The 55,752-nt window shown below is 67.4% G+C and carries 57 protein-coding genes (2 of these 57 cut by a window edge); 17 read left to right on the top strand and 40 right to left on the bottom strand.

Annotated features, from left to right (window positions below):
- Positions 1-20: the 5' portion of a YnfA family protein gene (locus RCP37_RS11000; protein WP_308486863.1), read on the bottom strand. 307 nt of this gene lie to the left of the window's left edge; the window shows 20 of its 327 coding nt (coding positions 1-20); its start codon is at positions 18-20; the stop codon falls past the left edge of the window.
- A 77-nt stretch (positions 21-97) separates the two neighbouring features.
- Here RCP37_RS11000 and RCP37_RS11005 point away from each other — a divergent pair, with 77 nt between their 5' ends.
- The 4 genes from RCP37_RS11005 to RCP37_RS11020 all read left to right on the top strand — a co-directional run bounded on the left by RCP37_RS11005 (position 98) and on the right by RCP37_RS11020 (position 4,036).
- Positions 98-1,408 (top strand): adenylate/guanylate cyclase domain-containing protein, encoded by a 1,311-nt coding sequence (locus RCP37_RS11005; RefSeq protein ID WP_308486864.1) that lies wholly within the window; start codon positions 98-100, stop codon positions 1,406-1,408.
- Between the two features lie 74 nt (positions 1,409-1,482).
- Positions 1,483-2,736, top strand: a complete 1,254-nt coding sequence (locus RCP37_RS11010; RefSeq protein ID WP_308486865.1) for an alpha/beta hydrolase — start codon at positions 1,483-1,485, stop codon at positions 2,734-2,736.
- Positions 2,737-2,766: 30 nt separating this feature from the next.
- Entirely contained in the window at positions 2,767-3,375 is a 609-nt protein-coding gene (locus tag RCP37_RS11015; protein ID WP_373693149.1) for an HdeD family acid-resistance protein, read from the top strand.
- Positions 3,376-3,475: 100 nt separating this feature from the next.
- Complete coding sequence (locus RCP37_RS11020) at positions 3,476-4,036, top strand: DUF4190 domain-containing protein (protein ID WP_308486867.1); 561 nt, start codon at positions 3,476-3,478, stop codon at positions 4,034-4,036.
- A gap of 51 nt (positions 4,037-4,087) precedes the next feature.
- Here the strand turns inward: RCP37_RS11020 and RCP37_RS11025 are convergent, their stop codons facing one another.
- From RCP37_RS11025 to RCP37_RS11065, 9 genes are all read right to left on the bottom strand, one after another.
- The gene (locus RCP37_RS11025; protein WP_308486868.1) at positions 4,088-4,966 is read right to left on the bottom strand and encodes an acyl-CoA thioesterase II; all 879 of its coding nucleotides are present in this window, start codon (positions 4,964-4,966) and stop codon (positions 4,088-4,090) included.
- Complete coding sequence (gene pyk / locus RCP37_RS11030; RefSeq protein ID WP_308486869.1) at positions 4,966-6,384, bottom strand: pyruvate kinase; 1,419 nt, start codon at positions 6,382-6,384, stop codon at positions 4,966-4,968. The genes RCP37_RS11025 and pyk overlap by 1 nt, the downstream gene beginning before the upstream one ends.
- Before the next feature lie 91 nt (positions 6,385-6,475).
- Entirely contained in the window at positions 6,476-6,871 is a 396-nt protein-coding gene (locus tag RCP37_RS11035; protein ID WP_308486870.1) for an NINE protein, read from the bottom strand.
- A 45-nt stretch (positions 6,872-6,916) separates the two neighbouring features.
- On the bottom strand, positions 6,917-8,458 hold the full coding sequence (gene lgt / locus RCP37_RS11040) for a prolipoprotein diacylglyceryl transferase (RefSeq protein ID WP_308486871.1): 1,542 nt from the start codon (positions 8,456-8,458) through the stop codon (positions 6,917-6,919).
- Positions 8,455-9,261, bottom strand: coding sequence for a tryptophan synthase subunit alpha (gene trpA, locus RCP37_RS11045; RefSeq protein ID WP_308486872.1), 807 nt, complete (start codon positions 9,259-9,261; stop codon positions 8,455-8,457). Before trpA ends, lgt begins: the two co-directional genes overlap by 4 nt.
- Positions 9,258-10,526: a tryptophan synthase subunit beta gene (gene trpB, locus RCP37_RS11050; protein WP_308486873.1), complete on the bottom strand. Its 1,269-nt coding sequence runs from the start codon at positions 10,524-10,526 to the stop codon at positions 9,258-9,260. Before trpB ends, trpA begins: the two co-directional genes overlap by 4 nt.
- Positions 10,527-11,345: an indole-3-glycerol phosphate synthase TrpC gene (gene trpC / locus RCP37_RS11055; protein ID WP_046294534.1), complete on the bottom strand. Its 819-nt coding sequence runs from the start codon at positions 11,343-11,345 to the stop codon at positions 10,527-10,529.
- Positions 11,346-11,428: 83 nt separating this feature from the next.
- Entirely contained in the window at positions 11,429-12,091 is a 663-nt protein-coding gene (locus tag RCP37_RS11060; RefSeq protein WP_308486874.1) for a TIGR02234 family membrane protein, read from the bottom strand.
- A complete protein-coding gene (locus RCP37_RS11065) occupies positions 12,084-13,625 on the bottom strand; it encodes an anthranilate synthase component I (RefSeq protein ID WP_308486875.1) in 1,542 nt (513 codons plus the stop codon). The genes RCP37_RS11060 and RCP37_RS11065 overlap by 8 nt, the downstream gene beginning before the upstream one ends.
- 85 nt (positions 13,626-13,710) lie before the next feature.
- On the opposite strand from RCP37_RS11065, the gene RCP37_RS11070 reads away from it, so the two are divergent.
- Positions 13,711-14,175: a peroxiredoxin gene (locus RCP37_RS11070; RefSeq protein ID WP_308486876.1), complete on the top strand. Its 465-nt coding sequence runs from the start codon at positions 13,711-13,713 to the stop codon at positions 14,173-14,175.
- 10 nt (positions 14,176-14,185) lie between these two features.
- Here the strand turns inward: RCP37_RS11070 and RCP37_RS11075 are convergent, their stop codons facing one another.
- From RCP37_RS11075 to hisD, 11 genes are all read right to left on the bottom strand, one after another.
- Positions 14,186-15,019, bottom strand: coding sequence for a class I SAM-dependent methyltransferase (locus tag RCP37_RS11075; protein ID WP_308486877.1), 834 nt, complete (start codon positions 15,017-15,019; stop codon positions 14,186-14,188).
- A 199-nt stretch (positions 15,020-15,218) separates the two neighbouring features.
- Positions 15,219-16,148, bottom strand: coding sequence for a coiled-coil domain-containing protein (locus RCP37_RS11080; protein WP_308486878.1), 930 nt, complete (start codon positions 16,146-16,148; stop codon positions 15,219-15,221).
- Between the two features lie 9 nt (positions 16,149-16,157).
- On the bottom strand, positions 16,158-16,988 hold the full coding sequence (locus RCP37_RS11085; protein WP_308486879.1) for a hypothetical protein: 831 nt from the start codon (positions 16,986-16,988) through the stop codon (positions 16,158-16,160).
- Positions 16,989-17,375: 387 nt separating this feature from the next.
- The gene (hisI, locus tag RCP37_RS11090) at positions 17,376-17,726 is read right to left on the bottom strand and encodes a phosphoribosyl-AMP cyclohydrolase (RefSeq protein WP_308486880.1); all 351 of its coding nucleotides are present in this window, start codon (positions 17,724-17,726) and stop codon (positions 17,376-17,378) included.
- 16 nt (positions 17,727-17,742) lie between these two features.
- Entirely contained in the window at positions 17,743-18,528 is a 786-nt protein-coding gene (hisF, locus tag RCP37_RS11095) for an imidazole glycerol phosphate synthase subunit HisF (RefSeq protein ID WP_308487040.1), read from the bottom strand.
- 32 nt (positions 18,529-18,560) lie between these two features.
- Positions 18,561-19,376 carry an inositol monophosphatase family protein gene (locus RCP37_RS11100; protein WP_308486881.1) on the bottom strand — a complete coding sequence of 272 codons (816 nt, stop codon included), beginning with the start codon at positions 19,374-19,376 and terminating at the stop codon, positions 18,561-18,563.
- A 7-nt stretch (positions 19,377-19,383) separates the two neighbouring features.
- Entirely contained in the window at positions 19,384-20,148 is a 765-nt protein-coding gene (gene priA, locus RCP37_RS11105; RefSeq protein ID WP_370759842.1) for a bifunctional 1-(5-phosphoribosyl)-5-((5-phosphoribosylamino)methylideneamino)imidazole-4-carboxamide isomerase/phosphoribosylanthranilate isomerase PriA, read from the bottom strand.
- Positions 20,145-20,768, bottom strand: a complete 624-nt coding sequence (gene hisH, locus RCP37_RS11110; protein ID WP_308486882.1) for an imidazole glycerol phosphate synthase subunit HisH — start codon at positions 20,766-20,768, stop codon at positions 20,145-20,147. The genes priA and hisH overlap by 4 nt, the downstream gene beginning before the upstream one ends.
- Complete coding sequence (gene hisB, locus RCP37_RS11115) at positions 20,765-21,373, bottom strand: imidazoleglycerol-phosphate dehydratase HisB (RefSeq protein WP_046286258.1); 609 nt, start codon at positions 21,371-21,373, stop codon at positions 20,765-20,767. Before hisB ends, hisH begins: the two co-directional genes overlap by 4 nt.
- Complete coding sequence (locus RCP37_RS11120; protein ID WP_308486883.1) at positions 21,370-22,518, bottom strand: histidinol-phosphate transaminase; 1,149 nt, start codon at positions 22,516-22,518, stop codon at positions 21,370-21,372. The genes hisB and RCP37_RS11120 overlap by 4 nt, the downstream gene beginning before the upstream one ends.
- The gene (hisD, locus tag RCP37_RS11125; protein ID WP_373693177.1) at positions 22,515-23,837 is read right to left on the bottom strand and encodes a histidinol dehydrogenase; all 1,323 of its coding nucleotides are present in this window, start codon (positions 23,835-23,837) and stop codon (positions 22,515-22,517) included. The genes RCP37_RS11120 and hisD overlap by 4 nt, the downstream gene beginning before the upstream one ends.
- Positions 23,838-24,004: 167 nt before the next feature.
- On the opposite strand from hisD, the gene RCP37_RS11130 reads away from it, so the two are divergent.
- Positions 24,005-24,415: a nitroreductase family deazaflavin-dependent oxidoreductase gene (locus RCP37_RS11130; protein WP_308486885.1), complete on the top strand. Its 411-nt coding sequence runs from the start codon at positions 24,005-24,007 to the stop codon at positions 24,413-24,415.
- Positions 24,416-24,432: 17 nt separating this feature from the next.
- On the opposite strand, the gene nadC is transcribed toward RCP37_RS11130, so the two are convergent.
- From nadC to nadA, 3 genes are read right to left on the bottom strand one after another with little or no spacing between them, the layout of a single operon-like run.
- A complete protein-coding gene (gene nadC, locus RCP37_RS11135; protein WP_308487041.1) occupies positions 24,433-25,296 on the bottom strand; it encodes a carboxylating nicotinate-nucleotide diphosphorylase in 864 nt (287 codons plus the stop codon).
- Positions 25,296-26,885 carry an L-aspartate oxidase gene (locus RCP37_RS11140; RefSeq protein ID WP_308486886.1) on the bottom strand — a complete coding sequence of 530 codons (1,590 nt, stop codon included), beginning with the start codon at positions 26,883-26,885 and terminating at the stop codon, positions 25,296-25,298. The genes nadC and RCP37_RS11140 overlap by 1 nt, the downstream gene beginning before the upstream one ends.
- On the bottom strand, positions 26,882-27,934 hold the full coding sequence (gene nadA / locus RCP37_RS11145) for a quinolinate synthase NadA (RefSeq protein ID WP_308486887.1): 1,053 nt from the start codon (positions 27,932-27,934) through the stop codon (positions 26,882-26,884). The genes RCP37_RS11140 and nadA overlap by 4 nt, the downstream gene beginning before the upstream one ends.
- Positions 27,935-27,979: 45 nt before the next feature.
- Here nadA and RCP37_RS11150 point away from each other — a divergent pair, with 45 nt between their 5' ends.
- Both RCP37_RS11150 and RCP37_RS11155 read left to right on the top strand, forming a co-directional pair.
- On the top strand, positions 27,980-28,672 hold the full coding sequence (locus tag RCP37_RS11150; RefSeq protein WP_308486888.1) for an NUDIX hydrolase: 693 nt from the start codon (positions 27,980-27,982) through the stop codon (positions 28,670-28,672).
- Between the two features lie 42 nt (positions 28,673-28,714).
- Positions 28,715-30,052, top strand: a complete 1,338-nt coding sequence (locus RCP37_RS11155; RefSeq protein ID WP_308486889.1) for a lipase family protein — start codon at positions 28,715-28,717, stop codon at positions 30,050-30,052.
- On the opposite strand, the gene RCP37_RS11160 is transcribed toward RCP37_RS11155, so the two are convergent.
- The 3 genes from RCP37_RS11160 to bioB are packed head-to-tail and all read right to left on the bottom strand — an operon-like array spanning position 30,018 to position 31,884.
- Entirely contained in the window at positions 30,018-30,650 is a 633-nt protein-coding gene (locus RCP37_RS11160; protein WP_308486890.1) for a DUF2567 domain-containing protein, read from the bottom strand. The genes RCP37_RS11155 and RCP37_RS11160 overlap by 35 nt on opposite strands.
- The gene (gene bsaP / locus RCP37_RS11165; RefSeq protein ID WP_192830542.1) at positions 30,647-30,886 is read right to left on the bottom strand and encodes a biotin synthase auxiliary protein BsaP; all 240 of its coding nucleotides are present in this window, start codon (positions 30,884-30,886) and stop codon (positions 30,647-30,649) included. Before bsaP ends, RCP37_RS11160 begins: the two co-directional genes overlap by 4 nt.
- The gene (bioB, locus tag RCP37_RS11170; protein WP_024443119.1) at positions 30,886-31,884 is read right to left on the bottom strand and encodes a biotin synthase BioB; all 999 of its coding nucleotides are present in this window, start codon (positions 31,882-31,884) and stop codon (positions 30,886-30,888) included. The genes bsaP and bioB overlap by 1 nt, the downstream gene beginning before the upstream one ends.
- 47 nt (positions 31,885-31,931) lie before the next feature.
- Here bioB and RCP37_RS11175 point away from each other — a divergent pair, with 47 nt between their 5' ends.
- Positions 31,932-32,507, top strand: a complete 576-nt coding sequence (locus tag RCP37_RS11175) for a TetR/AcrR family transcriptional regulator C-terminal domain-containing protein (protein WP_308486891.1) — start codon at positions 31,932-31,934, stop codon at positions 32,505-32,507.
- Here the strand turns inward: RCP37_RS11175 and RCP37_RS11180 are convergent.
- The 4 genes from RCP37_RS11180 to RCP37_RS11195 are packed head-to-tail and all read right to left on the bottom strand — an operon-like array spanning position 32,500 to position 36,177.
- Entirely contained in the window at positions 32,500-33,006 is a 507-nt protein-coding gene (locus RCP37_RS11180) for a 2'-5' RNA ligase family protein (RefSeq protein ID WP_308486892.1), read from the bottom strand. The two genes, RCP37_RS11175 and RCP37_RS11180, sit on opposite strands and share 8 nt — an antisense overlap.
- A gap of 2 nt (positions 33,007-33,008) precedes the next feature.
- A complete protein-coding gene (gene bioD / locus RCP37_RS11185; RefSeq protein WP_308486893.1) occupies positions 33,009-33,689 on the bottom strand; it encodes a dethiobiotin synthase in 681 nt (226 codons plus the stop codon).
- Positions 33,686-34,843, bottom strand: a complete 1,158-nt coding sequence (locus tag RCP37_RS11190) for an 8-amino-7-oxononanoate synthase (RefSeq protein WP_308486894.1) — start codon at positions 34,841-34,843, stop codon at positions 33,686-33,688. Before RCP37_RS11190 ends, bioD begins: the two co-directional genes overlap by 4 nt.
- Positions 34,844-34,884: 41 nt before the next feature.
- The gene (locus tag RCP37_RS11195; RefSeq protein WP_308486895.1) at positions 34,885-36,177 is read right to left on the bottom strand and encodes an adenosylmethionine--8-amino-7-oxononanoate transaminase; all 1,293 of its coding nucleotides are present in this window, start codon (positions 36,175-36,177) and stop codon (positions 34,885-34,887) included.
- A gap of 158 nt (positions 36,178-36,335) precedes the next feature.
- Here RCP37_RS11195 and ripD point away from each other — a divergent pair, with 158 nt between their 5' ends.
- From ripD to glgX, 3 genes are all read left to right on the top strand, one after another.
- The gene (gene ripD / locus RCP37_RS11200; protein ID WP_308486896.1) at positions 36,336-36,974 is read left to right on the top strand and encodes an NlpC/P60 family peptidoglycan-binding protein RipD; all 639 of its coding nucleotides are present in this window, start codon (positions 36,336-36,338) and stop codon (positions 36,972-36,974) included.
- Positions 36,975-37,045: 71 nt separating this feature from the next.
- Positions 37,046-39,256, top strand: a complete 2,211-nt coding sequence (locus RCP37_RS11205; protein WP_308486897.1) for an acetyltransferase SucT — start codon at positions 37,046-37,048, stop codon at positions 39,254-39,256.
- 50 nt (positions 39,257-39,306) lie between these two features.
- Complete coding sequence (gene glgX, locus RCP37_RS11210; protein ID WP_308486898.1) at positions 39,307-41,478, top strand: glycogen debranching protein GlgX; 2,172 nt, start codon at positions 39,307-39,309, stop codon at positions 41,476-41,478.
- 1 nt (position 41,479) lies between these two features.
- Here glgX and RCP37_RS11215 read toward each other — a convergent pair whose 3' ends face one another.
- The 3 genes from RCP37_RS11215 to RCP37_RS11225 all read right to left on the bottom strand — a co-directional run bounded on the left by RCP37_RS11215 (position 41,480) and on the right by RCP37_RS11225 (position 44,690).
- Positions 41,480-42,829, bottom strand: a complete 1,350-nt coding sequence (locus RCP37_RS11215; protein WP_308486899.1) for a threonine/serine exporter family protein — start codon at positions 42,827-42,829, stop codon at positions 41,480-41,482.
- A gap of 81 nt (positions 42,830-42,910) precedes the next feature.
- Positions 42,911-44,224 (bottom strand): threonine ammonia-lyase IlvA, encoded by a 1,314-nt coding sequence (gene ilvA / locus RCP37_RS11220; RefSeq protein ID WP_373693150.1) that lies wholly within the window; start codon positions 44,222-44,224, stop codon positions 42,911-42,913.
- Positions 44,225-44,252: 28 nt separating this feature from the next.
- Positions 44,253-44,690, bottom strand: a complete 438-nt coding sequence (locus RCP37_RS11225; RefSeq protein WP_224970939.1) for a nitroreductase family deazaflavin-dependent oxidoreductase — start codon at positions 44,688-44,690, stop codon at positions 44,253-44,255.
- Between the two features lie 90 nt (positions 44,691-44,780).
- Between RCP37_RS11225 and RCP37_RS11230 the strand changes: the two genes are divergently transcribed.
- Positions 44,781-44,990: a hypothetical protein gene (locus RCP37_RS11230; protein WP_224970941.1), complete on the top strand. Its 210-nt coding sequence runs from the start codon at positions 44,781-44,783 to the stop codon at positions 44,988-44,990.
- A 7-nt stretch (positions 44,991-44,997) separates the two neighbouring features.
- On the opposite strand, the gene RCP37_RS11235 is transcribed toward RCP37_RS11230, so the two are convergent.
- The 3 genes from RCP37_RS11235 to RCP37_RS11245 all read right to left on the bottom strand — a co-directional run bounded on the left by RCP37_RS11235 (position 44,998) and on the right by RCP37_RS11245 (position 48,211).
- Positions 44,998-45,486 carry a DUF488 domain-containing protein gene (locus RCP37_RS11235; RefSeq protein WP_308487043.1) on the bottom strand — a complete coding sequence of 163 codons (489 nt, stop codon included), beginning with the start codon at positions 45,484-45,486 and terminating at the stop codon, positions 44,998-45,000.
- Positions 45,487-45,553: 67 nt separating this feature from the next.
- Positions 45,554-47,389: a fatty acid--CoA ligase FadD11 gene (fadD11, locus tag RCP37_RS11240; protein ID WP_308483215.1), complete on the bottom strand. Its 1,836-nt coding sequence runs from the start codon at positions 47,387-47,389 to the stop codon at positions 45,554-45,556.
- Positions 47,390-47,413: 24 nt separating this feature from the next.
- Entirely contained in the window at positions 47,414-48,211 is a 798-nt protein-coding gene (locus RCP37_RS11245; protein WP_308483216.1) for an enoyl-CoA hydratase/isomerase family protein, read from the bottom strand.
- An 86-nt stretch (positions 48,212-48,297) separates the two neighbouring features.
- On the opposite strand from RCP37_RS11245, the gene RCP37_RS11250 reads away from it, so the two are divergent.
- On the top strand, positions 48,298-49,131 hold the full coding sequence (locus RCP37_RS11250) for a class I SAM-dependent methyltransferase (RefSeq protein WP_308483217.1): 834 nt from the start codon (positions 48,298-48,300) through the stop codon (positions 49,129-49,131).
- A 9-nt stretch (positions 49,132-49,140) separates the two neighbouring features.
- Here RCP37_RS11250 and RCP37_RS11255 read toward each other — a convergent pair whose 3' ends face one another.
- On the bottom strand, positions 49,141-49,866 hold the full coding sequence (locus tag RCP37_RS11255; RefSeq protein ID WP_308483218.1) for a hypothetical protein: 726 nt from the start codon (positions 49,864-49,866) through the stop codon (positions 49,141-49,143).
- A gap of 273 nt (positions 49,867-50,139) precedes the next feature.
- Positions 50,140-50,526 carry a MerR family transcriptional regulator gene (locus tag RCP37_RS11260; RefSeq protein WP_308483219.1) on the bottom strand — a complete coding sequence of 129 codons (387 nt, stop codon included), beginning with the start codon at positions 50,524-50,526 and terminating at the stop codon, positions 50,140-50,142.
- A 54-nt stretch (positions 50,527-50,580) separates the two neighbouring features.
- On the opposite strand from RCP37_RS11260, the gene RCP37_RS11265 reads away from it, so the two are divergent.
- Positions 50,581-51,033, top strand: coding sequence for a PPOX class F420-dependent oxidoreductase (locus RCP37_RS11265; protein WP_308483220.1), 453 nt, complete (start codon positions 50,581-50,583; stop codon positions 51,031-51,033).
- Between the two features lie 23 nt (positions 51,034-51,056).
- On the opposite strand, the gene dnaE is transcribed toward RCP37_RS11265, so the two are convergent.
- On the bottom strand, positions 51,057-54,608 hold the full coding sequence (dnaE, locus tag RCP37_RS11270; RefSeq protein WP_308483221.1) for a DNA polymerase III subunit alpha: 3,552 nt from the start codon (positions 54,606-54,608) through the stop codon (positions 51,057-51,059).
- Positions 54,609-54,745: 137 nt separating this feature from the next.
- Here dnaE and RCP37_RS11275 point away from each other — a divergent pair, with 137 nt between their 5' ends.
- Both RCP37_RS11275 and RCP37_RS11280 read left to right on the top strand, forming a co-directional pair.
- The gene (locus tag RCP37_RS11275; protein ID WP_024443139.1) at positions 54,746-54,982 is read left to right on the top strand and encodes a dodecin family protein; all 237 of its coding nucleotides are present in this window, start codon (positions 54,746-54,748) and stop codon (positions 54,980-54,982) included.
- 8 nt (positions 54,983-54,990) lie between these two features.
- On the top strand, positions 54,991-55,752 hold the 5' portion of the coding sequence (locus RCP37_RS11280) for a methyltransferase domain-containing protein (RefSeq protein ID WP_308483222.1). Its footprint extends 12 nt past the window's final position; only the first 762 of its 774 coding nucleotides appear in the window; the start codon lies at positions 54,991-54,993; the stop codon falls past the right edge of the window.

A 55,752-nucleotide genomic window follows, 5' to 3' on the forward strand; every position in this document is an offset into this window, starting at 1 on the left:
GCGATGGAACGGATCACCATGAGCGCTGACCCTAGACGCAGGCCCCCGACCTGGTGAAACCGCCGACGGCCCAGTTCAGCGGATTAGGCTGTCGCTTGTGTCCGTCAAGCGGTTCCTCGCGGTGCCGGCCGAGGCTTCCAGTCCCTACCGGCGCACACACTGCATACCGGCCCGCACGCGCCATTACGCGGCGCGGCTGTCGCAGCGGCTGCGGATCCTCAAGTTGTCCGCTGGACTCGCGGCGCTCATCAGCGCGGGCTGGGGAATGCTGGAGATCTGGGTTGACCCGGCCTACTGGTGGATCGGCGCGATCAACCTCGTCGCCGCGGTCGCGCTGGCCCTGACCCCGCTGCTGTATCACTATGGCGAACTCATCGCGCCGCTGACCTTCGTCGCTATCGCCTACTCGACCACCGCGGTCGTCTGCTGGGTGGTGGGCACCGGGTCGGGGATCCAGTTCTATTTCCTGGCCTCGGCATCGATCAGCGTGCTGATTCTGGGCGTGGACCGGATCAAGCTCGCCGCCGTGGTGGCCGGCATCGGTGCCGCGCTCACGATCGCCCTGCAGTTCCTGGTTCCGGCCGACAACCTGCACCAACCGGAATGGCTGCACAACCTGTCCTATGTGCTGGTGGTGGTGTCGGCCTGCTTCATGGTGGTCGCCACGGTCTGGTTCGCGCTGCGCGAGATCTCCCACGCCGAAGCGGCGATGGAGGCCGAGTACGAACGGTCTGAGGCCCTGCTGGCCAACATTTTGCCCACGGCGGTCGCCGACCGACTCAAGAACCCGGCGGTGGACGTGATCGCCGACAGCTACCCCGACGCCTCGGTGCTGTTCGCTGACATCGCCGACTTCACTCGGCGGGCCAGCCAGACCGACCCGGGCCAACTGGTCGGGTTCCTCAATGAGCTCTACAGCGGGCTGGACCGGCTGGTGGATCAACATGGCCTGGAGAAGATCAAGACCAGCGGCGACTCCTACATGGTGGTCAGCGGCGTTCCCGACCCCAGACCCGATCACCTGCATGCGCTGGCACGGCTGGCGCTCGACATCGCCGCCACCGTCGCAGAGCTGCGTGATCCGTTGGGCCGGCCGGTGTCGTTGCGGATCGGCCTGGCCACCGGGCCGGTGGTGGCCGGAGTCGTCGGCAACCGCCGGTTCTTCTACGACGTGTGGGGCGACGCGGTGAACCTGGCCTCCCGGATGGAGTCGACCGGCGCTCAGGATCGCATCCAGGTGCCGCAAGCGGTCCACGAACGCCTCAACGATGACTTCGTGTTCGAGGAGCGCGGCGACGTCGACGTCAAAGGCAAGGGCGTCATGCGGACCTGGTTTCTGGTCAATGCCCGTCCGCCGGCCTCGCACGGTCCGGCGCCGCGATCGCTGTCCGCGACTCCAGCGGGCTGACCGCACAGATCGGGTGGTTCGGCCGGTTTCGGTAGGGTGCCGAAGCAGGTCGTCCCCCAACGCTGAGGAGCGCAATGCGAAGGCTTTTGGCCGTGCTCGGTTCGCTGGCCGGTCTGGCCACCACCATCAACGGGTATCGCCCGCTGACCAAGCGCGGTTATCCGTCGCTGTACGCGTTCGCCTTCGGCCTGTTCGCCTCGGAGCTGCCGTTGCAGCTCATCGCCGGACAATCCACGGCGTTGGCGGCGGTCAGCCGGCGGCTCTCACCGCGGGTTCGGCGGATCAGCTGGCTGCTGTCGGCGCTGTCCTGGCTGGGCCTGTTGGGGCTGAACTATGCCGGGCGGATGGCCAATAAGCGGTTGACCGCGGCGCTGGACGCCGAACTGGGTGCGGGACGACGCACCGAAAGCCGGGACCTGTGGAAGCGGCCGGGCCCGGACGCGGAAATCGCCAAGGCACCCGGCGTGGTCCGCATGATGCGGGTCTACCAGGACTACGCCACCGACTCCGACATCCCCTACGGCGAGTACGGCGGCCGCAACACCCTCGATGTGTGGCGGCATCGCGACCTGCCCCGCGACGGTCGCGCGCCGGTGCTGTTGCAGATCCCCGGCGGCGCCTGGATGGTGGGAAGCAAACGCGGCCAAGCACATCCGCTGATGGCCCACCTGGTCGAGCGCGGTTGGGTGTGTGTGTCGATCAACTACCGGCTGAGCCCGCGTTCCACCTGGCCCGACCACATCATCGACGTCAAACGGGCACTGGCCTGGACCAAAGCCCACATCGCCGATTACGGCGGCGACCCGGATTGGGTCGCGGTGACCGGTGGCTCTGCAGGTGGTCACCTGTGCGCCCTGACTGCGCTGACCGCCAACGATCCGCGTTTCCAGCCGGGTTTCGCCGACGCCGACACCAGCGTGCGGGCGGCGGTGCCGTTCTATGGGATCTACGACTTCACCGGTGAGACCGGATTGCATCCGTTGCTGACCCCGGCTTTGGGGGCCTACGTGTTCAAGCAGAGCCGGCGGCGCTTCCCCGACACCTACCGCGACGCCTCCCCGATGACGTACTTGTCTGCCGACGCGCCACCCTTTTTCGTGCTGCACGGAACCAATGATTCGTTGGTGCCGGTGGAGCAGGGCCGCGCATTTGCCGACCGGCTACGGGAAGTCAGCACGAGCCCGGTGGTCTATGCCGAGTTGCCTTTGGCTCAGCACGCTTTCGACATCTTCGGCTCGCCCCGGGCTGCGCATACAGCGGTCGCCGTCGAGCAGTTCCTCGCCGAGGTCTACGCGCGGCAGACCACGCAGATCATCTCGGGCCGCTGAGGCGGCCAATACCCGGCCGGAACGCCGCATTTGTGCCAGACTTCGGCCATGGAAACATCGGTTTCGAGCCTGCTGCCGAATCTGTGGAAGTCGACACTGGTGTCTGGTGTCATGGCCCTCGTCTTGGGCGTGCTGGTGTTGGTCTGGCCGGGCCGGTCCATCATCGCCGCTGCTGTGCTGTTCGGTGTGTATCTGATCGTCACCGGAATCGCGCAGTTGATCTTCGCTTTCAGCCTGCCCGTCATGTCCGCCGGCGGACGGGTGTTGCTGTTCCTCAGCGGCACCGCGTCGGTGATTCTGGCGGTCCTGTGTTTCCGGCACTTCAACTCCGACGAAGAAGCCCTGGCGGTGTTGCTGCTGGCCATCTGGGTCGCGGTCGGCTTCATCTTCCGCGGGGTGGCGACCGCCGTGGCGGCCATCAGCGACCCGGCGCTGCCGGGCCGGGGTTGGCAGATCTTCATGGGCGTGGTCAGTCTGCTGGCCGGTCTGGTGACACTGGCCTCGCCGTTCGCCTCGCTGTGGGTGCTGGCGGTGGTCGTCGGCAGCTGGCTGATCGTCATCGGAATCGTCGAGATCGTCACCGCGCTCAAGATTCGGAGCGCATCCCACAAAGTCGCTACTGCGCTGTCGGCCGGGTAGCGGCGACAGACGGCCCGCGGCCTGTTTACCCAGTCGCGGGTACCCTTGGGTCCTGACCTGTTTTGACACCTGCCTGAAGCTCTGATCTGGAGTCTGCTCAATGCCCGAGTCCGGCATGCCCTCGCTGTCGCCTGAGTCTCAGCAATCCTGGCCGTCGCCCGGTCCCAGCTATCCCCCGCCGCCGGGCTACGGGTATCCGGCGCCCGGGCAGTACCCCGGCTATCCGCCGCCTGCGGCGCCGCCGGTGCTCAAGAACGGTGCGGGCATCGCGGCCCTGATTGTTGCGATCGCCGGCATCGTGACCGCGTTGTCGGTGATCGGTGGCGTGGGACTGGGCCTGGCGGCCATCGTGCTCGGACTCATCGGTCGCGGCCGGGCCAAGCGCGGGGAAGCCGACAACGGTGGTGTCGCACTCGCCGGGATCGTCTTGGGTGCGCTGGCGGTGATCGCCGGTATCGGCTGCATCTTCGTCTACGTCGGCATTTGGCGGACCGCCGGCGCTGGTGACTACGTGGCGTGCATGAGCAAGGCCGGTTCGGACACCGACGCCCAGCAGCAGTGCACCGAACGATTCCGCGAGCACTTCGAGAACACCTTCGGCAGCGGTGCCGACGCCCCCATGGTGCAGGAGGAATCGGACTCCGCGCTGATGCCGGCCTAGCGGGAACTGCTAGCGCGGCGAAGCCGGGCGAAGCAGGTTCTCGCCATCGGCCTAGCGCTTCGAGCTCGGGAAGTACTTCAGCACGCCTTCTTGCGTGACGGTGGCCAGCACTTGTCCGGATCGATCGAAGAAGTGTCCGGTGCCCAGCCCACGGGAGTCCGCGGCCACCGGTGACGACGTCGCATACAGCACCCAGTCGTCGAACCGGATCGGCCGGTGAAACCACAGTGTGTGGTTGGCGCTGGCCGCGAAGATCCGGTCGAAGCCCCATGACAGACCGTGGGTGGTGATGATCGAGTCGAGCACCGTGGTGTCCGACGAGTAGACCATCATCGCGGTGTGCAGCACCGGGTCCTCGGGGATCACCCCGTCGGCCTTGAGCCAGACCCGGTTGTGGCCCAGTTGGCCGCCCTTGTCGCGCATCACCCAGGCCGGATCGTTGGCGTAGCGCCACTCGACCGGGTGCGGCGCCTTGACGAAGCCCGGGACGACTTCCTCGTAACCGGTGAGCAGCTCGCGCAGCCGCGGCAACGACTCGGGCTCGGCGACCGTGGGCGCCTCGACGCTGTGCTCCAGCCCGCTCCCGGCGGAGAGGTAGGAGACCATCGACGTGGCGATCAAGGTGTCACCCTGCAGCGCGTCGACCCGGCGATTGGCGAACCGGCGTTCGTCGCGCAGCCGGTGCACCCGGAATTCGATGTCGCGGGCCGGATCACCACCGTTGATGAAGTGAACCGACAGCGCACCGGGCGGCAGGTGCTCAGCGACGGTACGGCTGGCGGCGACGAACGACTGGGCCATCAATTGACCGCCGAACGTGCGTATCGGCGTCTTGCTCGGGTGCGTTCCGACGAAGACGTCGTCGTCGACACTCTTGAGATCCAGTACGGCCAGCAGTTCCTCGAGATCCGTGTTCGGCTCGGCCGGCACTAGATGTCGTCCTCCCCGAGACGGTGCACGTGGATCATGTTGGTCGAGCCCTCGGTTCCCGGCGGGGCACCCGCGACGATCACCATCAGATCACCGCGCTCGTAACGCCCCAGATCGAGCAGCGCCTTGTCCACCTGGCGGATCATCCCGTCGGTGGTGTGTGCCTGCGGGACGATGAAAGTCTCGGTCCCCCAGGTCATTGCCAACTGGCTGCGAATCTCGGGCAGCGCGGTGAACGCCAACAACGGCAGCGGGGTGTGCAACCGGGCCAGCCGTCGCACGGTGTCACCCGATTGGGTGAACGCCACCAATGCCTTGGCATCCAGGCGTTCACCGATCTCGCGTGCCGCGAACGAGATCACGCCCCGCTTGGTACGCGGCACGTGCGTCAACGGCGGTGCCGCCGTGGAGTTCTGCTCCACCGCACAGATGATCCGGCTCATGGTGCGCACGGCATCTAGAGCGTGCTTGCCCACCGCGGTCTCCCCCGAAAGCATCACCGCGTCGGCGCCGTCGAGCACCGCGTTGGCCACGTCGGAGGCCTCCGCCCGGGTGGGCCGGAAGTTCTCGATCATCGACTCGAGCATCTGGGTCGCCACGATCACCGGGCGGGCGTTCTCGCGTGCCACCTGGATGACGCGCTTCTGCACCAGCGGCACCTCTTCGAGCGCCAGTTCCACGCCCAGGTCACCGCGAGCCACCATGACCGCATCGAAGGCCAGGACCACGGCCTCGAGGTTCTCGATGGCCTCCGGCTTCTCCATCTTGGCGACCACCGGGACGCGACGGCCGACTCGGTCCATCACCTCGTGCACCAGTTCCACGTCCGACGGCGAGCGCACGAACGACAACGCCACGATGTCGACGCCGAGCTCCAGCGCGAACTCCAGGTCCTCGATGTCCTTCTCCGACAGCGCCGGAGCCGAGACGTTCATGCCGGGCAGCGAAATGCCCTTGTGGTTGCTGACCGGACCGCCCTCGGTGACCGTGCAGACCACGTCGTCACCGTCGATGTGCTCCACCACCAGACCGACCTTGCCGTCGTCGACCAGCACCCGGTCACCCGGAGCTGCATCAGCGGCCAGCTGCTTGTAGGTGGTCGACACCCGGTCGTGGTCCCCGGGGCAGTCGGAGACGGTGATCCGCACCGTCTCGCCGTTGGCCCAGTACACGGGTCCGTCGGCGAAGCGCCCCAACCGGATCTTGGGGCCCTGTAGGTCGGCCAGCACACCGACGGCCCGCCCGGTCGCATCCGAAGCGGCACGCACCCACTCGTAGGACAACTGGTGGTCTTTGTGATCACCGTGGCTGAAGTTCAGGCGAGCCACGTCCATGCCCGCGTCGACTAGGGCCCGGACCATCTCCGCGGAGTGAGTCACAGGGCCAAGAGTGCAGACGATCTTTCCGCGTCTATTCACGGCGCCAGCATAGTCGGACCGGCTGAGCCGGCTCCCTCAGGAATGGTTGCCGCTAGCGAAAAACCGTGTGACGCACGGGTGCGGCGGTCGATCAGCTGCCGTCGCGCAGCGGTCGACCCTGTTTGTCATGCACCCGCCCGGTCAGCATCAGGATCGCGTCGATGACACCCCAGACGAACGGTACGACGATGCCCAGCCCGTAGGTCGTGACGGTGGCCAACACACCGATCAACAGCTGGACCAGGCCCAGCCCGGTCTGGCCCAGATACATGCGACCGAACCCGAGGAATCCGAAGAACCCCAACAGCTGCAACAGTGCGGCGGTGACTTTCGCCTTCGGTGAATAGGGCTGGCCCGTGCGCGGATGACGGCCGTAGGGCGCCCACACGTCCGGGTAGCCCGGATACGGCCCCGGATAGCCCGGCGGTGGCGGGTAGGGCTGTCCCCCGCCCTGCGGCCCCGGTGGGGGCCACGACGGAACGGTCATGTCTGCAGCATGCCAGAAATGCCGGGTACGGCGCCTGGCCCGCGGTCAGTGCTGGTCAGCCTCGTCCGAGGCGTCCGGTTCTTCTGATTCGTCGGACTCGTCCGAGTCGTTGTCGGCTTCGACGGCTTCGGGTTCGTCGGTCACTTCGTCAACGGGATCGTCGGGGTGTTCGGCGTCGTCTGAGTCGTCGGATTCTTCTGCGACGTCGCTGTCCGGTTCGGAATCAACCGCTTCGTCTTCGTCGGCATCCGGCGCTGCTTCGGGCTCGGCCGACTCCTCGGCTGGGTCCTCCTGGGCGACCTCGGGCTCCGGGGCGTCCTCAGCGTCGCCAGCCGGCTCGGCCTCGGCCTCCTCCTCGTCGCTGCCGTCCTCGGCCTCCTCGTCGGCCTCGTCGGCGTCTTCGACGGGGGTCTCCTCGTCAGCCTCGGTGTCGTCCTCGGCTTCCGGCTCGGCGACCACCGCGTCCGACTCTTCCTCGTCGGTCGCCTCGGGTTCGTCGTCGCCGGCTTCGCCGGTTTCGTCGGTGTCGGCTGAATCGGATTCGCCGGTAAGCCTTTTCGGCACCCGAACCACTGAGCCGACGCCGTTGGCGACGCCGGCCGCCGCCAGCTCTTTGTCGTCGGACTCGTCGTGCTCGTCGTGCACTTCGTGCGGCTCGGCTTCGGACTCGGGCTCTGCCTCTGCCTCAGTGTCCTGCTCGGTGGACTCCTCGGGTTGCCAAGCGCGACGGATGGCTTCGGGATCTTCTCGGCCCTTGGTCGCGAGCAGGATGTACACCACCGCACCGATGAAGACGAACGTCGAGGTGAATGAGTTGACTCGTATCCCGGCGATATGGGTCGCCGCATCGTCACGGAGCAGCTCGATGCCGAACCGGCCGATGCAGTAGCCGGCGACGTAGAGCGCGAACAACCGTCCGTGCCCCATCCGGAACCGTCGGTCGGCGTAGATCAGCACGAGGAACACCACGAGGTTCCACAACAATTCGTACAAGAACGTGGGCTGGACGATCTTGTAGAGCTCGCCGGTCGACACGCCGTCGAGCAGGTGTGGGTCGCGAACCCCGGCGGCGTCTTCGCGCCAGAAGATCTCCAGACCCCACGGCAGCGTTGTCTCCCTGCCGTAGAGCTCCTGATTGAAGTAGTTCCCGATGCGCCCGATGGCCTGCGCCAACACGATCCCGGGGGCGACGGCATCGCCGAACGCCGGCAGTGAGATCCCTCGGCGCCGACAACCGATCCACGCGCCGACCCCGCCGAGCGCTACCGCGCCCCAGATCCCCAGACCGCCGTCCCAGATCCGCGGCGTCGCTTCCCATCCGACGCCACCCTCGCCGAAGTAGGTACGCCAGTCGGTCATCAGGTGATAGAGCCGACCGCCGATCAGCCCGAACGGCACCGCCCACAGCGCGATGTCATAGATGACGCCCGGTTCGCCGCCACGGGCCCGCCACCGGCGATCACCGAGCAGCAGGGCGGCGACGATGCCGATGATGATGCACAGTGCGTAGGCCCGGATCGGCACCGGTCCGAGGTGCCAGACACCGCGCGCAGGACTGGGAAAATAGGTGAGCCAATCCAACGTCATTGGGTGGAAACCTTTTGACGCACACCGGAAGCAAGCTCCTGCGTCAATGCTCGAAGCTCGGCCAGACCATCTGCGAGTGCGGTGACCAGCGCCGAACCGACGATGACACCGTCGGTGTAGGCACCGATCTCGGCGGCTTGCGCGCCCGAGCGCACGCCCAGTCCCACGCCGACGGGGATGTCGGAGACCTCGCGAACCCTGGCCACCAGCTCCGGCGCGGCGTTCGACACCGTGTTGCGGGCGCCGGTGACACCCATCGTGGAGGCGGCGTAGACGAATCCGCTGGTCGCTTTGACGGTCTCGGACAGACGCTGCGGCGTCGAGGAAGGCGCCACCAGGAAGATCCGATCCAGCGCGTGCTGTTCGGAAGCGGCCAGCCAGTCGTCTGCCTCGTCGACGATCAGGTCCGGGGTGATCAGACCCAGCCCACCGGCTGACGCCAGGTCGCGAGCGAAGGCGTCGACGCCGTAACGCAGCACCGGGTTCCAGTACGTCATCACCACGGCGCGTCCGCCGGCCTTGGTGATGGCCTCCACTGCGGTCAGCGTGTCGCGCACCCGCACCCCGCCCTGCAGGGCGGTCTCGGTGGCGCGTGCGATAGTCGGGCCGTCCATTCCGGGATCGGAATAGGGCACGCCGACTTCGATGAGGTCACAACCGGATTCGACGAGGGTGGTCAACGCGGCGATGGAGCCCGGCACGTCCGGGTAGCCAGTCGGCAGATAGCCGATCAGCGCGGCGCGGCCCTCGGCACGGCACGCGGCGAACAGCGGGGCCAGCCGGTCGCCGGAGTGGTCGCTCACGACCCGTCTCCCGTCTCGTCGAACAGGCCGAACCACTTGGCCGCGGTCTCCACGTCTTTGTCGCCCCGACCGGACAGATTGACCACGATGACCTTGCCGGGTCCCAGCTCGGTCGCCAGCTTGAGCGCTCCGGCCACCGCGTGTGCTGATTCGATTGCCGGAATGATTCCCTCAGTGCGGCAGAGGATTCCGAAAGCATCCATCGCCTCGGTGTCGGTGATCGGCCGGTATTCGGCGCGGCCGGTCTCACGCAGCCAGGCGTGCTCCGGGCCCACACCCGGGTAATCCAGCCCAGCCGAGATCGAGTGCGATTCGATGGTCTGACCGTCCTCGTCCTGCAGCAGGTAGGAGAACGAGCCCTGGAAGGCACCCGGTGAACCGCCCGCGAAGGTCGCCGCGTGCCGCCCGGTGTCCACACCGTCGCCGCCGGCTTCGAAACCGACAAGGCGAACAGCGGGGTCGTCGATGAACGCGTGGAAGATGCCGATGGCGTTGGAGCCGCCGCCCACACACGCCACCACCGCGTCGGGCAACCGGCCGGCCATCTGCTGAATCTGCACACGCGTTTCCAGCCCGACGATCCGCTGGAAATCGCGCACCATAGCCGGGAACGGGTGCGGCCCGGCTGCGGTGCCGAAGCAGTAGTAGGTGCGGTCCGCGTTGGTGACCCAGTCGCGGAAGGCCTCGTTGATGGCGTCTTTGAGGGTCTGCGAACCCGATTCGACCGAGACCACTTCGGCGCCCAGCAGCCGCATCCGGGCCACGTTGAGTGCCTGGCGGCGGGTGTCGACGGCGCCCATGTAGATCACGCACTCCAGGCCGAGCAGCGCGCAGGCCGTTGCCGTCGCAACGCCGTGCTGGCCGGCGCCGGTCTCGGCGATCACCCGGGTCTTACCCATGTAGCGCGCCAACAGCGCCTGACCCAGCACGTTGTTGATCTTGTGAGAACCGGTGTGGTTCAAGTCTTCCCGCTTCAAAAAGATGCGGGCTCCCCCGGCGTGCGCAGTCAGGCGCTCGGCCTCATACAGCGGTGAGGGCCGGCCTGTGTAGTGCGTCTGCAGGTTGTCGAGAGTGTCCAGGAACTCCCGATCGTTGCGCACTTTGTCGTACGCCGCGGTGACCTCTTCGATGACCGCCATCAGCGCTTCGGCGACGTAGCGGCCCCCGTAGACGCCGAAGTGCCCGCGGGCATCGGGCTCGTGGCGGGACGGCTCAGCAATTCCGGCGCTGGCACGCGGAATGCTCGGCTGCGCGGTGTCTGACATTTAGCGAGCCGGCTTCGGGCAGGACGGATGCTTACCCGCACTGACCAAATCGGCAACGGCAGCCCGCGGATCACCACTGGTGACCAGTCCCTCGCCAACCAGGACGGCGTCCGCGCCGGCACCGGCGTAGGCCAGCAGGTCGGCAGTGCCGCGCACCCCGGACTCGGCGATCTTGACCACCTCGGTGGGCAGTCCGGGCGCGATGCGCGCGAAGCAGTCGCGGTCGACCTCCAGCGTGGTCAGGTCACGCGCGTTGACGCCGATCACCTTGGCCCCGGCGGTCAGTGCCCGGTCAGCCTCTTCTTCGGTGTGTACCTCGACCAGAGCGGTCATGCCCAGCGACTCGGTGCGGTCCAGCATCGATTCCAATGCCTGTTGTTCCAGTGCCGCCACGATCAGCAGCAACATGTCCGCGCCGTGCGCCCGGGCCTCATGAATCTGATACGGCCGCACGATGAAGTCCTTGCGCAGCACCGGAATTGACACGGCGGCACGCACGGCGTCCAGGTCGGCTAGTGACCCGTTGAATCGGCGCTGTTCGGTCAAGACACTGATAGCCCGGGCCCCGCCGTCGGCGTACGCGCTGGCCAGATCCGCCGGGTCGGCGATGGGCGCCAGCTGGCCCTTGGACGGGCTTGCCCGCTTAACTTCTGCGATCACCGCGATGCCGGGCTCACGTAGCGCCGCCATCACGTCGCGAGGTGGTGGCATGGCCTCGGCGGCGGCTTTGACCTCCGCCAGGGGCACGGCAGCCTCTCGGACGGCAAGGTCGGCGCAGACTCCCTCGATGATGGAGTCGAGGACGGATGCCGAAGTCATGCCTGCCGTTTCCTCTCCTGCGTCCGAACGGACCTTCGTCGAAGACCTTTATCGAAGGGTAACGACCGTCGCTGCCCGCGGTGTCACCGGCCCTCGCCGTCCGGGCCGCAAGCCCGGTCATCGGGTTCCCCGGTAGGGTCGTGGCCCTCATCAAGGGCGTCCCACATCATTCGCTCCGAGATCTCCGGGTCACCCTCGCCCCCGAGGGCGAGTTGCTGCGCCTGCGCGCGGCGCGCCGCGGGTGCGGCGTATCTGGTGACGGCGACAGCGTGGTGGGTGGCTGTACGCATCAACAGGACCGCCGCGGCCAGTGTGCACAGTGCTGCTGCGAGGCTCACCACCGCTCCGGTGAGATGGCGCTGTGTGCTCAGCAGCGAGGTCAGCGGGACCTCGGCGATGTCCAGGGCCCGCAACGTGACATCGCGGACCACACATACGCTGATGGCCAGATAGCCGCTCGCCAGGCTCACCACGGCCAGGACCACCGCCAACACCCGCATCTGCCAGCCGCGCACCGCCATGGCGGCCACAGCGGCAGCCAGACACAGCAGTGCCAGGGGCACCAGCGCCGTCGACCACTGCGCCCCGCTGACCGTGATCTGTTTGGGCTGCCCAAGCCCGTCGGACGAGTCGATCAGCACCCAGGGCAGGCGCGACGCGCCCCAGAGGCCGCCGGCGGCCGCCACCAGCAGCAGCTGAGCCGCCCGCAACGCGCGGTTGTGAGGACGGCCTTCGTCCTCAGCCATCGGTCCCCGGCGGCAACAGCGATTCAGCGGCCGCGATCGCCGCCAGCACTGCGCGGGCCTTGTTGGAGGCCTCGGTGTATTCGTAGGGGCCGTTGGAATCGGCGACGACGCCGCCACCGGCCTGGACATACGCCGTCTCATCGCGCATCAGAGCGGTGCGGATAGCGATTGCGAAGTCGGCGTTGCCGGCGAAGTCCAGATAGCCCACGACGCCGCCGTAGAGGCCGCGACGGGTCTTCTCGACCTCCTCGATCAGTTCCATCGCACGTACTTTGGGCGCCCCGGACAAGGTGCCGGCCGGAAAGCACGCCGTTACCGCATCCAGTGCGCTGCGGTCCTGGGCAAGCTCGCCGGTGACGGTGGAGACCAAGTGCATGACGTGGCTGTAGCGCTCGATGTGGCTGTAATCGGAGACCCGCACAGTGCCTGGAATGCATACCCGGCCCAGGTCGTTTCGGCCCAGGTCGACCAGCATGAGGTGCTCGGCGATCTCCTTCTCGTCGTTCAGCAGATCCTTGGCCAACAGCTGGTCTTCCTCCTCGGTGGCACCCCGCCACCGGGTTCCCGCGATCGGGTGCGTGGTGGCGCGACCGTCCTGAACGGTCACCAACGCCTCGGGGCTGGAGCCCACAATCGAAAACGCCAGATCGCCGGCGTCGTCGGGGACCTGCAACAGGTACATGTAGGGGCTCGGATTGGACACCCGCAGCATTCGGTAGACATCGAGCGGGTCTGCCGACGTCGTCATCTCGAAACGCTGCGAGGGAACCACCTGGAAGGCCTCACCGGCCTCGATCTCACCGACCAGCCGCTCGACGATCTCCCCGTACTCCTCGGGGGTGCGCTGCTCGCGGTAGACCGGTGCGGGTCGCTCGAAGGTGGCCACACTGGACTCCAGCGGCTGCGCCAGCGCCGCGGTCATCACGTCCAGCCGCGCGATTGCGTCGTCGTAGGCGTCATCGACGCGTTCGCCGGTGCCGTTCCAGTTCACCGCATTGGCGATCAGGGTGATGGTGCCCTCGTGATGGTCGACGGCGGCCATGTCGGTGGCCAGCAGCAACAGCATGTCGGGGAGCGCCAAGTCGTCAACGGCCAGCTCCGGCAGGCGCTCCAGCCTCCGCACCATGTCGTAGGTGAAAAAGCCCACCAGACCACTCGACAGCGGCGGCAGGCCTGGGATGGCAGCCGTCTCCAGCAGGGTCAGCGTGTCACGCAGGGCCTGGAGCGGGTCTCCCCCGGTGGGCGCGCCCTGAGGGGCCGTGCCGAGCCACACCGCGTTGCCTTCGCGCACCGTCAACGCCGACGTGGTGCCGGCGCCGATGAACGACCATCGTGACCACGATCGCCCGTTCTCGGCGGACTCCAGTAGGAACGTGCCGGGGCGGTTGGCCGCCAGCTTGCGGTATGCCGACAGCGGCGTCTCGGCGTCGGCCAGTACCTTGCGAGTCACCGGGACCACCCGGTGCTCAGCCGCCAGTGCCCGGAAGTCCTCCCGGGAGGTGACCCCGGCCCTAGAAGTGCTCGTGGTTTGCACGCCCACATCTTCCCAGAACCAGCGTCGGGGGCACGCTCAGCCCTATCACCGCCACCACGTCCGTTGCCGGAGTAGCCTGGCCGCCATGAAAACCGGTGACACCGTGGCCGACTTCGAGCTCCCCGACCAGACCGGGACCCCGCGCCGACTCAGCGAACTGCTGTCCGGGGGGCCGGTGGTGCTGTTCTTCTACCCGGCGGCCATGACGCCTGGCTGCACCAAAGAGGCCTGCCACTTCCGCGACCTGGCCGGCGAGTTCGCCGCCGTCGGGGCCACCCGGGTCGGCATCAGCGCCGACGCGGTGGCCAAGCAGGCCAAATTCGCAGACCAGCAGGGTTTCGACTATCCCTTACTCTCCGACACCGAGGGTTCGGTGGCCACTCAGTTCGGCGTCAAGCGCGGCATGCTGGGCCGGCTGATCCCGGTGAAGCGGACAACCTTCGTCATCGACACCGATCGCACGGTACTGGACGTGATCGCCAGTGAGTTCTCCATGGACGCCCATGCCGACAAGGCGCTGGAGGTGCTGCGCGCGCGACGGACCGCCTAGTGACAGAGGGTCATTCGGGCTTGCGGAACGTGTAGACCTGGTACTGAAGAAGTCCGAGCCGAGACAACCGGTTCATCCAGCGGGTACCGACAACCATGGTCTTGCGGATTTCCGCTGATTCGTGCGCGCGGAAGAATTTCAGCAGGAACGGGTATGTCGGCAACGTCTGCTTCCGGATGTTGCGCGAGGACTCGAGGCGTAGTCCGGAGCGCGTGCCCATGGTCTGGTAGGACCGCAGCGGGACACTGCCGAGCGTCCCGTAGGACTTGGCGATCCGACTGCGGATCGCCATCCAGATCGGAGTCTTGCCGAAGAACATCGCGATCGGCACGAAGTCCGACACGGCGAGGTAGCCGCCCGGCTTGAGTACCCGCGCGGCCTCCACGAGGAACTTTTCCCGAGACGGAAAGTGGAAGATGCATTCGACTGCCAGGATTCGATCAAAAGAGTTGTCCTCGAACGGCAACTGGCAGGCGTCAGCTTCGAACCAGGAGATGGTGTTGCCGGCGGCAGGTGTGCTCACCGCTGTAGCGGCAGCAAGCTGGCGCGGGTCGATATTTACGCCAGTGAGATCCATGTCGGAATGCGTCGCATTGATCTGTCGGATGGTCCCGCCGAATCCACAGCCGACATCCAGCAGCCTTTGCCCGTCGGCAACCCCTCCGGCCTCCAGGAGCACTCCGTTCATCCGCTCCATGGCCGCGATGTAGTCGGCCAGGGTGCCATCGGCGCTGCTGGGGGTCTCCCAATAGCCCCAGTGCACCTGGTCCTCCCACAGTTGGCTCAGTTCGCCACGGGAGGGTCGATCGTCGATCAGGAGGTCAAAGTAGGGCAGGTCGGGCATCGGCGGACGGTATCACGGACTTTATTTGCTCAGCGAGTTGGAGGAACGCCAGGACCCCTTGATAAGCTGCAAATAATAAACGCCATAGCTAAGTCACTTCATTTGCTGGTAGCGGCTCATTCAGGGGCTGTTCCAGCCTTCGGATGCGGCTGCTGGAATCGCCGCGAACCACATCGCCAGATTTGCCCAGCAGCAAGGCTCAGGCCTGCTCCGAGTCTGATCGCTTGACCACGCTCATCCGGTCGCGGCGAATGGCGGATTCGATCCGGCTCTGGATCTCGCTGAGTGCACCGACCACGTCCCCGCGCACGTGAATCAGCTGCATAACCTCGGCGTCCGTGCGCTCCATGATCAGCTTGGCTTCACGCTCTGCGGTGGCGATCAGAGCCGCCGCTTTGAGCCGGCTGTCCTTCTCGGTGTTGGCGATCTGGGTCTGCGCCTGCTCCCACGCCGCACTCACCTGCTTGGAAAGCTCGCGTTCACTCTCACGTCTACGGCGCTCGCTCTCACGGCGACGCCGCTCGTCCTCGTCAGCGAGACGCTGCGCTGACTCGCGGCGGGCGCGCTCGGCTTCCTCGGTTTCACTGATCAGGCGAGCGCACTCAGCCTGCGCGGCGGACAGCAGCTCTTCGGCCTCGGCTTTGGCCTCGGTCAGGATCTGCTCGCGGCGCAGCGAGGTCGATTCCTGGAGTTCGGCCAACGCGGCGCTGGCCGCGGCACGGTCCTGGCGTGCCGCCTCCAGCTCGTCGCGCAGGTGACGGGTGAGGGCCTCGGCCTCTTCTTCCGCCATTGCCTTGGTGCGCCGCGCCTCATCGGAGGCAACCCGCATCATCCGTGCGATTCGGTCGGACATGCCCTCTACCGAATCGATCGGGCCAGACAACCGGGCAATGTCCCCGCGCAGCGCCTCAATCTCACTACGCAGTCGAGTCCGATCGTCGTCGGCACTGGCAAGATCGCGCTGCGCCTCGGAAAGCTGCTCTTCCAGTGCGGGGATGCGCCCTTGCAGTGCTTCGAGTTCTTCGTTCAGCCGCTGGATGTACTCCGTAACTTGATTTCTATCCAGACCGCGGAGCTGTGTGGTGAAGGTGGGAAGTTTTGGCTCGTATGCGGAAATCGCTGTAGTCATCGCGGGCTCCTAAGCAAGGTCTGTCTCGTCGGTGAGCTGTTGGTCGGGGGCGGTCGGGGTGAGCCGGTTGGTCGGGAGAAGTTGCTGAAACCTGCTGCCCCAGGGATCGTCCCCATCTGAGCCGCGAACCCGGTGCGAGGCTACGGTGACTGCCCGTCCCTGCCCGGTCGGCTCGGCAGCTTGGTCCAGCTCGTTGAACTTGACGTAAAAGTCCCGCAGTTGCTCGGTGATGATCGAGCGAACCTTTATCAGCTCCTGCAGTTTGGCCTGGGCCGCGGTCTGTTGCGCTTCGATATCAAGCCGAACCTGGGCCAGCAGTTCCGCCGCGGTCCTCTCAGCCTCACGAACGATGTCGGCGGCTTCCTGGCTGGCCTGCTCTCGCAGACTGGCAAAACCTGCCTCCACCTGGCCGGCCTGCTCCTCGAGGCAGGTGCGCAGCGCGACAACCGTCTCATGTTCCCGCTGCGCCTCGGCGACGATCTCAGCGGCACGGTCATGAGCGTCATTGCGAATCCGGTCTGCTTCCGCGGCCGCCGACGACAGGATCGAGGTCAATTGATCACTCAGATTTGAAATATCGCCGGGGATGGCCCGTGCGAGTTCGTTGTATTGCGCCGAGGTGGAGGCGAGCTCGTGCCTGGACTTGTCCACTTGATCGCCCAGCGTGGCAATCCGTGACTCGCTGCGGTGGATCAGTGCATACAGCTCCGAGAGCTCCTGCTCTTGGGCCTCGGAGTGCCGATAATTGAGCCGTTCCATGTCTGCAGAAATCCGCGCGTAGATGGCGGCAGCCTGGACGTCCACGCGTTGGCTCATGATCTTCGCTTGGTCCGCCGTCACGGGGACACTATATATCTAGAAATTGACGCGGGGGAAGGATCTTCAAACACTGTCACGTAAGTCTTTGTAGCCCTATGGGTTTGCGGTGAGATCACAGTGACATTAACTGATTTAGTCAGTCAACGGCAGGCCTTCCGGCGGCGGTGCAACGCGTTTGAGGGTCGCCGCCAGATTGGTGAATGATGGTTCCGGCTCGTACTGCCGGCGGCGTGCCAAGCATTTTCTTCATCCCTAGCTGGGCATTGCAAGGAGGCGGGGCGAATCTGGGTGAACCGATGTGAATCGTCAATTCTTATAGTTCCGTGACGCACTAGACAGGTGCATTTTTATTGCCTACCTAAGTATCTGCGTGCGACCAATGAATGCCGCGAGGAGGCTATCGGCCACTCAGTCCGCGGGCCCCAGCAGCAAGTCAGCGTCGAAGCAGCTGTGGTCGCCGGTGTGGCAGGCGCCCCCGGTCTGATCGACCGTCAGCAGAACGGTGTCGCCGTCGCAGTCCACGCGCACCGAATGGACGTACTGCGTGTGGCCGGACGTCGCACCCTTGATCCACTGCTCGTTGCGCGAGCGCGAAAAATAGGTAGCCTCGCGGGTTTCCAGCGTGCGGGCCAGCGCATCGTCGTCCATCCAGGCGACCATGAGCACGTCGCCGCTGCCCTGTTCCTGAACCACCGCGGCAAACAACCCGTCGGTATTGCGCTTGAGCCGGGCAGCGATAGCCGGATCCAGTTGTGTCATCGTCCGCTGCCCCTCCTCATCGCACCACAATCCCCTCAGCCGACATCGCGGCCTTCACCTGGCCGATGGTCAGCTCCCGGAAATGAAACACACTGGCGGCCAAAACCGCATCGGCACCCGCGGCCACCGCGGGTGCGAAATGCTCAGCCGCACCGGCTCCCCCGCTGGCAATCACCGGCACGCTCACCGCGGCGCGCACCGCGCGCAGCATGGCCAGATCGAATCCCGCCTTGGTCCCGTCGGCATCCATCGAATTCAGCAGGATCTCCCCCACGCCGAGTTCGACGCCCCGGACCGCCCATTCGACGGCATCAATGCCCGTTCCCTGCCGGCCGCCGTGGGTGGTGACCTCCCATCCGGAGGCGGTCGGTGCCGAACCGGCGGGGACCGTACGGGCGTCGACCGAGAGCACGATGCACTGCGAACCGAACTGGCGGGACAGTTCCCCCAACAGTTCCGGGCGGGCGATGGCGGCGGTGTTCACCGACACCTTGTCCGCGCCGGCCCGCAGCAGTACGTCGACGTCGGCTACCGTGCGCACCCCGCCACCCACGGTGAGCGGAATGAAGACCTGATCGGCGGTGCGTGCCACCACCTCAAGCATGGTGGCACGGCCCGATGACGACGCCGTGACATCGAGGAAGGTCAGCTCATCGGCTCCCTCGGCGTCATAGGCCGCGGCCAACTCGACCGGGTCTCCGGCATCGCGCAGGTTCGCGAAGTTGACGCCCTTGACAACCCGGCCGCCGTCGACGTCCAGACACGGAATGACCCGTACCGCCACATCGCTGCGCTTATCCATCGGTCCCAGCTTCGCCTCTTCTGCGTCCATGATCAGTAGTCCCCCGATGCGCCGACTTGCTTGAGGATGTCCACGATCTGTTCGTGTACGCCCGGTGCGGCGACCAGCGTCGATTCCGATCGTGCCGTCCAAGGGGCCCCGGACAGATCGGAGACGACACCGCCGGCTGCCCGCACCATGGCCACTCCGGCGGCGTGGTCCCAGATGTGGTCGCCGAAACTGATTGCAGCGCCAAGCGTTCCGTCTGCGACGTAGGCCAGGTCGATCCCGGTGGCGCCGTGCATCCGGGTCCGTGAGGTCACTCGGGTCAGGCCTTCGAGCACTGCGAGCCGGTAACGACCGGGCAGTCTGCCTCGCCACTCCACGTTGAAGGTGCCGATCCCCACCAGGGAGTGGGCCAGGTCGGCGGCCTCCAGCCGCGGCTGGGGTACCCCGTTGCGGATCAGCGGACCACCGGCAAAGGCGGTGTAGCGCTGGCCGGCGAACGGCAGCCACGTCAGCCCAGCGACCGGTTCGCCGTCGCACAGCAGTCCGAGCAGCATGGCAGCCATCGGCGATCCCGCCGCATAGTTGAAAGTCCCGTCGATGGGGTCAAGCACCCAGACCAGCGGGGAATCGATCGGGGGGCCGCCGAATTCCTCACCGTGCACCCCGATTCCGGTGGCGGACACCAGGGCCTCGGTGATCTGCCGTTCCAGGGCCAGGTCGACCTCGGTGGCGAAGTCGTTGCCGCCCTTGCGGACAGCCGAGTCGGCGCGGTGGCCGGCCAGGAACGGCTCCGCCGCGACATCGAGAATCTCCGACGCGGTCGCTACCAGCGCCTGAAGATCCGCGGTGTCCAGCGCCATGCCGAGCCTAGCCCCGCACCGTGGACAGCGCCTCGGGAAGAGTGAACCGGCCCGCATACAGGGCCTTTCCGACGATCGCGCCCTCCACGCCCCGGTCCACCAGCGTGGCGATCGCCCGCAGGTCATCGAGGCTCGACACACCGCCCGAGGCGATCACCGGGGCGTCGGTGCGGTCAGCGACCGCACCCAGCAGCTCAAGGTTGGGCCCGCCCAGCGTGCCGTCCTTGGTCACATCGGTGACCACGTAGCGCGAACAGCCTTCCCGGTCAAGACGTTCCAGCACCGGCCACAGGTCGCCACCGTCGGTCTCCCAGCCGCGGCCCCGCAGCCGGTGGGCACCTTCGGGGTGGCTGGGGTCGATCTGCACATCCAGCCCGACCGCCACCTTCTCGCCGTATTCGGCGATGGCACGCGCGCACCACTGCGGGTTCTCCAACGCCGCGGTGCCCAGGTTCACCCGGGCGCAGCCGGTCGCCAGCGCCGCCTTGAGCGACTCATCGTCACGGATCCCACCGGACAGCTCCACCTTGACGTCAAGGCGGCCCACCACATCAGCGAGCAGCTCGCGGTTGGAGCCACGGCCGAAGGCGGCATCGAGGTCCACCAGGTGGATCCATTCCGCACCGTCACGCTGCCAGCCCAGCGCGGCGTCCAGCGCCGATCCGTACTCGGTCTCGCTGCCGGCTTTGCCCTGCACCAGACGCACCGCCCTGCCGTCCACCACATCGACGGCGGGCAGCAGAATCAACGCATTGCTCACAGACGTACTCACAGTGCCTCCACCCAATTGCTCAACAGCGTCGCCCCGGCATCCCCGCTCTTCTCGGGGTGAAACTGGGTGGCGGCCAACGGCCCATCCTCGACAGCCGCCACGAACGGTACCTGATGAGTCGCCCAGGTCACCAAAGCCTCCGGACGGCCTTCCCAGCGCTGCGCAGCGTACGAGTGCACGAAATAGAACCGGGTGTCGGCATCCAAGCCGGCAAACAGTGTGCTGGCGGGTGCGGCGTCGACGACGTTCCACCCCATGTGCGGGATCACCGGGGCGTCCAGCCGGGTGACCGCACCCGGCCACTGGCCGCAGCCGACGGTGTCCACCCCGAATTCGACTCCGTGGGCGAACAGGATCTGCATCCCGACACACACTCCGAGTACCGGGCGGCCGGCCTGCACTCGTTCGGCGATGATCTTGTCGCCGTTGACCTGGCGCAGCCCGGCCATGCACGCCGCGTACGCCCCGACACCCGGCACCAGCAGACCGTCGGCATCGGCGGCAGCGTCGGCGTCGGCGGTCACCTCGACCTGGGCACCGACCCGCTGCAGGGCTCGCTGGGCGGAGCGCAGGTTCCCGGAACCGTAGTCCAGGATCACCACCCTGGGAGAGCCGCTCACAGGGCTCCCTTGGTGGACGGCACGCCGGTCACGCGCGGGTCGGGCTCCACCGCCTGGCGCAGCGCACGAGCGACGGCCTTGTACTCGGCCTCGGTGATGTGGTGCGGATCGCGTCCGTAGAGCACCCGCACGTGCAGTGCGATGCGTGCGTTCGACGCCAGCGTCTCGAACACGTGCCGGTTGATCACCGTGTGATACGGCGCCTGTGTTCCAGCAATGGTGGTGTGCATCATGTGATCCGGCTCCCCGGTGTGCACGCAGTACGGCCGGCCGGAGACGTCGACGGCGGCGTGGGCCAGCGTCTCGTCCATCGGGATGAACGCGTCGCCGAATCGGCGAATGCCCTTCTTGTCGCCGAGCGCCTCGCCCAGCGCCTGCCCGAGCACGATCGCGGTGTCTTCGACGGTGTGGTGGGCTTCGATCTCGACGTCGCCGCGGGCACGCACCGTCAGATCGAAACTGGCGTGACTGCCCAATGCCGTCAGCATGTGATCGAAGAACGGCACGCCGGTCTCGATGTCAACGATGCCGGTGCCGTCCAGGTCGAGTTCGACCGTGATGTCGGATTCGCGGGTAGCGCGTTGCACCCGGGCGCGGCGGGTCATGATTCTCCTAATAGCGGTTGGGCGAGTTCGGTGGCCGCAAGCTGCTTGCTGGCGGAGAGCAGTGCGTCGTTCTCCTCCGGAAGTCCGGTGGTTGCCCGCAGGTAGCCCGGGATGCCGACATCGCGGATGAGGATGCCAGCATCCAGGTAGCGCTGCCAGGTTGCGGGCGCGTCGGCGAACTGGCCGAACAGCACGAAGTTGGCGTCGCTGGGAATGACCCGAAATCCCATGGCGGACAGCTCAGTTGAGACGCGGTCCCGTTCGGCGATCAACTGCGCGACGCTGCCCAGGGTGTCGTCGGCGTGCCGGAGTGCGGCGCGAGCGGCGGCCTGGGTGACCACTGACAGGTGGTACGGAAGGCGAACCAGCAACATCGCATCGATCACCGCCGGGGCCGCGATCAGGTAGCCGAGCCGACCGCCGGCGAACGCGAACGCCTTGCTCATCGTGCGGCTGACGATCAGCTTCGCCGGGTAGTCATCGATCAACGCGATCGCGCTGGGCTGCGACGAGAACTCGCCATAGGCCTCGTCGACGATCACGATCCCCGGCGACGCTTCGAGCAGGCTCCGCAGATCCTGCAGCGGAATGCTCTGTCCGGACGGGTTGTTCGGGGACGCGACGAACACCACGTCGGGGTGGTGCTCGGCGATGGCGGCGCGGGCCACCTCGACGTCCAGCCCGAAGTCCGAGGTCCGGTTAGCGGCCAGCCACCGCGTCTGGGTGCCGTCGGAGATGATCGGGTGCATCGAGTACGACGGAACGAATCCGATCGCGCTGCGGCCCGGGCCACCGAATGCCTGCAGCAACTGCTGCAGGATCTCATTGGAACCGTTGGCGGCCCACACATTGTCCGGCCCCACCTCAACGCCGGTCTGGGCCGTCAGATAGGCGGCCAGATCGGTGCGCAGCGCCACCGCATCGCGATCGGGATAGCGGTGCAGCTCGGCGGCGGCCTCACGTACCGAACGTGCCACGTCGTCGATGAGCGCCTGGCTCGGCGGGTGCGGATTCTCATTGGTGTTGAGCCGCACCGGAACTTCCAGCTGCGGCGCACCATAGGGCGACTTGCCGCGTAGATCATCGCGCAGCGGCAGATCCGCCAGGGTGATCTGCGCGCCCGGGCGTGCTGGTGTGCCGCTCACTGCTCGAACCTCCGTCGAACCGCTTCGCCGTGTGAGGGAAGATCTTCGGCCGTCGCCAGCGCGATCACGTGTCCGCTGACATCTTTGAGTGCGGCCTCGGTGTAGTCCACGACGTGGATGCCGCGCAGGAACGTCTGTACCGACAGTCCACTGGAGTGCCGCGCACTGCCCGCGGTGGGCAGCACGTGGTTGGACCCGGCGCAGTAGTCACCGAGGCTGACCGGTGCGTACGGTCCGACGAAAATCGCACCGGCCGAACGGATTCGCGTCGCCACGGCCGCGGCATCGGCGGTCTGGATCTCCAGGTGCTCAGCGGCGTAGGCGTTCACCACGCGGATACCGGCGTCCAGATCATCGACGAGGACGATCGCCGACTGTGGCCCAGACAGTGCCGTGGTCACCCGCTCGCGGTGCACGGTGGTCTGCAGCTGGGCAGCCACCTCGCGGTCGGTGGCATCGGCCAACTCGGCGCTGGTGGTGACCAGCACGCTGGCGGCCATCTCATCGTGCTCGGCCTGACTGATCAGGTCCGCGGCCAGATGCGCCGGGTGCGCGGTGTTGTCCGCGAGGATGGCGATCTCGGTGGGCCCGGCTTCGGCGTCGATCCCCACCTGAGAGCGGCACAACCGCTTGGCGGCGGTGACGTAGATGTTGCCGGGGCCGGTGACCATGTCGACCGGTGCCAGCTCGCCGCCATCGGTGTCGGTGCCGCCGTAGGCCAGCAACGCCACCGCCTGTGCACCGCCGACCGCCCAGACCTCGTCGACACCGAGCAGTCGGGCTGCGGCCAGAATCGTCGGGTGCGGCAGACCGGCAAAGGCGGCCTGGGGCGGGCTGGCGATCACCAGGGACTCGACACCGGCGATCTGGGCCGGGACGACGTTCATCACCACGCTGGACGGGTAGACCGCGTTACCGCCCGGCACGTATAGGCCCACCCGCTCGACCGGAAGCCAGCGTTCGGTGACGGTGGCGCCTGGGGCCAGCGTGGTGGTGGTGTCGGTGCGCCGCTGATCGGAGTGGACCGCCCGGGCGCGGCTGATCGCCACCTCCAGGGCGGCGCGTACGGCGGGGTCCAATTCGGCCAGCGCGCGCTCCAGCGCCGCATCCGGCACCCGGATCGTGTCCGGTCGGATCCGGTCGAACGATTCGCCGAACTCCAACGCTGCGGCGGCCCCACGTTCGGCGATCGCCTCGACGATCGGGCGCACCTTTGGCAGCACCGCCTCCACGTCCACACCGCCGCGCGGCAGGGCGGCCCGCAACTCGGCCTTGGATAGGTCCGACTGTTCGGTGCCGCGCAGGTCGATGCGTGCCATCAGGCCGGTGTTCACACGGTCCATTGTCCCAGAGGGGCTCAAGTCAATATCGCAGCGCCAGCGTGACCCGCCGTGCGCCGGCTCGCGGCTAGGGTGGTGCGCAGTGTGACGTCGACGAATACCGATCGCCGACGTTCCCGCCCCGCCCCATGAAGAACGGAGTTGCCATGGCTTCCGACAAGGGTGCCGCTGACCCATCCACGCTGCCGGCGGTGTTCCCCGCTTGGGTGGATCGCCTGCAGATCAAGTATGTGAACCCGGTGGTCAAACCGCTGTCCAAGTTCATTCCGGGCACGTCGGTGATCACCCATCGGGGGCGTAAGTCCGGCAAGGCGTACCAGACGGTGGTGACCACCTACCGCAAGGGCAACATGCTGGCGATCGCGCTCGGTCACGGCAAGACCGACTGGGTCAAGAACGTGGTGGCCGCCGGCGAGGCCGATGTCCAGCTGTCCCGCCGACAGCTGCATGTGGTCAACCCGCGGATCCTGCCGGCCGGCTCGGGTGACAGCTCGCTGCCATTCCTGCTGCGGGTGCAGAACCGCAAAGTGGCGGTGCTCGTCACCGATATCAGCTGACACCGGCGCTACATGTCCTACATGTCTAAGCCGATGTCGAGCACCTGCACCGAATGGGTAAGGCCTCCCACGGCCAGGTAGTCGACTCCGGTGGCGGCGTAGGCGCCGGCGCAGTCCAGGGTGAGTCCGCCCGATGACTCCAGCAGTACACCGGGTGCGCGGGAGTCGCGCCGCTGCACCGCCATCTGGGTCTGCCAGACCTCGAAGTTGTCCAACAGCACCAGCTCGGGCCCCTCGGCGAGCACCTCGTCGAACTGCTCGAGCGAATCCACTTCGACCTCGCAGGGCACGTCGGGCGCTGCCGCCCGCACTGCCCGCAGCGCCGCGGCGACCGAACCCGCCGCGGCCACATGGTTGTCCTTGATCAGAGCGGCGTCGCCCAGGCCCATTCGATGATTCACCCCACCGCCGACGCGTACCGCGTACTTCTGCAGCACCCGCAGTCCGGGCAGCGTCTTGCGGGTATCGCGGATGCGCGCCGACGCGCCGGCGATTCCGTTGACGGCATCGACCCAGGCCGCGGTGGCCGTAGCGATCCCGGACAGGTGGCACACCAGGTTGAGCATGGTGCGTTCGGCGGTCAGCAGGCCACGGGTGTCGGCCTTCAGGCGCAGCACCGGTGCACCGGCCGGCAGCCGGGCGCCGTCGGCCACCTTGTCCAACACCTGGTAGCCGTCGGATCCGAGGACCTCGTCGAGCACCAGGAGCGCCAGGTCGACCCCGGCGATCACCCCGGGCGCCCGAGTGACCATGGCCGCTTCGGCGGTCACCCCGGCGGGAACCGTCGCGGCGGTGGTGACATCGGGCCCGTAGCGCAGATCCTCATCGAGCGCGCGGGCGATGACCTGGCGCGCCTCGTCGAGTTCGGTCTCGGACAGCATCACGATGCGACTCCCGCGGGTGTGTCGAGCGCGACAATCCCGTCGCGCAGCCGGATGGTGGAACTGCGGGCCTGACCGGGGTCAGCGGCCGGCCAGTCGGCCCGGTGGTGGCAGCCTCGGCTTTCGCCGCGCGCCGACGCCGCCGCCGCGACGACCCGGGCGGCCAAGGTCAGTGCGGCGTCCTCGACGCCGGCCCGGTCGGTGACCTGGCGTTTACCGGCGCCGGCCAGCAGCTCCTGCAGTCGGGTGAGACCGTGCGCGTCGCGGACCACCGAGGCGTAGCGCGACATCGCGTCCTGCAGTGTCTGCCGGTCCAGTGCCGTGTGCCGGGCAGGCTCGGGTACCGCGGCGTCGGACTGACCCACCGCGGCGGCGTGTGCCGCAGCCGCGGCGCCCGCGCGGTCACCGACCACCAAGCCTTCCAGCAGGCTGTTGGAAGCCAATCGGTTGGCGCCGTGCATCCCGGTTCGTGCCACCTCGCCGGCGGCGAACAGGCCGGGCAACTCGGTGCGTCCGGTCACGTCGGTGATCACGCCACCACAGCTGTAGTGCGCACCCGGAACCACCGGAATCGGTTGGCGCACAGGGTCGATACCGGCGTTGCGGCAGGCTGCGGTGACGGTCGGAAAGCGTTCTGCGAAACCGTCGATCCCGCGCGCGTCGAGATATGCGCACTCGTCGCCGCTCTCGCGCAGGCGCGCGTCGATAGCCCCCGCGACCACGTCGCGCGGAGCCAAATCCCCCATCGGGTGCACCCCTTCGGTGATCGAGGCTCCGCGGGCGTCGATCAGCTTGGCGCCTTCCCCGCGCACGGCTTCGGTGATCAGCGGCCGTCGCCCGCCGGTGGCGCTGCCGTTGCCGGCTCCGGAGAACAGCATGGTCGGATGGAACTGGATGAATTCCAGGTCGCTGACCGTGACGCCGGCCCACAGCGCCAGGGCCACGCCGTCGCCGGTCGCCCCACCCGGATTGGTGGTCGCCCGGTACAGGTGCCCCAGACCGCCGGTCGCCAGCACCACCGACGGGGTGTGGATCACGCCGATTCCGTCGGCATTGGCCACCAGCACGCCGGTGACGCGATCGGCGTCACGCAGGATCTGCAGCACCACCTGGCCGCAGCGAACATCGAGTTCGGCGGCGGCCTGGTCCAGGGCACGTTGCACCTCGGCTCCGGTGGCGTCGCCGCCGGCGTGAATGATGCGACGCCGGGAGTGTCCGCCTTCGCGAGTGAGCGCCCAGTTCCCGTCCGCGCCCTGGTCGAACACCGCGCCCGCGCCGGCAAGGTCGGAGACCGCGCGATAGCCGTCGGCCACGATCGAGGTCACTGCGTCTCGGTCGCACAAGCCGCCGCCGGCGGCCAGGGTGTCGGCGACGTGTGCCGCCACCGAGTCGTCATTGCCCGGCAGGACCACCGCGATCCCGCCCTGGGCGTAGTGCGTCGCCGTTGCCGCCGAGCCCGCAGCGGATTTGCTCAGTACCACGACCGCGCGCCCGGCGCGGTGCGCGGCCCGCGCTGCCGCCAGCCCGCCGACACCCGTGCCGATGACGACGACATCGGCCCGCTGCTGCCAGCTGGGACCAGGGGTCACTTGCTGACCGGGACGGAGTGTCCGATCGAGATCATCCGCTGCACGCTGCGGGCGGCCAGGCGCGCCGTCTCGGGGTCGACGTGGATCTCGTCGGCGCCCTCGGTCAGGCTGCGCAGCAGGGCCGCCGGGGTGATCATCTTCATGTACTTGCAGGCCGCCTTGCGGTTGACGGCCTCGAAGTCGACCTGCGGGGCAGCCTTGCGCAGCTGATGGATCATGCCGATCTCGGTGGCGACCAGCACCTTGCGGGCCCCGGTGCGCGCGGCCTCCTCAAGCATCCCGCCTGTGGACAGGATCTTGACCTGCTCCTCGGGGAAATGGCCCTCGCCGACCAGGTACAGCGACGACGTGGCGCAGCCGCACTCGGGATGCACGAAAAGTTCGGCGTCGGGGTTGGCCCGCGCCTTCTCCGCGAGCTCGTCGCCGTTGATAGCGGCGTGTACGTGGCATTCGCCGGCCCAGATGTGGATGTTGTCGCGGCCGGTGACCCGCTTGACGTGCTGGCCCAGGAACTGGTCAGGCAGGAACAGCACCTCGCGGTCCGGATCGATCGCGTTGACCACATCGACGGCATTCGAGGAGGTGCAGCAGTAGTCGGTCAGCGCCTTGACCGCCGCGGTGGTGTTCACGTACGACACCACGACCGCGTCGGGGTATTCGTCGCGCCAGGCCTGCAGTTCCTCGGCGGTGATCGAGTCGGCCAGCGAACAGCCCGCCCGGGTGTCGGGCAGCAGCACGGTCTTGTCCGGGGACAGGATCTTGGCCGTCTCGGCCATGAAGTGCACACCGCAGAACACGATGGTGTCCTCGTCGGCGGTGGCCGCGATCCGGGCCAGCGCCAGGGAGTCTCCGACGTGGTCGGCGATGTCTTGGATCGCCGGCAGTTGGTAGTTGTGGGCGAGGATCGTCGCGTTGCGTTCCTTCTTGAGCCGGAGAACCTCGGCCACCCACTCCTCGTCGGGTTCGATACCGCTGTAGCCGGCCGGCGAGTTCACGATGCGGTCGGCCAGGCTGCTTGCCTGAACACCGCTGTCGGTGAGGGTGGTCATGAGTGACTCCTTCTCAAAACAGGTTTTCGACTTATAATCGAAAACGTGGTCCATACTAGCACCGCGCACGAAGTGCTCACCGTGGTCTTCCAGGTTGGCGGGCTTGACCAGCGCCGTCCCCGACTCAACGTGCTGCTGTGGGAACGCGCACGCGAACCGCAGTCGGGGCGCTGGTCACTGCCCGGTGGCCTGCTGCGCAATGACGAGGATGTCACGGCATCGGCCCGTCGCCAGCTGGCCGAAAAGGTCGATCTACGTGAGATCGCCCACCTTGAGCAGCTGGCTGTGTTTTCCGACCCGGGCCGGGTGCCCGACGTGCGCACCATCGCCTCGACGTTTCTGGGCTTGGTGCCCTCCCCCGCCGATCCGGAACTACCGAGTGACACCCACTGGCATCCGGTCGACGACTTGCCGCCGATGGCGTTCGATCACGGCCCGATGGTGGCGCACGCACACAGCCGCCTGGTCGCCAAAATGTCGTACACGAACATTGGATTCGGCTTGGCGCCAACGGAATTCATCCTGTCGACGCTCCGCGACATCTACAGCGTCGTGTTGGGCTACCAGGTCGACGCGACCAATCTGCAGCGGGTGTTGGTGCGCCGTGGGGTGATCACCCGCACCGGTACCACCGCCCGTTCGGGGCGAAGCGGCGGCCGTCCGGCGGCCCGATATCGATTCACCGATTCCGAACTTCGCGTCACCGACGAATTCGCCGCGTTGCGCCCGCCCGGGTGAGTCGACTGGAATCTTAACGCCTTCTTAAGTAACAATGCCGGGATGGACGTCGACAGTCTGGCCCGCGAAACATCTGTCGAGTGGATCGGGCAGGCCCCGCACCAGCCGTTGCGATCGGGCGAACGCCCCTTGCCGGTGGCCGAGGATCCGTTCTATGAGCCGCCGGCCGGCTTCCAGCACGCGGTGGCCGGCACCGTTCTCCGCTCTCGCGACGTTGAGCTGGCCTTTTTGGGCCTGATCCCGCAGCAACTGCAGGCCACCCAGCTGCTCTACCGCACCGTCGACCGCAACAACGTCCCACAGGTGTCGGTGACCACCGTGGTGGTGCCCACCGACCGGGACCGGACCCGGCCGTGTCCGATCGTGTCCTACCAGTGCGCGATCGACGCGGTGGACGGTCGGTGTTTCCCGTCTTTCGCGCTGCGCCGCCGTGCTCGGGCGCACGGATCATTCACCCAGCTCGAGTTCGTGCTGATCGCAGCCATCCTGTCCCAGGGGTGGGCGGTGTCGATTCCCGACCACGAGGGCCGCTTCGGCCACTGGGGGGCACCGGAGGAACCCGGCTACTACGTACTCGACGCGCTGCGGGCCGCGCTGGGCACCGAACAGCTGGAGCTGTCCCCCGACGCCCCCGTGGGCCTGTGGGGCTATTCCGGCGGCGGCCTGTCCACGGCGTGGGCGGCTCAGGTCTGCGGCGACTACGCGCCCGACCTCAACATCGTCGGCGCCGCGCTGGGCTCACCAGTGGGCGATTTAGGCAACACCCTGCAGCGACTCAACGGCTCGTTCTGGTCCGGCCTGCCGGCCATCATGATCTCCGCGCTGGCCCGGGTGTATCCCGAACTCGACAAAGTGGTCGAGGAGCACGCCACCGTCGAAGGCCGTGCGCTACTGCACTCCCTGGAGGCGGTCACCACCGCGACCGCGGTGCTGCGCCTGCACCACCGCGCCCTGGACACCTTCATCGACCAGCCGCTGGAGCAACTGATCGAACACCCCGTCGTCCAGCATGTTTTCGACGACACCCGCCTCGGCGCCGAGATCCCGGCTGTTCCGGTGCTGATGCTGCAGGCCATCCACGACCAGGTGATTTCCGTCGACGACATCGACACCCTTGCCGACACCTACGCAGCCGGCGGCGTGCGGATCACCTATCACCGCGATCTGCTCAGCGAGCACGTGACACTGCATCCACTGTCGGCACCGATGGTGCTGGACTGGTTGCGGGACCGGTTTGCCAATCGGCCGTTGCCGCAGACACCGGTGAGCAGCGCCTGGCCGGCGTTGCTGAACCCCAAGACCTACCTCGGGCTGTTGCGCCTGGGTGTGGTCGCGGGCCGGGTCATCACCGGCGGGGCAGTGCGACGCCTTCCGCTGTGACGGCAGGCTGCGGTCGCCGCACCGGTTCTGGCGGATAGCCGCCGAGGTCATCGCGAGTGCTCCAGGTGGCGCACATGCCATACACCAGCACCGCGGTGGCGGCGGGCAACAGCAGCGAGGCCGCGATCTGCAGCGGCGTGTGTCCGAAGAACACCGGTGGCCCCTCGGCGACGTAGTGCACCCGGTGGTCGGGGCTCACCGGTGCGGCATCGACGTCGATAGTGCCGTAGCGGCGCTGTACCAAGACGGTGCCGGTCAGTACCGCCAGCGCTGCCCCGGCACTCAGACCCACCAACAGGCCGACGATCATTCCCGGCCCCCGATGCGCCCGCCACTGCCAGGCCAGAGTGGCGGCCACCACCGCCACCACGCTCAACAGACCGAGCAGCAGAAACGGCGCGATGAAGAAGTGTTCGGCCTCGTTGCCCAGATAGGCCTGCACCCGTTCGCCGCTGCGCGTCAGTGCCACCACCCCGTTGATCGGCGGGGCGACCCACGCCCACAAGGCGCCGACCGGCAGGCCGACCACGGCCAATCCGGCCGCGACGATCAGGTACGCGCGGCCGCGCGTGATCCGCGGGGCGCCGGGCGTCGTCACCGTTGGGTGTCCAGGTCGGTCGAATCGACCAGGCCGTGCCGTGAACACTTGGCCCACCAACCGTCCGGGCGGACCTGCACCATCATCCGGCGCCCGCAGGAGGCGCAGAATCGCGGCGGTTCCAGGCCCAACTGGGCCGCGGTGGGCAGCGATGCGCCGGCAGGGTCGTCGATCTGTACGCCGGTGTAGACGTTGTAGACACCGGCTCCCACCGGAACGGGCAGGTCGCGAACCATCACAGGGTGGCGTTGAGTGCCTTGATCGGCATCTGCAGGTCGTCGAGCAGTTCCAGGTCGGTCTCGGCCGGCCGGCCCAAGGTGGTCAGGTAGTTGCCGACGATGATGGCGTTGATGCCGCCCAGGATGCCCTGCTTGGCGCCCAGGTCGCCCAGTGTGATCTCCCGGCCGCCCGCGAAGCGCAGCATGGTGCGCGGCAGCGCCAGCCGGAACGCGGCGACGGCCCGCAGTGCGTCGGCGGCCGGCAGCACCTCCAGGTCACCGAACGGGGTGCCCGGGCGCGGGTTGAGGAAGTTCAGCGGAACCTCGTCGGGGTTCAGCTCAGCCAGATCGGCGGCGAACTCCGCACGCTGCTCCAGCGTCTCGCCCATGCCGAGAATGCCGCCGGAGCAGACCTCCATGCCGGCTTCGGCCACCATCCGCAGGGTCTCCCACCGCTCTTCCCAGGTGTGGGTGGTGACGACGTTGGGGAAATGCGATCGGGCGGTCTCCAGGTTGTGGTTGTAGCGATGCACGCCCATGGCAGCCAGCTTGTCCACCTGCTCCTGGGTCAGCATGCCCAGCGAACAGGCGATCTGGATGTCGACCTCGTTGCGGATCGCTTCGATGCCCGCGGCGACCTGGGCCAGCAGCCGCTCATCGGGCCCGCGCACCGCGGCGACGATGCAGAACTCGGTGGCGCCGGTCTTGGCGGTCTGCTTGGCCGCCTCGACCAGGCTGGGGATGTCCAGCCACGCGCTGCGCACGGGTGAGGAGAACAGTCCCGACTGCGAACAGAAGTGGCAATCCTCCGGGCAGCCACCGGTTTTCAGGCTGATGATGCCCTCGACCTCGATCTCCGGACCGCACCAGCGCATCCGTACCTCGTGGGCCAACGCCAGCAGCTCATCGAGGCGGTCGTCGGGCAGCTGCAGCACTTCGAGAACCTGATCCCGCCGCAACGCTTCGCCGCGCTCCAGTACCTGTTCCCGCGCCAGCGCCAGGATGTCGTCGGTCACGCGTGCTCCCCTCAAGACTTGAACGGTGTTCAGGTTAGGGTAGCGGGGTGCAGCTGCACAAACCTGACGTGGTCGCCGCGGCGACCACCATCCTGGACGACTACGGCATCGCCGATCTGTCGATGCGCCGGCTGGCGCGCGAGCTCAATGTCAGCCCCAGCGCGCTGTACTGGCATTTCGCCAATAAGCAGCAGCTGCTGGGTGCGGTCGCCGACCGCGTCTTGGCGCCCGCCTGCACAGACCCCGGGCCGGGCAGCTGGCAGTGGCGGATCCAGGCCGTAGGTGAACGCCTGCGCGATGCGCTGCTGTCGCACACCGACGGCGCCGAACTGGTGTCGGCGAGCATGGCGGCGGGCCAGTCCCAGGCGGCCACCGACATCCGGGCCCTGCTTGCGGAGTCGGCGACGGCGGCAGGCGTGCACCCGGATCAGGCCGGGCAGGTCGCCCGCACCGTCGTCTACTACGTCTTGGGGTTCACCGCCGACGAACAGTCCCGCCTGCAGTGGGACGCCGCCGGGGCTGCCGAGATCACGCCCGAAGCCGACCCGAGCAGCGCATTCGCATTCGGGCTGGGATTGCTGATCGACGGTCTGACGATGCGGGCCGGTCTCTCCGTCAGATGAGTAGATACTCGGTGCGCGCGTTGCCATCCCAGCGGCGCAGCCCGACAAATCGCCCGGTGATGTCGGAGCGGCCGGCGATGCGCTGGGCCCGGCCCAACTGGGCCGGACCGACCCGGCGGGCCAGCGTGGTGTGCGCCGTCCACTGGCCGGGCGCCACGTTGGCCAACGGGCCGGGTATCAGGTGGGGTGCGCATAACCGGTAGACCTGCTCGTGCAGCTCCAGCAGCGGCACCGTCGGCACCACCAGCCGTGCCAGCACCCCGTGCGAGCGGCCGAAGATCAGCGTCGCGCCAAGCGTGCAGTCGATCGGCAGCTGGTCGACAAAGGTGGCCAGTGCGGCGTCGACCTGCGGATCGATGCGCTGGGCGACCACCAGGGTGACGTGCGGTCGAGCGGCCGGGGCCTGGCTGGGCACTTCGGCCGCGGCCAGATCAGTCCAGATCCGCCGGACCTTGGTCTCGGTGTCGGCGTCGAAGACCAGCTCGATCGAGTGCACCATTGCTACCCCGCCAGGGTGCGCACCCAATCGGTGTCGAACGCCGCGGTACTCATCGCGGCGAACTCCGCGCCGCCCAGCGCGCCGGCTCCCGCCGGCAGCACGGCGCGTACCGGCGCCTGCCGGGCCAGCGCCCCGCGATTGCTGGTGGCAGCCGGGCCGGGCTGCGCCGGCCAGCTGCCGATCACCAATCCGGCGCACGACAACCCTTGTCCGGCAAGCGATTCCAGGGTCAGTGCGGTGTGATTGAGGGTGCCCAGTTCGGCATCGACCACCACGAGCACGGGAGCATCAAGGTCGACGGCCAGATCGCGCAGGGTGACGCCGTCGGCGGCCAACTCGACCAGCAGGCCACCGGCGCCCTCCACGAGGGTCAGTCGGCCCGGCCGGTCGGCGGTGCGGATCATGCCCAGCAGGTCTGCGCGGGTCGGCAGCGTCATCCCGGCCTGCTCGGCCGCGGCCGCCGGGGCCAGCGGCGCCGGGTAGCGGGCAGCGGCGAACAGTTCGCTCACCCCCGACAGCCGGCCGACTTCGGCCAGGTCGTCGTCGCCGTCGGCGGTGCCGGTCTGAACCGGCTTGCACACCGCCACGTCCAGGCCCGCCTGCCGGGCAGCGCCGGCCAGCGCGGCGGTGGCGATCGTCTTGCCCACCCCGGTACCGGTGCCGGTGATGACCAGGACGGTCATGACAAGGAGGCGGGATGGTCGCGCAGCACGTCGCGCAGCACCCGTCGCGCCAGCTCCAGATCGTCGGCGGTCAGCGAAGCCCGCGCGGTCAACCGCAGCCGCGACGTGCCCGCCGGCACGGTGGGCGGCCGGAAGCAGCCGACCCGGACTCCGGCGTCCAGGCAGGCGGTCGCGGCGGCCACCGCCGTCTCCGCGTCCCCGAGAATGACCGAGACGACCGCCGATTCCGGCTGATGGCCCAGCCCGCAGATCTGCGCCAGCACGCCGGCGTGCCGCAATACGTCGGCGGCGCGGGACGGCTCGGCGACCAGCACGTCCAGCGCGGCCGAGGCGGCGCCCAGGGCCGCCGGCGCCAGACCGGTGTCGAAGATGAAGGTGCGGGCGGCGTCGATGAGGTGATCACGAACCTCGATGGGCCCCAACACCGCGCCGCCCTGACTGCCCAGGGCTTTGGACAAAGTCGTAGTGATCACCACATCGGGCGCGCCGGCCAGCCCGACCTCGTGCACCAGTCCGCGGCCGCCGGCACCACGCACGCCCAGCGCGTGCGCCTCATCGACGATCAGCAGCGCGCCGTACCGGCGGCACACCTCGTGTAGCTGCCGCAGCGGGGCCAGCGCGCCGTCGGTGCTGAACACCGACTCGGTGAGTACCACGGCGCGTTCCTCGGTCCGGCCGGCCAGTGCGGCGGCCACCGCATCTACGTCACGGTGCTCAGTGACGACAACCCGCGCCCGCGACAGCCGGCAGGCGTCTACCAGCGATGCGTGACAGTAGGCGTCGGACACCAGCAGTGCCCCCGGGCCGGACAGGCTCACCACCGCGCCGAGGTTGGCGGTGTAACCGGAGGAGAACACCAAACCCGCTGGCGCGCCGACGAAGTCGGCCAACTGCTGCTCGAACTGCTGATGCAGTTCGGTGTTGCCGGTCACCAGGCGCGATCCCCCGGCGCCGCCGCCCCAGGTCTGCAGCGCCTCGACACCGCCGGCGATGACGGCCGGGTGCGTCGCCAGGCCGAGGTAGTCGTTGGACGCCAGGTCCAGTTCGGTGGCCACGACGGGCCGCACCCGCAGGGAACGTCGCAGGCCGGCCTGACGGCGCCGCTGCTCCACCTCGGCCAACCAGGCCAGTGGCGACACATCGGTGCGGGTCACGCGGCGCTCCCTGTGCGGTCTCGAGACGACTTGAACACTGTTCAGGCTAAGGCATGCACGGCGCCGACCATCGCGCTGCCGATCCGGGCGATCTCCTCGGGGGTACAGACGTAGGGCGGCATCGCGTAGATCAGGTTGCGGAACGGGCGCAGCCACACCCCGTGATCCAGCGCGGCCTTGGTGACAACAGCCAGGTCCACCGGCTCCCGGCATTCAATGACTCCGATGGCACCGCAGACCCGGACATCGGCGACTCCGGGCAGCTCGCGCGCGGGTTCTAAGCCGGCAGTCAACCCGGCGCCGATCTCGGCGACCGATGCGCGCCAGTCCCCGCGCAGCAACAGTTCGGTGCTGGCGACCGAGACCGCACAGGCCAGCGGGTTGGCCATGAACGTCGGCCCGTGCATCAGTGCACCGGCCTCGCCGCCGCTGATGGTGTGGGCGATCTCGGTGCTGCACAACGTGGCGGCCAGGCTGAGGTAGCCGCCGGTCATGGCCTTGCCGACACACATGATGTCGGGGCTGACGCCCACGTGGTCGGCGGCGAAGAGCTCACCGGTGCGGCCGAAGCCGGTGGCGATCTCGTCGAATATCAGCAGCACGCCGTGGCGGGTGCAGGCCTCGCGCAGGTCCGCCAGATAACGCGGATCGTGGAAGCGCATGCCGCCGGCGCCCTGTACCACCGGCTCTACGATCACGGCCGCCACCTCTTCGCGGTGCTGCTCCAGCTGCGCCTCGAACGCGGCGCTGTAGGCCGGGTCGTAGTCGCGGGGTACCTGCGGGGCGAACAGCTGGGCCACCAGGACATCGCGCCACAGCGAGTGCATGCCCCCGTCGGGGTCGCAAACGCTCATCGGGGTGAAGGTGTCGCCGTGGTAGCCGCCGCGCCAGGTCATCAACCGGTGTTTGGCGCCGCGGCCGCGAGCGCGCCAGTACTGCAGCGCCATCTTGACCGCGACCTCCACCGACACCGACCCCGAGTCGGAGAAGAACACCGTGTCCAGCCCGGCCGGGGTGATGTCCACCAGCAGCTTGGCCAGCCGAGCCGCGGGTTCGTGGGTGAGCCCGCCGAACATGACATGGCTCATCGTGCCCACCTGGGCCGTGAGCGCGGCATCGAGCTGCGGGTGGCCGTGGCCGTGGATCGCAGTCCACCAGGAACTCATCGCATCGAGCACGTCGACCGGTGCATCGTCGACGACCAAAGTCAGGTAGGCGCCCTGGGCGGCCAGCGCCACCGTCGGCGCCAGGGATTCGGCGCCGATCGTGCTGTATGGGTGCCACAGGTGTGCGGCGTCGATGGCGCTGATCTGGTCGGGACTCAACGCGGACATGCCTGACGACAGTAGTGGCCACCGGCGTAACCGTTGGGTCACAGGTTGCGCAATTTCTCCTCCGCGGCGGCTGACGGCGCGTAAACGCCGGTAGTCTCTGTGACAGAAGTGACGAGTGATACTGCCGTGAATATCGGCTGAGAAGGGGGTTGTTCCTGATGAAACGCGTCTGCACTACCGCGATCGCATTGGCGGCGGCCCTGGCCCCGGTGCTGACTGCCGCGCCTGCCTACGCCGACCCGCTGTCACAGACCGGTCAGAACCAGCTCGTCGAGCGGGTGATCCAGCGCGCGCTGTCGCAGCGCGGCGTGCCCTTCGTCTATGGCGGCGGTGACGTCAACGGGCCCACCAACAACGCGCGAGCCCGCGCTGCCACCACCCGCAGCTCCTTGACCGACATCACCGGCCGCGCCAGCCTCCCGAGCACCCCCAGCAATCCCCTGCTGCCGGGCAGCGTCACCCCGGGTCTGCCGGGTACGGCGCTGGCTCCCACCGGGGAGATCCCCGACACCACCACTGTCGGTTTCGACGCATCCGGCCTGATCCAGTACGCGTTCGCCGGTGCCGGCATCAGGATGCCGCGCACCTCCGGCGAGCAGTGCAGCGTCGGCCAGAAGGTCCCGCCCGCCCAAGCCCGCCCCGGTGACCTGCTGTGCTACGGCCCGGGCGGAACCCAGAGCGTCGCGCTGTACCTGGGCAACAACCAGATGATCGAGGGCACCAGCCCCGCGGTCGCGGTCTCGCCGGCGCGCACCTCCAACATGGTCCCCTACCTGACCCGGGTGCTCCCCTCCTGACCGACTCGGTCGACGTCACAACGCGCAGAATGCGGTTTCTCCAGGCAGATTAGGTAGATTGTCGGGCGATCATGATTGCCCTGTCTCCGCCCCGACCGGCAGTAACACCCGTTGCGGAACCCGCATCCGGGTCGGTTTCGGCCCCCGCGTCGACCCCCGTGATGGGCACCCGCAAAGAGGGCTTCTACCGTCACGACCTTGACGGTCTGCGGGGCGTCGCGATCGCATTGGTGGCGGTGTTTCATGTCTGGTTCGGGCGGGTCTCCGGCGGGGTCGATGTCTTCCTGGCGCTCTCGGGTTTCTTCTTCGGCGGCAAGCTGCTGCGGGTCGCGCTGAACCCGACCTCGTCACTGTCACCGGTCCCCGACCTGGTGCGGCTGGTCCGCCGCCTGCTGCCCGCCCTGGTGGTGGTGTTGGCCGCCTGCGCGCTGCTGACGATCTGGATCCAGCCGCAGACCCGCTGGGAGACGTTCGCCGACCAGAGCCTGGCCAGCCTCGGTTACTACCAGAACTGGGAATTGGCCCGCAGCGCCGCGGACTACCTGCAGGCCGGTGAGGCCGTCAGCCCGCTGCAGCACATCTGGTCGATGTCGGTGCAGGGCCAGTTCTACCTGAGCTTCCTGCTGCTGGTCTTCGGCTTCGCCTTCCTGTTCCGGCGCGTGCTCGGCAAGCACCTGCGTGGCGCGTTCGTCGTGCTGCTCACGGCGCTGACCGTGGCCTCGTTCTGGTATGCGATCGTCGCGCACCAGGCCAATCAGTCACTGGCCTACTACAACAGCTTTGCCCGCGCCTGGGAGCTGTTGATCGGCGCGCTCGTCGGCGCGCTGGTCCCCTACATCCGCTGGCCGATGTGGCTGCGGACCGTCATCAGCACGGTTGCGTTGGCGGCCATCCTGAGCTGCGGCGCCCTCATTGAGGGCGTGCGGGAATTCCCCGGCCCGTGGGCGCTGGTGCCGGTCGGCGCCACGGTGGCATTCATCCTGGCCGGGGCAAACCGGCAAGCCCGCCTGAGTACCAGCGCCAAAATGCCGTGGCCCAACCGGTGGCTGGCGACGGCGCCGCTGGTGAGGCTCGGCTCGATGGCCTACTCGTTGTACCTGTGGCACTGGCCGCTGCTGATCTTCTGGCTGTCCTACAGCGGGCATCGGCACGCAAGCCTGCTGGACGGCGCGGTGATCCTGTTGGTGTCGGGCGTGTTGGCATATCTGACCACCCGGTTCGTCGAAGATCCGCTGCGCTCCCGCAAGCCCGCCGCCCAGGCCGCCGCGCCGGTGGTGCGACCGCGGTGGCGCAAGCCCGCGGCCGGCTGGTGGCGGCGCCCGACGTCGGTGCTGGGCTCGACCGTGGTGCTGCTGGGGGTGGCGTTGACGGCGACCTCCTTCTCCTGGCGCGAACATGTCACGGTGCAGCGTGCCAGCGGCACCGAGCTGGTCAAGCTCAGCAAGGACGACTATCCCGGCGCCCGCGCGCTGCTGAAGCACAAGCGAGTCCCCAAACTTCGGATGCGGCCCACCATCCTCGAGGCCAAGAAGGACCTGCCGCGCTCCACTCGGGAAGGTTGCATCAGCAACTTCACCAACCCGGACCTGATCAACTGCACCTACGGCGACAAAGAGGCGACCCGGACCGTCGCGCTGGCCGGCGGATCGCATGCCGAACACTGGCTGCCCGCGCTGGACATCCTGGGCCAGCGGCACAACTTCAAGGTGGTCACCTACCTCAAGATGGGCTGCCCGCTGTCCACCGAGAAGGTCCCGCTGATCATGGGCAACAACGCCCCCTACCCGCAGTGCTACCAGTGGGTGGGCAAGACGATGGAAAAGTTGATCGCCGACCACCCGGACTTCGTGTTCACCACCGCTACCCGGCCGTGGAACATCAAACCTGGCGACGTGATGCCGGGAACCTACATCGGGATCTGGAAGCAGCTGTCGGACAACCATATTCCCATCCTGGGCGTCCGCGACACCCCGTGGCTGGTGCGCGACGGCGACCCGTTCCAGCCGGCGGACTGCCTGGCCTCCGGCGGTGACGCGGAGTCCTGCGGCATCAAGCGCTCCGAAGTGCTCGTCGAGCGCAACCCCACCCTGGACTTCGTCGGTAAATTCCCGCTGCTCAAGCCGTTGGACCTCTCCGACGCCGTCTGCGACAAAGAGATCTGCCGCGCGGTCGAGGGGAATGTGCTGGTCTATCACGACTCTCACCACCTGTCGGCGACCTACATGCGCACCATGACCGGAGAGCTCGGTCGTCAGATGGGTGCGGCAACCGGCTGGTGGTGAACCCGGCCATGCTCGGCGGCGGACGCCGGGAAAGCGGATAAGGTCGAGCGGTGTCGTCGGCTGAGTCGGGCCCTGAGCCCCCACCGGAGCCGTCCGCGCCCACGGTCTGGCCGGGAAACAGCTATCCGCTGGGCGCGGTATACGACGGAGCCGGTACCAACTTCGCGGTGTTCTCCGAAGTCGCCGAGCGTGTCGAACTCTGCCTGATCGACGACGGCGACCACACCGAGACACGGATCGCTCTCGATGAGGTGGACGGCTACGTCTGGCACGCTTACCTGCCCGGCGTCGGCCCTGGGCAGCACTACGGCTTCCGGGTGCACGGACCGTTCAACCCCGCCGCAGGCCACCGCTGCGATCCCGGCAAGCTGCTGCTGGACCCGTACGGCAAGGCCTTTCACGGCACCTTCGACTTCGGTCCGGAGCTGTTCTCCTACGACCTGGCCGATCCCGACAACGGTGCTGCGCCCCCCGCACTCGACTCGCTGGGCCACACCATGACCAGCGTGGTGATCAACCCCTACTTCGACTGGGCAGCCGACCGGTCACCGCGCACCCCGTATCACCAGACGCTCATCTACGAGGCGCACGTCAAAGGCATGACACAGACCCACCCGGGCATTCCGGCCGAACTGCGCGGCACCTACGCAGGGCTGGCGCATCCGGTGATCATCGATCACCTCAAGTCGCTGAACGTCACGGCCATCGAGCTGATGCCCGTCCACCAGTTCCTGCACGATCAGCGGCTGCTGCAGCTGGGACTGCGGAACTACTGGGGGTACAACACATTCGGCTTCTTCGCGCCGCACAACGAGTACGCGGCCAACCGTCAGGCCGGCGGTGCGGTCGCCGAGTTCAAAGCGATGGTGCGCGCATTCCACCAGGCCGGCATCGAGGTGATCCTCGACGTGGTCTACAACCACACGGCCGAAGGCAACCATCTGGGACCCACGCTGAACTTCCGCGGGATCGACAACGCCGCCTACTACCGGCTCGACGAGGACGACCTGCGGCACTACACCGACTACACCGGCACCGGCAACAGTCTCAACGCGCGTCATCCGCACACCCTGCAGCTGATCATGGACTCGTTGCGCTACTGGGTGACTGAGATGCACGTCGACGGCTTCCGCTTCGACCTGGCCTCCACGCTGGCTCGGGAGTTGCATGACGTCGATCGGCTGTCGGCATTCTTCGACCTGGTGCAGCAGGACCCGGTGGTAAGCCAGGTGAAGCTGATCGCCGAGCCCTGGGACGTCGGTGAGGGCGGCTACCAGGTGGGCAACTTCCCCGGGCTGTGGACGGAATGGAACGGCAAGTACCGCGACACGGTGCGCGACTACTGGCGCGGCGAGCCGGAAACCCTCGGCGAGTTCGCCTCTCGCCTGACCGGCTCCTCGGACCTGTACGAGGCGACCGGGCGGCGTCCCAGCGCAAGCATCAACTTCGTCACCTGCCACGACGGTTTCACGCTGGCGGACCTGGTGTCCTACAACGAGAAACACAACGAAGCCAACGGCGAGGACAACCGCGACGGCGAGAGCCACAACCGGTCGTGGAACTGTGGTGTAGAGGGCCCGACCGACGACCCGGCGATCCTGGCGTTGCGGGCCCACCAGGTCCGCAACATCATGGCGACCCTGCTGATCAGCCAGGGCACCCCGATGATCTTGCACGGCGACGAGATGGGCCGCTCCCAGCGCGGCAATAACAACGTCTACTGCCAAGACTCCGAACTGTCCTGGATGGACTGGACGCTGGCTGAACACAATGCCGACCAACTCGCATTCACTCGGGCGATGACCGCGTTGCGCGCCGCACACCCGGTGTTCCGGCGGCGCCGGTTCTTCGAGGGGCGGCCGATCTGCGGCGACGACGACGAGGTGCGTGATATCGCCTGGTTGACCCCGGCTGGCCACGAGATGACTCAGCAGGACTGGGGCAGCGAATTCGGCAGGTGCGTCATGGTTTTCCTCAACGGCGAGGCCTTGCCGGAACCGGATCTGCGCGGGCAGCGGATCATCGACGACTCATTTCTGTTGTGCTTCAACGCCGGTGAGACAGCGGTGGACTTCGTGACGCCCAATACCGAATACGCGCAGGTCTGGACCGCGGTGATCGACACCGCGCATCCGGCCGGCAGCGCCGACCTGGTGGTTGACGCCGGGCAGGCGGTGACGGTGATGGGACGCTCGCTGACCGTGCTGCGCAAGAGCCGGTGAGCTAAGCCGCCCGGCGCCCGAAGTAGCGGATGCCGGCGAGTTGCGGGATCCGATACGGGCTGCGGAGGCGGCGCGTCGCCTGCCCGCGTCCGCGCAGGTGATAGCGGCTCAGTTCGCGCCGCACCGAGGGCGCCAGCAGCGGCCCCAACACGGCGCCGGCGCCCAGCGCCAGGGCCAGCCCGGCCGCCAGCCCCAGTGAACCTCCGGCGTTGGGTTGCCCGTTGACCAGTTGCACGAAGCCCCGAAACAGGGTCAGCCCGGGAACCAGCGGGATGATGCCCGCCATGATGATCACCAGCGGCGTGACCCGCAGCCGGGGCGCCAGCAAGGTGCCGACCAGCCCGGTCGCCGCGGCGGCCGCGAACGAGCTCACGATCGCATTGGCCTGCACCAGTTGCAGTCCGAAGAACAGCAGCGTGGCGGTCGCCCCGGCCAGACCGGCCGCCAGTGCCGCCTTCAGTTGCGCATAGCCCGCAAGCGCAGCGGCGGCCGCCCCGGTGGCGCCCGCCAGTAGGTACACCGGAACGCTCAGTGCCGCGACCGGCATCTCGGGGTTCACCCGGACTTGCACTCCGAACGCCCCGCCGATCTGCACCGCGACCGAGACTCCGACCAGGATGCCGACCGACAAGAGCAGGATGTCCATGCCCCGCGAGACGGCCGTGAGTTGGTAGCCGGTGATGGCGTCCTGTACGGAGCCGACGGTGGCCAGCCCGGACAACAGCACCACGATGTTGGCGGCCACCACCGGTGCTACCGGGGTCCCGGCGGGCAGCCAGCCGACGGCGTGCAGGCCTATGGCGATCCCGGTGGCCACCGCGGCGGCGACAACCTGCTGGAACAGCAGTGGCAGCTGCCAGCCGTTGAGCACGCGGCCGATCCGGTCGATCAGGGCGGTGGTGACCGCCGAAATCAGGGCGACCAGCGGACCGGCGCCGATCAGTACGGCGAAGGCACCGGCCATCACCGCCCAGCCTGCGGTGGCCACCCAGCGGGGATAGGGGTGGTCGGCCCGGTTCACGATGTCCAGCTGTTGTTGCACCCACTCGGGATCGGGCGTGGTGTTCACGACGCGCTCGGCCAGATCGGTGGCCAGCTGCAGCCGCGTGTAGTCCAGTGAGCGTGACTGCACCAGATACATCGCGGTGACTGGGGCGCCCGGCACCCCGCGGGGCACCGATACCCGGATCGAGTTGGCCATGATGTCCACCTGGGTCTGCGGCAGCCCGTACGCGGTGGCGATGGCCAACATGCTCGAGGCGACGTCGGCGGTTCCCGCTTGTGAACCCAGTAGCAGCTGCCCGAATCGCAGGGCGATATCGAGCACCCGACGGACGTCGGTTTCATCCATGCGCATTGTCTCCGATGACACCATCACGGTCGGCTACCCGTTCGGCGCCCGGAGCTCACCTGCTGCGGCGGATCCGCGCTCCTACAGCAGGTAGCGATAGGCCGGAGAGCCAGGCTCCAGCGGCTCGACGTGGATCTCCGAGGTGCGCATACGGTCCAGCAGTCCGTCGAGATCGGCAGCCGACCCCAGCTGCACCCCGACCAGGGCTTCGCCGGTCTCCCGGTTATTGCGCTTGACGTACTCGAACAGCGTGACGTCGTCGCTGGGCCCGAGAACCTCGTCGAGGAAGCGCCGCAAAGCGCCCGGCTCCTGGGGGAAGTCGACCAGGAAGTAGTGCTTGAGGCCCAGGTGCACCAGTGAGCGCTCCAGGATCTCGCCGTAGCGCGAGACGTCATTGTTACCGCCGGAGATCAGGCACACCACCGTCGAACCCGGGGTGATGTCAGCCTCTAGCAGCGCGGCCACCGAGAGGGCGCCCGCCGGCTCGGCGATGATCCCCTCGTTCTGGTACAGGTCGAGCATCGCGGTGCAGACCGCACCTTCATCGACGGTGGTCACCGACACCATGTCACCGGCCCCGGACACCACCGCAAACGGCAGCGCGCCGGCGCGCCGGACGGCCGCACCGTCGACGAACTGGTCGACGTGGTCCAGGCTCACCAGCTCCCCCGCGGCCAGCGCGGCCATCATCGAGGCGGCGCCGGCCGGCTCGACGCCCAGCACGGCACTCTTGGTGGTTCGCTCGGCCAGGTAGGTGGTGATGCCCGATATGCACCCGCCGCCCCCGACCGGCACCACCACCAGGTCCGGTTCGGTATCGAGCTGGTCGAGTAGCTCCACCGCGATGGTCCCCTGGCCCGCCATCGTCCGCAGGTCGTCGTAGGGCGGCACCAGCGTCGCACCGGTGCGGGCGACATCGGCCAAGGCCGCCTCCGCTGCCAGGTCGTAGGTCGCACCGCCGACGATCAGCTCAATGAACTCGCCGCCGTGGTAGCGGATGCGGTCTCGCTTCTGCTTCGGGGTCTTGGCCGGCACATAGACCCGGCCGTGCACACCGAGCGACCGGCACGCGTAGGCGAATCCCTGCGCGTGATTACCGGCCGACGAACACACCACGCCGGCCGCGAGCTCGGTTTCGCTGAGCTGGACCAGCAGGTTGTAGGCGCCGCGCAGCTTGTAGGAGCGCACCGACTGAAGGTCTTCGCGCTTGAGATAGACGTTGGCACCGGTCAGCTCTGAGAGCCGGTCGCTGTACTGCAGCGGGGTGGGCGCGACCACGCCGGCAATTCGCTTAGCGGCCGCGTCGATGTCGGCCGCGGTCAACGGAGCCTTCAACGGGCCCTGCGCGGGGCCTGAATGGGAGCCACTTCGGTTCTGGCGCAGTTCGGCGGACACCGCAATATGGTGTCACCCAGCAGGGGGTTCAGCCCACCGGGGTCAGCACGAACACCGGGATCTGACGATCGGTCTTCTCCTGATACTCGGCGTAGTACGGAAACGCATCGACCGCGCGTTCCCACCACTGGGCCTTTTCCTCGCCGAATACCTCGCGAGCGTCGTAGTCGCCGGTGACGGGTCCGTCCTGCAGCTCGACGCGCGGGTTCGCGGCGACGTTGTAGTACCAGACCGGGTTCTGCGGGGCGCCGCCCAGCGACGCGACGATCGCGTACTCACCGTTGTGCTCGACCCGCATCAGCGGGATCTTGCGAAGCTTGCCGGTCTTGGCGCCGACCGTGGTCAACAGCACGACCGGCTTGCCTTTCATCTCGATGCCCTCGGTGCCACCGGACTCCATGTACTTCTCGGCGTTCTCGCGTGACCAATCCAAGGGGCTGGGTGCATATTCTCCGCTCAGAGGCATGCGGCCAGAGTAGCCCCGTACTACGACATAACAATCCGACCTGCAGATTTCGGCTGGCCTAACAATTGGTTATCGCGTACCGTTAAATGCATGACCACCGCCGAACGTTTCGGGCAGCAAGTGCCCATCGCCGGTGTGCCCTGGCCGGCCTACAAGCTGGTTGCGCTGGCCATCGGCCTGATCGCCCTGTTGATCGTCGGTGCCGCGACATCCAGCGCCGCGGCCGCGGTTTTGACCGCTGCGGGTGCCTGTAGCGCGGTGTGGCTCGTCTTGGGCTCGCAACATCCTTCGCGGCGCTGAGCGGTAGCTACTCGGGCTCGACAGTTGGGCCGTCATAGATCAGCACATCACCGGCAACCCGGGCTTCGGCGGTCGGCCGGTGGTCGCGCAGCTTGCCGTCATGCATCAGGTGCCGCACCTCGGTTCGGCGGACCAGTGCGAGGTAGTCGGCGATCAGCTTGCGATGACATCGCCACCAGACGGTCTCGGCGCACATCACCGCAACCTGTTGTCCCGCCGCTTCTGTCAGCAATTCATCGATTCCGGACTGGAAGTCCTCGCTGCGCATGTAGCCGGCGTAGGACCGAAACGAGTCGTTGCGCAACCCGATGTCGGGGCTTGGCCCCTTGACCCGTCGCCAGCCGCCGAGTCGCGGTTCCCACCGATAACCGATACCGGCTGCCGGCAGCCAGTGCTGCATTTCCTCCCGCGCGGTGTCGGGATTGCGCCGGCTTCCCGGAGCGCTGCGGACGTCGACCAGACTTTGCACACCGGCACCTGCGAGCAGCGCGGCGATCTCGGCCCGGTCCGCGGTGCCGTGGCCGAACGTGAAAACCTTTGGCGACGTGGCGTTCCCCCCCCCGTCAGACTGCGGCGGTCGGCGCTGGGTCTTCGGCGGCTCGGGGCTGATGTACTTGGGGCCCCGGGTCGTGGGCGTAGAGGCCTTCGATCTCCTCGGCGTATTTCTCCGCGATCGGCCGTCGTTTGAGTTTCATCGTCAAGGTGACCTCGTCGCCGCCGGGTTCCCATAATGCCGGCAGGACCCGGAAACGCTTGATCTGCTCAACCCGGGACAGCTTGGCATTGCCCTCGGCGACGCCCGCCGCGATCTGGGCGATCACCCCCGGGTCATCGGCCAGGGCCGACGGTGTTGCCGCCGACAGGCCATGGGCAGCGGCATAGGGCGCCACCGAGTCGGCGTCGAACACCATGAGTGCGGTGTTGTAGGGCCGGGAATCGCCGATCGTGACCATCGCCCCGATCATCGGGCAGGCCGCCAGGATCGCGTTCTCGATGTTCGCCGGCGACATGTTCTTGCCCGCCGCATTGATGATCAGTTCCTTCTTGCGGTCGACGACCCGCAGATAGCCCTCGGCATCCTGTTCGAGGATGTCGCCGGTGTGCAGCCACCCATCGGCGTCGATCGCCTCGGCGGTCTTGGCCGGCTCCTTGCGGTAGCCCCGCATCACCAGGGGTCCCCGCACCAAGAACTCGCCGTCGTCAGCGATGCGGCTTTCCAACCCCGGCAACAACTTTCCGACCGTACCCAGCCGAGCATCCCGTGGATGCACGGTCGTCGCCACGCAGCTGAGTTCCGACATACCCCAGACCTCGCAGATCGGAATCCCCAGGCCCGAGAAGAACGCGATGGTCTCCTTGGGAATCGGCGCCGCGCCCGACACCGCCCACCGCAGCTCGTCCAGGCCCACCTTGGCCCGAAGCACCGACAGCACCAGCTCGTCGGCCTGCGCCCACTCGCCGGCCAGCTCGGCGGAGACCGGTTCACCGGCCAGTTGCACCGCAGACCGTTTCGCCCCTACTGCCAGCGCCCACTGCAACGCGGCGCGACGATTGTCGTCCGATTCCCCCGCGACAGCGAATTCGATTGCCGCCTTGAGCTTCTCCCATACCCGCGGCACCGCACCCCAGATCGTCGGCCGCACATCCGGCAGGGCCGCACCGATCTGACGTGCGTCGGGCACCACGGTCACCTGCACTCCGGCGATCTCGGAGTTGTAGAGGCCCATCGCGCGGTCGGCGATGTGTGCCGAGGGCAGATACGAGGTGATCCGGTCCCCGAAGCGCACCCCGAGCACCGCGTCGAGGGCAGCCGCCTCGAACAGCAGATTGGTGTGCGTCATCTCCACCCCCTTGGGCATGCCGGTGGTCCCGGAGGTATAGATCAGCGTCACGACATCGTCGGGCTGCACTGCCCGCCAGGTGGATTCGAAGTCAAAGTCGTCGTCGGCGGCGGCCAGCAGCTCCTCGACCGACAAAGTGCCGTCCGGATGCCCGTCTACGCAGACGATGTGGTCGATCGCCGCTCCGCTGGCCCGGATGGTCTCGACATACGCCTGCTCGCACATCACGACTTTGGTGCCGGCATTGGCGAACAGGTAACCGAGCTGCTCGGCAGGCAGGGTGTTGTACACCGAGAACGACGTCGCGCCCACATGCTGGGCTCCGACCTCCAGCGGGTAGAACTCGATTCGATTCGCCATCATCAGCGACACCGTGTCGCCGCGCCGTACCCCGAGCCCGGCCAGCCCGGCCGCCACCTGGCGCACCTGCTGGGCGTAGTCACGCCAGGTCAGCGTCTGCGTATCGCCGACGGTGCGCAACGCGACCGCGTCCGGATCGATTGCGGCAGTGCGCTGAAAGGCCTCGCACAAGGTGGTCGCCGGCGGTGACTGCGTCATCTATTCCTCCTGCTCGCGACCGCTTCAGCGGCGACTGACTCGTTCCAGATATGCCATGGCCGATGCCTGCGATTCGGGATCGTGCACCGCAGTGACCAGCGCATCGGCGTCGTTCCAGCTGCGCGTGGTCCCCACCATGCCGTCGGTCACCGCGTTGACCTGCCGTTTGGTGCCGCCCAAGGTGAGCGCGGATTTGTTGACCAGCTGGCCCACCAACTCGTCGACCGCCGCGTCGAGGTCGGCCTCGGGTACCACCCGGTTGAGGAAACCGATCGCCTTGGCCTCGGCGGCACCGAACGGGCGGCAGGTCATCACCAGTTCCTTGGTGAGCGCCGGACCGATCTCGCGGACCAGCCGCGGGATACCGCCCCAGGCCAACGGAATGCCCAAATCGACTTCCGGAATCGAGAATCGGGTGTCCTCGGCGGCCACCCGCAGATCGCACGCTGCGGCCAACACGACACCGCCGCCCACACAGTGACCGTGTAGCCGCGCCACCGTCACCGCCCGCATGGCTTCGATGGCCTCGGCCATCCGGCGTCCGGCGTCGGCGGCTTCGCGCAGGGCTCCGGCCCCGTCGGCGGCGGCCACGAACGCGGCCAAGTCGGCGCCGGCAGAGAACGCCCGGCCGCTGCCGGCCACGACCACCACTTTGACCGCGGGCCGGGCGTCGAACCACCGCGCCGCGGCCACCAACTCGTCAAGCGTCACCGTGCTCAGCGGGTTGAGCTTGTCCGGACGACTCAGCGTGATCGAGCCGAGCGCACCGTCGGCTGCAACCGCGATGGTCGAGGCCTCCAGAGTTTCCGTGGCGGTTTCCATGGCGTCGACGTTAGTGGCGCCGCCCCGGGCGAGGCACGGGATTGCCATTACGGGCCGCTGCCGCCGACATCGCTTACGGTGAGCCCATGTCGATTGCCGTCCCCGAGTTCAGCCGCCTCGAGCAGACCGCCTTCCTCACGGCGTACGCCCGCGCATTGGACTGTCGGTCACCCGTCCCGATCCTCGGTGACGAGTTCTCCGACCGCGTCGTCGGCCAGATCGATTACGACTTCCCGGCATTCCGGATCCCGGCGAGCGTGGTGCGCCAAACCGCCCTGCGCGCCAAGATGCTCGACGAGCGCGTCCGCGCGTACACGTCGGCGCACCCCGATGCGGTGGTGGTCGACCTCGGCGCCGGGCTGAACGAGCCGTTGGCCCGGGTGAAGCCGCCGGCCGGCGTCGATTGGTACAGCATCGATCTGCCGCACGTGATCGCGCTGCGCGAGAAAGTGGTGCCGGCTCAGCCCGGGGAGCACGTTATCGCCGCCGACCTGACCGGCACGGACTGGACGGAGGGCATCCCGGTCGGTCGACCCACCATGGTGATCGCCGACGGTCTGTTCGCCTTTCTCACCGAGCCACAGGTCATTGCGCTGATCGCGCATGCCATCGATCATTTCGGCACCGGCGAGTTGGCGTTCAATGACTACGGCCGAGTCGGGCCGTTCAGCTGGCTGGGCATGAAGCTGGCACCACGGGGGATGTTCACCGTGCTACGCCACGTCTGGGCCAACCCTGGCTTCACCGACCCTCGCACGCCACAGCGGTGGGATCCGCGGCTGCGCCTGGTCGAAGAGGCCTGCCTGGCACACGCCGCCGAGGTGGATTCGTTTCCGGGCCCGGCTCGCACCATCACCCGCCTTGCCGGCCGATTCAAGTCAGTGGCCGGCAAGGCCCGGGTGCTGCGCTACAAGTTCTGAGGCGACGGGTTACAGGGTGCCCCAGGCATCGCCGAGGTACTGCGACGGATCGAAGTCGAGACTGGCGAACGGGTCGTTCGGAACAAGGTAGTCCGGCACCTCGGGGATCCACGAGTGGAACAGGCTGTTCCACAAGAACAGTGGGTCGTCGTCGCCGATCGTGATGTAGGCCGCCGACGTGAAGTTGCCGGGGTCGGTCACCACGGTGTAGTCGAGGTTTCCGGTCGACATGACCCAGTAGTTCAGGTCGTGCGGCCCTACGCCGTTGATCGTGAGGTTGGTGAAGTCACCGATGTTGACCGCGTAGATCGAGGAGCCGGACAGGTATCCGAAGTTGCCCAGGCTGCTCACGTCGAAGTCGGCGGGCAGGTTCGGGTTGGCTGCGAAATCACCGAATTGGTAGGCCCTGGTGGAGAAGAAGGAGTTCCAGTAGTCCTCGATCTTGATGTTGTACGTTCCGGCATCGAGTGTGTTGTCGCCGTCGGTGTAGGTGATCGTGTAGGGCTGGTCGCCCTTCCAGTCGGTGATGAACGGGCGGACGCCCTGGTATGTCCAGCCCCCGTCCAGGATGTCACCCATCACCATGCAGACGGCCCCATTGCAGGTCTCATAGGGCCCGCCATCCAGGAACGGGTCCCCGGCCGCGTTGGCGGTGGCCGCCGGAAGGACCAGGGCGGCGAACGCAGCGGCAGCGCCCATCCCCACCAGGTTGAGAAGACGACGCGAAACCCACATAACTGCCTCCGTGTTGTTCAAGCTCATACATCGCTGTGAATCACAAGCGCGCTAATCATTACGCCCGTGTTACAGCATAGACACCCTATGCTAATAGTACTCTTGGGTAAAGTTCGATTTTTTGAGCCAGCGCGCCCGTCGAAACCGGCTCCACACAGCCCTCAACAGTCTCAACCTCCCCCCGAGGCCACACGTGTTGTGTGAGAAGTTTCAGACGTTACATCAGTTATGCGGTGTTGTAATTCCGAACGAATCTCACCATTACGTTGAGATTTAGACTTTCGGTGGATGGATTCCACAGGTGCACGCATCAATGGACGGACAAGTGCACCGCATTCCCCACTCGATGACCGCGCGGGCGCGCGACAGCGACTCCAACTGGGCGTCGATCTCGGCAAGTTTCGCCCGCGCCAGCGCATGACTCGCCGGCCGCCCGGGGGCGTCGTCGGCGAACAGCAGCGCAATCTCCTCGAGTGCGAACCCCGCAGCCTTGCACAGCCCGATCACCTCGAGCCGGGCCAGCACCGCAGCGTCATAGCGGCGTTGACCGCCTACCCGATCCGGGGACTGCAGCAAGCCGATCCGCTCGTAGTAGCGCAAGGTGGTGGCGACGACGCCGCTGCGGGTTGCCACCTCGCCGATGGTCAATCGACCGGACATCCGCTCCTCCGAAAAACTTGACTTGAAGTCAACTCTAAGTTGTTCCCTGGTGGCATGCATCCCCAACTATTCGCAGAGCTAGGCGACGCCCGCTACGCGCTGTTGCGCACGTACCGCCGGGACGGTACGCCGGTGGACACCCCGGTGTGGTTCGCAATCGACGACGCCACCGTGGTGTTTCGGACCAAGATCGGACCCAAGACGCGAAGGATGACGGCGCGACCGGAGATCGAGTTGACCGCCTGCGACTACCGCGGCCGGCGCCTTCCCCGGGCGACGGCGCTGCCCGGCCGGGCAAGCGTGCTGTCCGGCGATGAGGCCGAAGCCGCCAACCGCACCCTGCACCGGCGCTACGGCTGGCAGTGGAACGTCGTGCCGATGGTCCCGGTACCCGGTGTGACCAACGTGCATCGGGATCTGCCACTGCGGGACAAGTTGCGGCGGACCCGAACTCGAAGCCTGTGGCCGGACAGCGTGATCGTCCGGATTGACCCGCTAGCGCGGTAGAGCGGATAGCCGGCCTTCGTCGGTTACCCGCCCAAGCAGCCGGGGCCGAGCAGTGCCTTCAAATCCCCCATCAGCGCCGACGACGGCGTCACACGCAGTGAGGGATCCAGCTCCAGTACGGTGATGCGCTCCCCACTGATCAGCCGCAGCTGTACCTGCGCGGTGCCGGGATGGCGGGTCAACACCTGCTTGAGCGCACTGACCTTGTCCATGGTGCACTGGCGGGTCGGAAGGCTCACCGCCAGCGGCCGATCCGGGGCATTGGCGGAGAAGTCGGGCACCACAAGCTCGTTGGCGATCAACGAGATCCGGTCGTCGCGGATATTGAGCTTGGCGCTGACCAGCACCACGGCGTCGTCGGCGACGTCTGCGCCATACGCCGAGTAGGTCTGCGGAAAGAACATCACCTCGATGCCGCCGGTGAGATCCTCCAATTGCGCCGAGGCCCAGGGCAATCCGTTCTTGTTGACCCGGCGGTTCACCGATGCCAGGATGCCGCCGACCCGCACCTGGGTATCGGCGGCGACGTTGCCCTCCAGGATCGCCGGGATCTGGGTGTCGACCTGAGCGGCCAGCAGGTGTGCGATGCCGTTGAGCGGGTGGCCGGACACATACAGTCCGAGCATCTCTCGCTCCAGGGCCAGCTTGTGCTTGTCGGCCCACTCCTCGTCGGGCACCTTGATACCGAAAACGGCATCGGTTCCGGCGCTTTCGCCGTCTCCCCCGCCGAACAGGTCGAACTGGCCCACCGCCTCGGCCTTCTTGGTGCCCAACACCGAGTCGACCGCGTCGGTGTGCACCAGGAACAGCCCCTTGCGCGGATGCCCCAGCGAGTCGAAGGCACCGGCCTTGATCAACGATTCGGTGACCTTCTTGTTGCAGGCCGCGATGTCGATCTTGTTGAGGTAATCCGAGAAGTCGGTGAAGCGGCCCTTGTGTGTCCGGGTGGCTATCAGGGAGCCGACGACATTGGCTCCGACGTTGCGCACCGCGCCCAGCCCGTAGCGGATGTCTTCGCCCACCGAGGCGAAGTTCAGCTCGGACTCGTTGACGTCCGGCGGCAGCACCGTGATCCCCAGTCGGCGGCAGTCAGCCAGGTACACCGCGGCCTTGTCCTTGTCGTCACCGACCGATGTCAACAGGCCCGCCATGTATTCGGCCGGATAGTTCGCCTTGAGGTAGGCCGTCCAGTACGACACCAGGCCGTAGGCGGCCGCATGCGACTTGTTGAACGCGTACCCGGCGAACGGAAGGATGGTGTCCCACAACGCTTTCACGGCCTTCTCGGAGAACCCGTTGGCCGTCATCCCCTCATAGAAGCCCTTGTACTCGGCTTCGAGCACTTCGAGCTTCTTCTTGCCCATGGCTTTACGCAGCGCATCGGCCTTGCCCATCGTGTAGGAGGCGACCTTCTGCGCGATGAACATGATCTGCTCTTGGTAGACGATCAGGCCATAGGTCTCCGACAGGATGCTGCGCAGCGGTTCCTCAAGCTCGGGGTGGATGGGCTTGATGACCTGACGGTCGTTCTTACGGTCTGCGTAGTCGTTGTGGGCGTTCATGCCCATCGGGCCGGGCCGGTACAGCGCCAGCACCGCGACGATGTCGTTGAACTCGGTGGGCTGCATGCGGCGCAGCAGGTCACGCATCGGTCCGCCGTCGAGCTGGAACACCCCCAGGGTGTCACCGCGGCCCAGCAATTCGTAGGTGGCGGGATCATCGAACGGCAGGCTGTCCATATCCAGGTCGATGCCCCGGTTGGCTTTGATGTTCGCCAGACAGTCGCCGATGATCGTCAGGTTGCGCAGGCCCAGGAAGTCCATCTTCAGCAGGCCGATTTCTTCACACGACGGGTAGTCCCAGCCGGTGATGATGGCGCCGTCCTGCGGGCGCTTCCACAACGGGATCGCGTCGATCAGCGGCTCGGAACTCATGATCACCGCGCAGGCATGCACGCCGGCGTTGCGGACCAGGCCTTCCAGGCCGCGCGCTGTCTCGTAGATGGTGCGCACGTCGGGATCGGTGTCGATCAGCCCGCGAACCTCCGCGGCCTCCTTGTACCGCTCGTGGTTCGGGTCGGTGATACCCGACAGCGGGATGTCCTTGGCCATGATCGGCGGCGGCAGCGCCTTGGTGATCCGGTCGGCGATCGCATAGCCAGGCTGGCCGTAGTGCACACGGGCCGAATCTTTCAGCGCCGCCTTGGTTTTAATGGTGCCGAAGGTGATCACCTGGGCGACCCGGTCACTGCCCCACCGCTCAGCGGCGTAGCGCACCATCTCGCCGCGGCGGCGGTCGTCGAAGTCGATGTCGATATCGGGGGCCGACGGCCGTTCCGGGTTGAGGAAGCGCTCGAACAGCAGCCCGTGCGGAATCGGGTCGATGTTGGTGATGCCCAGCGCGTAGGCCACCAGCGACCCGGCAGCCGAACCTCGGCCCGGGCCCACCCAGATGTTGATCGAGCGGGCGTAACGGATCAGGTCCGCGACGATCAGGAAGTAGGACGGGAATCCCTTGCCGCAGATGACGTCGATCTCGTAGGACGCGCGATCGGTGTACTCCTGGGGCACACCCGTGGGAAAGCGTCGTTCCAGACCGGCCTGCACCTCGTGGCGCAGCCAGGACCCTTGGTCATGGCCCTCGGGCACCGGAAACACCGGCATCCGGTCGCGCGGCGCCCAGACATCGGCGTACGACTGCACCCGCTCGGCGATCAGCAGGGTGGAGTCACACGCCTCGGGCAGCTGATCGTCCCAGAGCGCGCGCATCTCGGCGGCCGACTTCAGGTAGTAGCCGTCGCCGTCGAACTTGAACCGGGTGGGGTCCGACAGCGTCTTGCCGGTCTGAATGCACAGCAGTGCCTCGTGGTTGCCGGAGGCGTCGCGGGTGACGTAGTGGCAGTCGTTGGTGGCCAACGTCGGGATGCCGAGCTTGCGCCCGACCTCCAGCAGCCCATCGCGTACCCGGCGTTCGATGGACAGCCCGTGGTCCATCACCTCCAGGAAATAGTTCTCCGCACCGAAGATCTCCCGCCATTTGGCGGCCGACTCCAGCGCCTCGCGCTCGTGGCCCAGCCGCAGCCGGGTCTGCACCTCCCCGGACGGGCAACCGGTGGTGGCGATAATGCCCTCGGCGTGCTCGGCGATGATCTCGGCGTCCATCCGCGACCATTTGCCGAGCTGGCCCTCGAAGGAAGCCAGCGAGGAGAGCTTGAACAGGTTGCGCAACCCGGTGGCGTTCTCGGCCACCATCGTCATGTGGGTGTAGGACCCACTGCCGGAAACGTCGTCGCTCTTCTGGCTGGGATCACCCCAGTGAACCCGGCGGGTGTCGAACCGAGACGCGGGGGCGATGTAGGCCTCCACCCCGATGATCGGCTTGATGCCGGCCTTGGTCGCCGCGTTGTAGAACTCGCTGGCGCCGAACATGTTTCCGTGGTCGGTCATCCCGATCGCGGGCATCCCCAAGCGCTGCGCCTCAGCCAGCATCGGGGCGATCTTCGCCGCGCCGTCGAGCATCGAGTACTCGGTGTGGTTATGCAGGTGCACGAAGGACCGCGACGATGAACTGTCCATAGGACCGCCAGTCTATTGCCGACCACCGACGCTTCTTGGGCGTGTCGGCACCCGTGTCTCTTCGGCTGTCGTTTCCCGGGACAGCGGCCGCCGCTGTGCACTACGTTGAGGTTCGGCGCAAGCGAGGAGAGACATACATGAGCGTGTACCGGGTGATCGACATCATCGGGACCAGCCCGTCGTCCTGGGAGAACGCCGCGGCCGAAGCGGTGCACCGGGCCAAGCAGACCATCGACGACATTCGCGTCGCCCAGGTCGTCGAGCAGGACCTCACCCTCGACGACAAGGGCGGGATCATCTACCGCACCAAACTGCGCATCTCGTTCAAGATCCGGCCGCCGAAGTCATCCAAGCCGGCCGACGAATCGAGTTAACGACCTCGATGTCAGGCAGCTTCGACGACTTGGTGGCCGAAGCCGCCGTCGCACCCGTCGACGGCTGGGAGTTCTCCTGGCTTGATGGCCGCGCCACCGAACAGCGCCCGTCCTGGGGCTATCAGCGTCAGCTGGCCAGGCGGCTTTCGGGCGTCTCGGCCGCCGTCGACCTGCACACCGGTGGCGGCGAGGTGCTGGCCGGGGTGGAGAAGTTGGCGGAGTTCACGAGCTTCCCCCCGACCATGGCAGCCACGGAGTCCTGGCCGCCGAATGCCGCACGCGCCACCGCGCTGCTGCATCGTCATGGCGTGGTGGTGGTGACGGTGCCGGACACCCCGCCACTGCCCTTCGGCGACGAGGCGTTCGATCTGGTCAGCAGCCGCCACCCCTTGGCGACGTGGTGGGACGAGATCGCGCGCGTGCTGCGGCCCGGCGGTCACTACTTCGCCCAGCAGATCGGGCCGGCGACGATGCTCGAGCTCAGCGAGTTCTTTCTCGGGCCGATGCCGGGCAAAGGTGCCCAGTACGAGCCGGCAGCGGTGCGTGCCGAGGCGGAGGCCGCCGGCATGGAGGTGCTCGATCTGCGGCTCGAGCGGCTGCGGGCCGAGTTCTTCGACGTGGGTGCGGTCATCTATTTCCTGCGCAAGGTGATCTGGACCGTGCCGGACTTTGCGGTCGAGGATCACCGGGATCGGCTGCGCGAGATGCACGAGCAGATCGAGTCACAGGGGTGCTTCGTCGCACACGCCACCCGGGTGCTCGTCGAGGCC

The organism is Mycolicibacter sp. MU0102 (assembly GCF_963378105.1).
Lineage (GTDB): Bacteria > Actinomycetota > Actinomycetes > Mycobacteriales > Mycobacteriaceae > Mycobacterium > Mycobacterium holstebronense.

Bases quoted from the DNA above. Each gene is read 5' to 3' on its own strand.
- RCP37_RS11180 (WP_308486892.1), bottom strand. From the start codon at position 33,006: ATGGTGCACTCGATCGAGCTGGTCTTCGACGCCGACACCGAGACCAAG.
- RCP37_RS11130 (WP_308486885.1), top strand. From the start codon at position 24,005: ATGGCTTCCGACAAGGGTGCCGCTGACCCATCCACGCTGCCGGCGGTG.
- RCP37_RS11100 (WP_308486881.1), bottom strand. From the start codon at position 19,376: ATGGCGCTGGACACCGCGGATCTTCAGGCGCTGGTAGCGACCGCGTCG.
- hisB (WP_046286258.1), bottom strand. From the start codon at position 21,373: ATGACCCGCCGCGCCCGGGTGCAACGCGCTACCCGCGAATCCGACATC.
- ripD (WP_308486896.1), top strand. From the start codon at position 36,336: ATGAAACGCGTCTGCACTACCGCGATCGCATTGGCGGCGGCCCTGGCC.
- RCP37_RS11225 (WP_224970939.1), bottom strand. From the start codon at position 44,690: ATGCCTCTGAGCGGAGAATATGCACCCAGCCCCTTGGATTGGTCACGC.
- RCP37_RS11195 (WP_308486895.1), bottom strand. From the start codon at position 36,177: ATGTCCGCGTTGAGTCCCGACCAGATCAGCGCCATCGACGCCGCACAC.
- RCP37_RS11275 (WP_024443139.1), top strand. From the start codon at position 54,746: ATGAGCGTGTACCGGGTGATCGACATCATCGGGACCAGCCCGTCGTCC.
- bioD (WP_308486893.1), bottom strand. From the start codon at position 33,689: ATGACCGTCCTGGTCATCACCGGCACCGGTACCGGGGTGGGCAAGACG.
- RCP37_RS11205 (WP_308486897.1), top strand. From the start codon at position 37,046: ATGATTGCCCTGTCTCCGCCCCGACCGGCAGTAACACCCGTTGCGGAA.
- hisD (WP_373693177.1), bottom strand. From the start codon at position 23,837: ATGGCACGCATCGACCTGCGCGGCACCGAACAGTCGGACCTATCCAAG.
- RCP37_RS11080 (WP_308486878.1), bottom strand. From the start codon at position 16,148: ATGACTACAGCGATTTCCGCATACGAGCCAAAACTTCCCACCTTCACC.
- RCP37_RS11060 (WP_308486874.1), bottom strand. From the start codon at position 12,091: ATGGCTGAGGACGAAGGCCGTCCTCACAACCGCGCGTTGCGGGCGGCT.
- RCP37_RS11035 (WP_308486870.1), bottom strand. From the start codon at position 6,871: ATGACCGTTCCGTCGTGGCCCCCACCGGGGCCGCAGGGCGGGGGACAG.
- RCP37_RS11070 (WP_308486876.1), top strand. From the start codon at position 13,711: ATGAAAACCGGTGACACCGTGGCCGACTTCGAGCTCCCCGACCAGACC.
- nadA (WP_308486887.1), bottom strand. From the start codon at position 27,934: ATGACCACCCTCACCGACAGCGGTGTTCAGGCAAGCAGCCTGGCCGAC.
- RCP37_RS11265 (WP_308483220.1), top strand. From the start codon at position 50,581: ATGCATCCCCAACTATTCGCAGAGCTAGGCGACGCCCGCTACGCGCTG.
- trpB (WP_308486873.1), bottom strand. From the start codon at position 10,526: ATGTCAGACACCGCGCAGCCGAGCATTCCGCGTGCCAGCGCCGGAATT.
- RCP37_RS11260 (WP_308483219.1), bottom strand. From the start codon at position 50,526: ATGTCCGGTCGATTGACCATCGGCGAGGTGGCAACCCGCAGCGGCGTC.
- lgt (WP_308486871.1), bottom strand. From the start codon at position 8,458: ATGACGTTGGATTGGCTCACCTATTTTCCCAGTCCTGCGCGCGGTGTC.
- RCP37_RS11250 (WP_308483217.1), top strand. From the start codon at position 48,298: ATGTCGATTGCCGTCCCCGAGTTCAGCCGCCTCGAGCAGACCGCCTTC.
- dnaE (WP_308483221.1), bottom strand. From the start codon at position 54,608: ATGGACAGTTCATCGTCGCGGTCCTTCGTGCACCTGCATAACCACACC.
- RCP37_RS11155 (WP_308486889.1), top strand. From the start codon at position 28,715: ATGGACGTCGACAGTCTGGCCCGCGAAACATCTGTCGAGTGGATCGGG.
- bsaP (WP_192830542.1), bottom strand. From the start codon at position 30,886: ATGGTTCGCGACCTGCCCGTTCCGGTGGGAGCCGGTGTCTACAACGTC.
- RCP37_RS11255 (WP_308483218.1), bottom strand. From the start codon at position 49,866: ATGTGGGTTTCGCGTCGTCTTCTCAACCTGGTGGGGATGGGCGCTGCC.
- RCP37_RS11215 (WP_308486899.1), bottom strand. From the start codon at position 42,829: ATGGATGAAACCGACGTCCGTCGGGTGCTCGATATCGCCCTGCGATTC.
- trpC (WP_046294534.1), bottom strand. From the start codon at position 11,345: ATGACTTCGGCATCCGTCCTCGACTCCATCATCGAGGGAGTCTGCGCC.
- RCP37_RS11230 (WP_224970941.1), top strand. From the start codon at position 44,781: ATGACCACCGCCGAACGTTTCGGGCAGCAAGTGCCCATCGCCGGTGTG.
- nadC (WP_308487041.1), bottom strand. From the start codon at position 25,296: ATGCTGTCCGAGACCGAACTCGACGAGGCGCGCCAGGTCATCGCCCGC.
- RCP37_RS11075 (WP_308486877.1), bottom strand. From the start codon at position 15,019: ATGCCCGACCTGCCCTACTTTGACCTCCTGATCGACGATCGACCCTCC.
- RCP37_RS11010 (WP_308486865.1), top strand. From the start codon at position 1,483: ATGCGAAGGCTTTTGGCCGTGCTCGGTTCGCTGGCCGGTCTGGCCACC.
- hisF (WP_308487040.1), bottom strand. From the start codon at position 18,528: ATGGATAAGCGCAGCGATGTGGCGGTACGGGTCATTCCGTGTCTGGAC.
- hisI (WP_308486880.1), bottom strand. From the start codon at position 17,726: ATGACACAACTGGATCCGGCTATCGCTGCCCGGCTCAAGCGCAATACC.
- fadD11 (WP_308483215.1), bottom strand. From the start codon at position 47,389: ATGACGCAGTCACCGCCGGCGACCACCTTGTGCGAGGCCTTTCAGCGC.
- RCP37_RS11245 (WP_308483216.1), bottom strand. From the start codon at position 48,211: ATGGAAACCGCCACGGAAACTCTGGAGGCCTCGACCATCGCGGTTGCA.
- RCP37_RS11020 (WP_308486867.1), top strand. From the start codon at position 3,476: ATGCCCGAGTCCGGCATGCCCTCGCTGTCGCCTGAGTCTCAGCAATCC.